This window comes from Apilactobacillus nanyangensis, from assembly GCF_016861915.1.
In the GTDB taxonomy this organism is placed as follows: Bacteria; Bacillota; Bacilli; order Lactobacillales; family Lactobacillaceae; genus Apilactobacillus; species Apilactobacillus nanyangensis.
Genome location: NZ_BOLX01000015.1, coordinates 1 through 45,998, shown reverse-complemented (window position 1 = coordinate 45,998; position 45,998 = coordinate 1). Strand labels below are relative to the sequence as shown.

43 protein-coding genes and 15 tRNA genes are annotated in these 45,998 nt (G+C 36.9%); 55 read left to right on the top strand and 3 right to left on the bottom strand.

Going from position 1 to position 45,998, the window contains the following annotated elements:
* The first annotated feature begins 1 nt into the window (after position 1).
* The 17 genes from JUD45_RS06080 to JUD45_RS06000 all read left to right on the top strand — a co-directional run bounded on the left by JUD45_RS06080 (position 2) and on the right by JUD45_RS06000 (position 4,271).
* Positions 2-75 (top strand) — tRNA-Pro (locus JUD45_RS06080).
* A 34-nt stretch (positions 76-109) separates the two neighbouring features.
* Positions 110-183, top strand: a tRNA-Met gene (locus JUD45_RS06075).
* Between the two features lie 9 nt (positions 184-192).
* A tRNA-Ile gene (locus JUD45_RS06070) sits at positions 193-266 on the top strand.
* Between the two features lie 26 nt (positions 267-292).
* Positions 293-380 (top strand) — tRNA-Ser (locus tag JUD45_RS06065).
* Positions 381-389: 9 nt separating this feature from the next.
* Positions 390-463 (top strand) — tRNA-Met (locus JUD45_RS06060).
* 4 nt (positions 464-467) lie between these two features.
* Positions 468-542 (top strand) — tRNA-Asp (locus JUD45_RS06055).
* Between the two features lie 7 nt (positions 543-549).
* A tRNA-Phe gene (locus JUD45_RS06050) sits at positions 550-622 on the top strand.
* A 32-nt stretch (positions 623-654) separates the two neighbouring features.
* Positions 655-725, top strand: a tRNA-Gly gene (locus JUD45_RS06045).
* A 7-nt stretch (positions 726-732) separates the two neighbouring features.
* Positions 733-807, top strand: a tRNA-Ile gene (locus JUD45_RS06040).
* 2 nt (positions 808-809) lie between these two features.
* Positions 810-897, top strand: a tRNA-Ser gene (locus JUD45_RS06035).
* 13 nt (positions 898-910) lie between these two features.
* A tRNA-Glu gene (locus tag JUD45_RS06030) sits at positions 911-983 on the top strand.
* Between the two features lie 26 nt (positions 984-1,009).
* Positions 1,010-1,083, top strand: a tRNA-Met gene (locus JUD45_RS06025).
* Between the two features lie 4 nt (positions 1,084-1,087).
* Positions 1,088-1,162, top strand: a tRNA-Asp gene (locus tag JUD45_RS06020).
* A 55-nt stretch (positions 1,163-1,217) separates the two neighbouring features.
* Positions 1,218-1,290 (top strand) — tRNA-Glu (locus JUD45_RS06015).
* Between the two features lie 8 nt (positions 1,291-1,298).
* A tRNA-Ser gene (locus JUD45_RS06010) sits at positions 1,299-1,386 on the top strand.
* A gap of 111 nt (positions 1,387-1,497) precedes the next feature.
* A complete protein-coding gene (locus JUD45_RS06005) occupies positions 1,498-1,908 on the top strand; it encodes a CopY/TcrY family copper transport repressor (protein ID WP_187155815.1) in 411 nt (136 codons plus the stop codon).
* A gap of 281 nt (positions 1,909-2,189) precedes the next feature.
* Complete coding sequence (locus JUD45_RS06000) at positions 2,190-4,271, top strand: heavy metal translocating P-type ATPase (RefSeq protein WP_438800473.1); 2,082 nt, start codon at positions 2,190-2,192, stop codon at positions 4,269-4,271.
* 39 nt (positions 4,272-4,310) lie between these two features.
* On the opposite strand, the gene JUD45_RS05995 is transcribed toward JUD45_RS06000, so the two are convergent.
* Positions 4,311-4,763, bottom strand: coding sequence for a hypothetical protein (locus JUD45_RS05995; RefSeq protein ID WP_138726591.1), 453 nt, complete (start codon positions 4,761-4,763; stop codon positions 4,311-4,313).
* 92 nt (positions 4,764-4,855) lie between these two features.
* Between JUD45_RS05995 and JUD45_RS05990 the strand changes: the two genes are divergently transcribed.
* The 4 genes from JUD45_RS05990 to pepF all read left to right on the top strand — a co-directional run bounded on the left by JUD45_RS05990 (position 4,856) and on the right by pepF (position 9,727).
* Positions 4,856-5,617, top strand: coding sequence for an MBL fold metallo-hydrolase (locus tag JUD45_RS05990; protein ID WP_138726592.1), 762 nt, complete (start codon positions 4,856-4,858; stop codon positions 5,615-5,617).
* Between the two features lie 66 nt (positions 5,618-5,683).
* The gene (locus JUD45_RS05985) at positions 5,684-6,742 is read left to right on the top strand and encodes an adaptor protein MecA (RefSeq protein ID WP_203619848.1); all 1,059 of its coding nucleotides are present in this window, start codon (positions 5,684-5,686) and stop codon (positions 6,740-6,742) included.
* A gap of 64 nt (positions 6,743-6,806) precedes the next feature.
* Entirely contained in the window at positions 6,807-7,889 is a 1,083-nt protein-coding gene (locus tag JUD45_RS05980) for a competence protein CoiA (protein WP_187155817.1), read from the top strand.
* Between the two features lie 38 nt (positions 7,890-7,927).
* Complete coding sequence (pepF, locus tag JUD45_RS05975; RefSeq protein WP_203619847.1) at positions 7,928-9,727, top strand: oligoendopeptidase F; 1,800 nt, start codon at positions 7,928-7,930, stop codon at positions 9,725-9,727.
* Positions 9,728-9,765: 38 nt separating this feature from the next.
* Here pepF and JUD45_RS05970 read toward each other — a convergent pair whose 3' ends face one another.
* The gene (locus JUD45_RS05970; protein WP_187155819.1) at positions 9,766-10,407 is read right to left on the bottom strand and encodes a DsbA family protein; all 642 of its coding nucleotides are present in this window, start codon (positions 10,405-10,407) and stop codon (positions 9,766-9,768) included.
* Positions 10,408-10,586: 179 nt separating this feature from the next.
* Between JUD45_RS05970 and yjbM the strand changes: the two genes are divergently transcribed.
* The 6 genes from yjbM to JUD45_RS05940 all read left to right on the top strand — a co-directional run bounded on the left by yjbM (position 10,587) and on the right by JUD45_RS05940 (position 16,777).
* Entirely contained in the window at positions 10,587-11,219 is a 633-nt protein-coding gene (gene yjbM / locus JUD45_RS05965; RefSeq protein WP_053791884.1) for a GTP diphosphokinase, read from the top strand.
* Between the two features lie 2 nt (positions 11,220-11,221).
* Entirely contained in the window at positions 11,222-12,031 is an 810-nt protein-coding gene (locus JUD45_RS05960; protein ID WP_034531818.1) for an NAD kinase, read from the top strand.
* Complete coding sequence (locus JUD45_RS05955; RefSeq protein WP_203619846.1) at positions 12,024-12,911, top strand: RluA family pseudouridine synthase; 888 nt, start codon at positions 12,024-12,026, stop codon at positions 12,909-12,911. Before JUD45_RS05960 ends, JUD45_RS05955 begins: the two co-directional genes overlap by 8 nt.
* Before the next feature lie 95 nt (positions 12,912-13,006).
* Positions 13,007-13,858 (top strand): methyltransferase domain-containing protein, encoded by an 852-nt coding sequence (locus tag JUD45_RS05950; protein ID WP_138726598.1) that lies wholly within the window; start codon positions 13,007-13,009, stop codon positions 13,856-13,858.
* Positions 13,859-13,872: 14 nt separating this feature from the next.
* Positions 13,873-14,385, top strand: a complete 513-nt coding sequence (locus JUD45_RS05945; RefSeq protein WP_138726599.1) for a tRNA (cytidine(34)-2'-O)-methyltransferase — start codon at positions 13,873-13,875, stop codon at positions 14,383-14,385.
* 19 nt (positions 14,386-14,404) lie between these two features.
* Positions 14,405-16,777 (top strand): DNA translocase FtsK, encoded by a 2,373-nt coding sequence (locus JUD45_RS05940; RefSeq protein WP_187155821.1) that lies wholly within the window; start codon positions 14,405-14,407, stop codon positions 16,775-16,777.
* A gap of 38 nt (positions 16,778-16,815) precedes the next feature.
* Here the strand turns inward: JUD45_RS05940 and JUD45_RS05935 are convergent, their stop codons facing one another.
* Positions 16,816-16,935: a DUF4044 domain-containing protein gene (locus tag JUD45_RS05935; RefSeq protein WP_080695541.1), complete on the bottom strand. Its 120-nt coding sequence runs from the start codon at positions 16,933-16,935 to the stop codon at positions 16,816-16,818.
* A gap of 116 nt (positions 16,936-17,051) precedes the next feature.
* On the opposite strand from JUD45_RS05935, the gene JUD45_RS07100 reads away from it, so the two are divergent.
* From JUD45_RS07100 to arcD, 28 genes are all read left to right on the top strand, one after another.
* Positions 17,052-17,402: a DUF3397 family protein gene (locus JUD45_RS07100; protein WP_138766077.1), complete on the top strand. Its 351-nt coding sequence runs from the start codon at positions 17,052-17,054 to the stop codon at positions 17,400-17,402.
* A gap of 172 nt (positions 17,403-17,574) precedes the next feature.
* Positions 17,575-18,000, top strand: coding sequence for a division/cell wall cluster transcriptional repressor MraZ (gene mraZ, locus JUD45_RS05925; RefSeq protein WP_138726602.1), 426 nt, complete (start codon positions 17,575-17,577; stop codon positions 17,998-18,000).
* Between the two features lie 18 nt (positions 18,001-18,018).
* A complete protein-coding gene (rsmH, locus tag JUD45_RS05920; RefSeq protein ID WP_203619845.1) occupies positions 18,019-18,966 on the top strand; it encodes a 16S rRNA (cytosine(1402)-N(4))-methyltransferase RsmH in 948 nt (315 codons plus the stop codon).
* A gap of 20 nt (positions 18,967-18,986) precedes the next feature.
* Positions 18,987-19,364 (top strand): cell division protein FtsL, encoded by a 378-nt coding sequence (locus tag JUD45_RS05915; RefSeq protein ID WP_138726603.1) that lies wholly within the window; start codon positions 18,987-18,989, stop codon positions 19,362-19,364.
* A complete protein-coding gene (locus JUD45_RS05910; protein ID WP_138726604.1) occupies positions 19,361-21,514 on the top strand; it encodes a penicillin-binding transpeptidase domain-containing protein in 2,154 nt (717 codons plus the stop codon). Before JUD45_RS05915 ends, JUD45_RS05910 begins: the two co-directional genes overlap by 4 nt.
* 21 nt (positions 21,515-21,535) lie before the next feature.
* Positions 21,536-22,492 (top strand): phospho-N-acetylmuramoyl-pentapeptide-transferase, encoded by a 957-nt coding sequence (gene mraY, locus JUD45_RS05905; protein WP_187155832.1) that lies wholly within the window; start codon positions 21,536-21,538, stop codon positions 22,490-22,492.
* Positions 22,493-22,515: 23 nt separating this feature from the next.
* Positions 22,516-23,895: a UDP-N-acetylmuramoyl-L-alanine--D-glutamate ligase gene (gene murD, locus JUD45_RS05900; protein WP_138726606.1), complete on the top strand. Its 1,380-nt coding sequence runs from the start codon at positions 22,516-22,518 to the stop codon at positions 23,893-23,895.
* The gene (gene murG, locus JUD45_RS05895) at positions 23,895-24,986 is read left to right on the top strand and encodes an undecaprenyldiphospho-muramoylpentapeptide beta-N-acetylglucosaminyltransferase (protein ID WP_203619844.1); all 1,092 of its coding nucleotides are present in this window, start codon (positions 23,895-23,897) and stop codon (positions 24,984-24,986) included. The genes murD and murG overlap by 1 nt, the downstream gene beginning before the upstream one ends.
* A gap of 114 nt (positions 24,987-25,100) precedes the next feature.
* Positions 25,101-25,889: a cell division protein FtsQ/DivIB gene (locus JUD45_RS05890; RefSeq protein ID WP_160184500.1), complete on the top strand. Its 789-nt coding sequence runs from the start codon at positions 25,101-25,103 to the stop codon at positions 25,887-25,889.
* 109 nt (positions 25,890-25,998) lie between these two features.
* The gene (gene ftsA / locus JUD45_RS05885; RefSeq protein WP_034531792.1) at positions 25,999-27,360 is read left to right on the top strand and encodes a cell division protein FtsA; all 1,362 of its coding nucleotides are present in this window, start codon (positions 25,999-26,001) and stop codon (positions 27,358-27,360) included.
* 29 nt (positions 27,361-27,389) lie between these two features.
* Complete coding sequence (ftsZ, locus tag JUD45_RS05880) at positions 27,390-28,622, top strand: cell division protein FtsZ (protein WP_034534477.1); 1,233 nt, start codon at positions 27,390-27,392, stop codon at positions 28,620-28,622.
* Positions 28,623-28,660: 38 nt separating this feature from the next.
* Positions 28,661-29,065: a cell division protein SepF gene (locus tag JUD45_RS05875; protein WP_034534475.1), complete on the top strand. Its 405-nt coding sequence runs from the start codon at positions 28,661-28,663 to the stop codon at positions 29,063-29,065.
* Position 29,066: 1 nt separating this feature from the next.
* Positions 29,067-29,849, top strand: coding sequence for a YlmH family RNA-binding protein (locus JUD45_RS05870; protein ID WP_034534473.1), 783 nt, complete (start codon positions 29,067-29,069; stop codon positions 29,847-29,849).
* A 17-nt stretch (positions 29,850-29,866) separates the two neighbouring features.
* Positions 29,867-30,508, top strand: coding sequence for a DivIVA domain-containing protein (locus tag JUD45_RS05865; protein ID WP_051592212.1), 642 nt, complete (start codon positions 29,867-29,869; stop codon positions 30,506-30,508).
* A 233-nt stretch (positions 30,509-30,741) separates the two neighbouring features.
* Positions 30,742-33,540 (top strand): isoleucine--tRNA ligase, encoded by a 2,799-nt coding sequence (ileS, locus tag JUD45_RS05860; RefSeq protein ID WP_198177905.1) that lies wholly within the window; start codon positions 30,742-30,744, stop codon positions 33,538-33,540.
* Between the two features lie 51 nt (positions 33,541-33,591).
* On the top strand, positions 33,592-33,795 hold the full coding sequence (locus JUD45_RS05855) for a cold-shock protein (protein WP_034531780.1): 204 nt from the start codon (positions 33,592-33,594) through the stop codon (positions 33,793-33,795).
* A gap of 66 nt (positions 33,796-33,861) precedes the next feature.
* Entirely contained in the window at positions 33,862-34,416 is a 555-nt protein-coding gene (locus JUD45_RS05850) for an NUDIX hydrolase (protein WP_034534468.1), read from the top strand.
* A 22-nt stretch (positions 34,417-34,438) separates the two neighbouring features.
* Positions 34,439-34,690: a hypothetical protein gene (locus tag JUD45_RS05845; protein WP_034534465.1), complete on the top strand. Its 252-nt coding sequence runs from the start codon at positions 34,439-34,441 to the stop codon at positions 34,688-34,690.
* A 10-nt stretch (positions 34,691-34,700) separates the two neighbouring features.
* Positions 34,701-35,393 carry a 5'-methylthioadenosine/adenosylhomocysteine nucleosidase gene (locus JUD45_RS05840; RefSeq protein WP_041152394.1) on the top strand — a complete coding sequence of 231 codons (693 nt, stop codon included), beginning with the start codon at positions 34,701-34,703 and terminating at the stop codon, positions 35,391-35,393.
* A 17-nt stretch (positions 35,394-35,410) separates the two neighbouring features.
* Entirely contained in the window at positions 35,411-36,565 is a 1,155-nt protein-coding gene (locus JUD45_RS05835) for a cysteine desulfurase family protein (protein WP_138726616.1), read from the top strand.
* Between the two features lies 1 nt (position 36,566).
* Entirely contained in the window at positions 36,567-36,905 is a 339-nt protein-coding gene (locus JUD45_RS05830; RefSeq protein ID WP_138726617.1) for a DUF1831 domain-containing protein, read from the top strand.
* Positions 36,906-37,045: 140 nt separating this feature from the next.
* Positions 37,046-38,173 carry a tRNA 2-thiouridine(34) synthase MnmA gene (mnmA, locus tag JUD45_RS05825; RefSeq protein ID WP_041152391.1) on the top strand — a complete coding sequence of 376 codons (1,128 nt, stop codon included), beginning with the start codon at positions 37,046-37,048 and terminating at the stop codon, positions 38,171-38,173.
* A gap of 105 nt (positions 38,174-38,278) precedes the next feature.
* Positions 38,279-38,935, top strand: coding sequence for a histidine phosphatase family protein (locus JUD45_RS05820; RefSeq protein WP_081006902.1), 657 nt, complete (start codon positions 38,279-38,281; stop codon positions 38,933-38,935).
* Positions 38,936-38,951: 16 nt separating this feature from the next.
* Entirely contained in the window at positions 38,952-39,665 is a 714-nt protein-coding gene (locus JUD45_RS05815) for a tetratricopeptide repeat protein (protein ID WP_203619843.1), read from the top strand.
* Between the two features lie 13 nt (positions 39,666-39,678).
* Positions 39,679-42,249, top strand: a complete 2,571-nt coding sequence (recD2, locus tag JUD45_RS05810; RefSeq protein WP_308438518.1) for an SF1B family DNA helicase RecD2 — start codon at positions 39,679-39,681, stop codon at positions 42,247-42,249.
* Positions 42,250-42,317: 68 nt separating this feature from the next.
* Positions 42,318-43,274: a ribose-phosphate diphosphokinase gene (locus tag JUD45_RS05805; protein WP_138726620.1), complete on the top strand. Its 957-nt coding sequence runs from the start codon at positions 42,318-42,320 to the stop codon at positions 43,272-43,274.
* Between the two features lie 110 nt (positions 43,275-43,384).
* Positions 43,385-44,371 carry an aldo/keto reductase gene (locus JUD45_RS05800; protein WP_138726621.1) on the top strand — a complete coding sequence of 329 codons (987 nt, stop codon included), beginning with the start codon at positions 43,385-43,387 and terminating at the stop codon, positions 44,369-44,371.
* Positions 44,372-44,483: 112 nt separating this feature from the next.
* Positions 44,484-45,911 carry an arginine-ornithine antiporter gene (gene arcD / locus JUD45_RS05795; protein WP_138726622.1) on the top strand — a complete coding sequence of 476 codons (1,428 nt, stop codon included), beginning with the start codon at positions 44,484-44,486 and terminating at the stop codon, positions 45,909-45,911.
* The last annotated feature ends 87 nt before the right edge of the window (positions 45,912-45,998 follow it).

Sequence of the window (45,998 nt, the reverse complement as noted above, 5' to 3'; positions counted from 1 at the left end):
TCGGGAAGTAGCTCAGCTTGGTAGAGCACCTGGTTTGGGACCAGGGGGTCGCAGGTTCGAATCCTGTCTTCCCGATAGAGTTAATTAACTCGTCATTTTAGTCACATATCGCGGTGTAGCTCAGCTGGCTAGAGCGTCCGGTTCATACCCGGGAGGTCGGGGGTTCGATCCCCTCTGCCGCGATTAGGTCTTGGACCTTTAGCTCAGTTGGTTAGAGCAGACGGCTCATAACCGTCCGGTCGTAGGTTCGAGTCCTACAAGGTCCATTGTGGACTTTGTTTCACATTCACATGGAGAATTACCCAAGTGGCTGAAGGGGGCGGTCTTGAAAACCGCTAGGTGGGTCAAACCACGCGAGAGTTCGAATCTCTCATTCTCCTTTATATTATCGCGGGATAGAGCAGTCTGGTAGCTCGTCGGGCTCATAACCCGGAGGTCGTTGGTTCAAATCCGGCTCCCGCAATTTTGGTTCGTTGGTCTAGTTGGTTTAGGACGCCTGCCTGTCACGCAGGAGGTCACGAGTTCGAGTCTCGTACGAACCGTTTATATGGCTCGGTAGCTCAGTTGGTAGAGCAACGGATTGAAGCTCCGTGTGTCGGCAGTTCGATTCTGTCCCGCGCCATTTAACTAAATATATGTTATACTTTATATTATGCGGGTATAGTTTAGTGGTAAAACCATAGCCTTCCAAGCTATTGTCGCGAGTTCGATTCTCGTTACCCGCTTTTATATGGGCCTATAGCTCAGTTGGTTTAGAGCGCACGCCTGATAAGCGTGAGGTCGGAGGTTCGAGTCCCCCTAGGCCCATTGGAGAAGTACTCAAGTGGCTGAAGAGGCGCCCCTGCTAAGGGTGTAGGTCGGGTTACCGGCGCGAGAGTTCGAATCTCTCCTTCTCCGTTAGTTTTTGACTGACCCGTTGGTCAAGTGGTTTAAGACACTGCCCTTTCACGGCAGTAACATGGGTTCGAATCCCGTACGGGTCATTAAAATATTTCTTTTATATAATTATCGCGGGATAGAGCAGTCTGGTAGCTCGTCGGGCTCATAACCCGGAGGTCGTTGGTTCAAATCCGGCTCCCGCAATCATGGTTCGTTGGTCTAGTCGGTTTAGGACGCCTGCCTGTCACGCAGGAGGTCACGAGTTCGAGTCTCGTACGAACCGTAAATAAGATCGTCCAATTTGGATAATCTTTTTTTATTGTCATAATATTTATTATGACCCGTTGGTCAAGTGGTTTAAGACACTGCCCTTTCACGGCAGTAACATGGGTTCGAATCCCGTACGGGTCATCATTTATGGAGAATTACCCAAGTGGCTGAAGGGGGCGGTCTTGAAAACCGCTAGGTGGGTCAAACCACGCGAGAGTTCGAATCTCTCATTCTCCTTAACGTAGAAAATGAAGGATTGCATTAAGTTGCAATCCTTTTTATTTGACTTCTTTTGTCTACAATTGTAGACTATAAAATGTTAAATAAATGAGTGGGGTGATACAGCTTTTGGAAAAGACTGATATTACGAAATCTGAATGGGAAGTAATGAGAATTGTTTGGACACTAGGGGAGACAACTAGTAGTCAATTGATTGATATCCTATCCAAGAAAAAGGATTGGAGTTCATCAACAATCAAAACATTATTATCTCGTTTATGTGATAAAGAATTTTTAGGGATAAAAAAGGATGGTAGAAAGAATATCTATTATTCTGCCATCAAGGAACAAGCAGCATATGATATGTCTGTTAAGAGAGTTTTTGAATCAATGTGTTGTATGCATTATGGTGAGACACTTCATGATGTTATTGAGAGCATTGAGTTAAGTAAAAGTGACATTGACTCGATTATCGATGTTTTAAAGAAAAAGAGAGATACGGCACCGGAAGAAGTTCATTGTAAGTGCTTGGAAGAATAATCTATATGGAGATGAGATAAATGTGCGAAAAAAAGCATGATATGAATGACGAAGAAAAAAACAATGAAGAAATGGCTTGCTGCAAGCACCATAATCACAGCAACCCAGATCATAAGTGCGATATGCATCATGATGACATGAAGATGGAGGGTCATTCCCATTCTGACCATGAAAACATGAGCTGTTGCAGCCATGGTGGGGAACATGACCACTCTCATGGAGACCATCATTGTGATATGCACCATATGAATCATGATATGGGTAACATGGACAACGAACATATGCACCATGATATGAATCACATGGATCACAGCCACATGGGCCACGATATGGGTCACATGAACATGAGTGGCATGGGCTGCGGAATGGACATGGGCCATGGTGGAATGGACCACGGTAGCATGGGTCACATGCATATGGGAAACCTAAAATTGAAGTTTTGGATTTCATTAATTTTAACTATTCCAATTATTATCATGTCACCAATGATGGGAATGAAGATGCCTTTCCAAGTAACGTTCCCTGGCTCTGACTTTGTTGTTTTAGTATTAGGAACCATCCTATTTATTTACGGTGGTTACCCATTCTTTACTTCATGTATCAGTGAAATGAAGAGTAAAAAGCCAGGTATGATGTCATTAATCACAATGGGAATTTCCGTTGCTTATGTATATAGTGTTTACGCAGTTATTGCTAATGACATTTTAAAGGTAACACCAATGGTAAATGATTTCTTCTGGGAATTATCAACATTGATTGTCATTATGTTGTTGGGTCACTGGATTGAAATGAACTCAGTAATGAACGCTGGTTCTGCTTTAAACAAGCTAGCGGAATTATTACCTGATAATGCTCATTTAGTTGAATCAGATGGTCAAACTAAAGATGTTTCAGTTCATGAATTATCAGAAGGACAAACCATCTTAATTAAATCAGGTGAAAAGGTTCCTGCTGATGGAACAATTGTTGATGGAAGCACTGCTTTAAACGAATCATTAATTACTGGTGAATCAAGGGATGTCCAAAAGAGTGTCGATGATTCAGTAATTGGTGGATCAATTAACGGTAGTGGAACTATTAAGGTTAAGATTACTGGTACTGGTGAAAGTGGTTACTTATCAAAAGTTATGAACATGGTAAGTGAAGCACAATCATCAAAATCAGAAGCAGAAGATTTAGCTAACAAGGTGGCTGGATACCTATTCTATGCCGCATTAGTAGTTGCTTTAATCGCGTTTGTAACTTGGAGCATTATTCATGGTGTTGCTTACGCAATTCCAATTACTGTCAGTGTATTAATCATTGCTTGCCCACACGCATTAGGTTTAGCTATTCCTTTAATCATTTCAAGAATGACTTCAATTTCAGCTACTCATGGATTGTTGATTAGAAACAAGACCGCTTTAGAAGGTATCAAACAAATTAGATACGCTTTAATGGATAAAACAGGTACTTTAACTCAAGGTGATTTTAAAGTTAATGCATATGATAGCCTAGATTCAAACATCGACAAGAAGGATGTAATTAAGATTGCTGCTGCAATCGAATCATCTTCAAGTCATCCACTTGCTCAAGGGATTGTTCAAGCGTTCAAGGATTTAAATGAAGAATCACTTCAAGCAGAAAACGTAGAAGAAATTGCCGGTTCAGGTATCAAGGGAACTGTTGATGGTAAGGAATACCAAGTTGTTTCTAGTTCATATCTAGACAAGAATGGTATTGATTACGATCAAAAGACTGCTGATAAGTATCTACAACAAGGTAACTCATTGAGCTATGTTGTCGAAGATGGTAAGGTAGTTGGATACATTGCTGAAGGTGATTCAATAAAGCCTGGTGCAAAGGACATGATTGATTTCTTAAACAGTCAAAACATTATCCCGGTTATGCTAACTGGTGACAATAAGCAAGCTGCTGACAAGGTAGCAAGCATTCTAGGAATTGAGGAAGTTAACGCTCAATTAGTTCCAGAAGATAAACAAAAACTAGTTACCAAGTACCAAGAAAAAGGTAAAGTTATGTTTATCGGGGATGGAGTTAACGATGCACCTAGTCTAACAAAGGCTGATTTAGGTGTTGCCATCGGTTCAGGTACTGACGTTGCTATCGAATCTGCAGACGTTGTCTTAGTAAACAGCGATCCAGCAGATGTGATTAACCTGGTTAAGCTAGCAAAACATGCTCGTACCAAGATGATTCAAAACCTATGGTGGGGTGCCGGATATAACATCATTGCATTACCACTTGCAGCCGGAGCACTTTCTTCTGTTGGTATCATTATTGGACCAATGTTAGGTGCCGTTATCATGTCACTAAGTACAGTGATTGTTGCAATTAATGCCATGACATTAAAAATTAAGTAAATAAAAAAAGCACTTTGATTAATTCAAAGTGCTTTTTTATTATGCTCGTTTATAGTTTAATGACATTTCGGCTAGGTTCAAAAAATCATTTCTCTTCTTCCAATTATTGAAATCAAAGTAGTTATGCCAAGTAGTCATTAAAACAGTTCGCTTACGGTTAACGGTTTCCTTTAGGATGACAAAAGAAATCATATTATCTAACTTAGAATCGTGATCCATTTTTTCAACACTGGCGTCGAATATTTTTTGATCATCTTCTGATAGATTGAAGTATGAATAGTTTACAAACTCAAATTTTTCGGTAAAGTTATGGTTCTTCAATACATCGAATGTAATTGGATTTTTAAAAATGTTTTGATTCCCGTTAAAATCAACGATTTGATACTGATCATCACCGTTTTTGAATAAACTTAGTTTCACGTCGGGATGTTGTTTTCTGATTTTGTTTAAAATTTGATTACTTCCAAATGTCATGCTGATTTGATTTTTCATTTTTACGCCTCCAAGATGATAAAAAAGATTTTACAAATCACACCTATATATTTACACTAAAGGTAAATAAAAACAAGTAGAAGGTATGCAAAATGAAGGTTACTGTATTAGGATATTATGGTGGTTATCCAGATAATGGAATCGCCACAAGCGGATATTTAATTCAAACTGAAAAATTCAATCTATTATTAGACTGTGGAAGTGGGGTGCTATTGGAACTAGAAAAGCACTTAAATCCATACAAGCTAGATGCAGTCTTATTATCTCACTACCACAGTGATCATATTGCCGACGTTGGTGTTTTACAACATTACTGGCAATTAGCACCTAACAAGCCAAAAGAAGGGCCTCTATCAATTTATGGTCATACTGAGGATGAAGAACACTTTAATGCTTTGAACTGGTTTGACGATACGGTTGCTAAGCCATACCACGAAGATGATGTCTTAACTTTAGGTGATTTAGAAATTACATTTAAGAAAACACAACATCCTGTCGTTACATTCGCAATTAAGATTAAAGATAAAGCAACCAACCAAGTATTAGTTTACACAGGGGATACTAGATACTTTGAAGGTTTGACAACATTTTGTGAAGGTGCCGATTTATTAATGACCGATACCAATTTCTATGAGGATAAGGAAGGCCAAAAGTGGCACATGACATCCGAAGAAACTGGTAAATTAGCATTAGATGCCAATGTTAACAATGTTTTAATCAGTCATTTACCACAATATGGTGATTTGGATGATTTAAAGAAACAAACTGAAATGGCAACAAATAATTCAGTAAACGTGATCTTACCCAAAACAGGGATGGTAATCGATTTAAAAGACGTTAAATCATTGAACTAACCGTTGTTAATAGGTTAAAATATAGGTATCAAATAACGAACGTGAGAAGAGGTGTCGATGATGAGAATGGAAAAAATTAATTCTGGAACAATCAAAGTAACAATCACTAATCAAGAATTAGATGAACGCGGAATTGATTTATTATCACTTTTAGGTGATGAAGATGGCATTGAATCTTTCTTATACTCAATCTTGGACGAAATCGATGTAGATGACGAATTCAAGAGTACCGGGGCGGTATCTTTCCAAGTATTGCCAAACAGTACGGGGTTAGACATGTTTATTAAGAATAAGAATGTTTTTGATAACCAAAACCAAATCAATAACAATGATGATGAACAAGTAGAAGATGATAACGTCGACGACGAAATTGAAGACGGCGAAAACGATAATGAAAATTATGATGATGCTGGTTCTGAAATGTTTACCGACACTGGTGAAGACAGAACTGACGAACAAAGAGCACAACTACCAAGTATGGGCCATTTTAAGGACTATACTGATACCAAGAGTTTGTACTCCTTGATTCGTGCCAAGGAAATGCTTGGGAAAATCCTAGATTTCAAGAGCGAAGATCATAATTGTGATGACAAGACAAAGGAATTCATTGATAACATTCAATTAAACCTTTCAACTATGATTGATGCGCTTGAAAGAAGCGATGATTACGCCCATTACAAGCTAATGATGATTGCGACAATCAACCAAGCTAGAAGTGAACGTCAAGACTTGGATTCAACAAGTAAACGTTTAAATAGCGACCCGTTCAAGGATATGGTTAAAAACGCTAAGCAACCAAGTTTAGGTCACTTTAATCCACAACTTGAAAAGTGGGAAATGATTCTAAAGGTTAGTGACTTCGACAACGTTGTTAAACTAGCTGATGCAATTCATGGCACAGAGGACGTTGATTCAACATTGTACAAGGTCGGTTCATTCTACGTGGTTCAATTGACTACTACTAGAACTGAAAATGAAGTTGACTTCAAGCACTTTACCAGTGCGGTGAGTGAAGCTGTTGAATATGGTAACCAAATCAATGCAGTGGACTTCAAACATTACAATGACAAAAAAGTAATCATGGATCATTCCGCAATGACCCAATTGAATAAATACTTTGGCTAATAAAAAGACTGGCAGATATGCCAGTCTTTTTTCGTATCTAATTTATTGGGTGATGAAAATGTTAATGGCATCTGATAAAGAAAAACTAGTTAGTGCATGTGCGGCTAAGGACAATCAAAAGTATTACTGCCCAATTTGTAAAGAAGAGTTAATCTTAAAACGAGGCAATATTAATGCGCCACATTTTGCACACTTTAAGAACAGTCAGTGTGTGATTGCGATGGAGGATGGAGAGAGTAATGAACATTTGATGGGAAAGGAACAACTCCTGAATTTTATTGATAAAAGAAATACACACGTGGAAAAGTATTTACCTGAAATCAATCAACGTCCTGATTTGTTGTATCAAAAATTAGCGTTTGAGTTTCAATGCAGCCCGATTTCACGGAAACGATTGAAAGAACGCATCTCGGGATACCATAAACTACATATGAAATCACTATGGATATTGGGGAGTAATTACAGAAAACGGTTTGGCAGTGATAGTGTGAATAAGTTTTATTACTACATCGATTCAATTGGCTTCACCATCTTTTTCTGGTTGGTAAATGAACGCAAAATTGAAGTGCGATATAACTGTCAGTATGTGTGTGGAAAACTGAGATACCAAAGAATTATGTTCACTCGATTGGATGAATTATTGAGGTTTATTCACAATCCAGGTACCATCGTTAAGTATCAAAGTAGTATGCACGGTGTGATTAGTCAGTTAACCAGGATTGAAAACCAAATTTTTTATCGAAATCAACAGATGCTAAAGTGGCAAAACGTTTGTTATAATCAGCACCATAATATCTCTGGAGCGCCAATTGTCTGTGATATTAAACAAGTGACCTGTCCAATCATGGGGAAGAACTTCTTGATATGGAAAATATTGATTATGACGAGTATCAAGGAACGCGTGAAATTAAGGGATGTGTTTGAGTTTGCCAATCAGATGGTCGGATTACAAACGAATTATCCACTTGTGCATAACGCCACTCAGTATATTAAAGATGAGTTCAAACTGTTGATAATGCAGTTGATAACTAATAGAAAAATTGAAATTAAGAATGGTAGAGTCCACATAATCGACGAAATTAAGTGGTTTGACGATTACTATGAAAAATTAAATGAGCTAAGTACGCAAAATAACACTATTTTTTGATAAGATGGAGATAGCATATTTCAAAAGGCGGTGTTTTTATGAGTGAAGTACAACAATTACCAAAGAGATCAGAAGTACCAGAAAAATTAACCTGGGATTTAACAACCATTTATAAGACAGACAATGACTTTGAAGCGGATTTCAAAGAATGTGCAAAAGAAGTCGAAGCTGTTGAAAAGTTAAAGACTGATCACTTTGATGGAAAAACACTTTTAAGTGATTTAAAAGCAATCGAAAAACTAGAACGTAAGGTTGAAAAATTATATGTATACTCATCATTAAAGAGTGATGCTGATACATCAAATTCAGAATACCAAAGCATGAATGCTAGATGTGCCGATTTAGCATCTAAAGCATCATCAGCACTAGCATGGTTTGAACCAGCGGTTTTAAACATCAGTGAAGATGACCTAAAGAAGATGCTATCTGAAGAATCAGCATTAGTAGATTACACACACTACTTTGATGAACTATTCAGTCAAAAGGACCACATCTTAGATGCTGAACATGAAAAAATTCTATCAAGTTTAGGTAACATCTTTGATACTCCTTCAAATGTCTATGGCGTGATGACTAATTCAGATTTGAAGTTCCCAGTCGTATCAGACGAAGATGGTAACAAGGTCGAGCTATCAAACGGTGTCTACAGTAAGTTACTTGAATCCACAGACAGAAGTGTTCGTAAGGAAGCATTCCAACAGTTATACACTGTTTATAACCAATTCAAGAACACATTAGCATCAACACTTTCTGGTGAAGTAAAGGTGCATAACTTTAGAGCTTCAATGCGTCATTTTAGTTCAGCTAAGGAAGCCGCATTGAGTAATAACCACATCGATGAAAAGGTATACCAACAACTAATCGGTACTGTTAATAAGTACCTACCTTTACTACATCGTTACGTTAAACTAAGAAAGAAATTACTTTCATTAGATGAAATGCACATGTATGACTTATACACACCATTATTCGGTAGTTCACCAATCTCATACAACTTTGATGAAGCTAAGGAAGAATCAATCAAGGCATTATCAATCCTTGGGGATGATTACATTGATCATATCAAGGAAGAATTTAACAATCGTTGGATTGATGTAGTTGAAAACAAGGGAAAGAGAAGTGGGGCATACTCATCAGGAGTATACGACACTAATCCATATATCCTTTTAAACTGGCAAGATAACCTTGATAACTTGTTTACACTGGTTCACGAATCAGGTCACAGTATGCACAGTTACTATACAACTCATAACCAACCATTCCAATATGGTGATTACTCAATCTTTTTAGCCGAAATTGCATCAACAACTAACGAAAATATCTTAACTGATTATCTTTTGAAGAATACCGATGATGTAGAAGTTAAGAAGTATGTATTAAATCACTTCCTAGATGGTTTCAAAGGAACCATTTTCAGACAAACTCAATTTGCTGAATTTGAAGACTTTGCTCATCAACAAGAACAAGCGGGGAACCCACTAACTGCTAAGATGTTAAGTGATTTCTACTACAAGCTAAACCAACGCTATTACGGTGACGGAGTGGTATCTGATCCAGAAATCGCATACGAATGGGCCAGAATTCCACACTTCTACATGAATTACTATGTATATCAATACGCAACTGGTTTTGCAGCCGCCATTGATTTGTCAGATGGTATCTGTGCCAACGACCAAGAAGCAATCGATAAATACATTGGTTATCTAAAATCAGGTAGTTCTGATTACCCATTAAACGTAATGAAAAAAGCCGGTATCGACATGACTAATGCTGATTACCTGGAAAATGCATTCAAGGTCTTTGAAGAAAGACTAAACGAATTAGAATCATTGATTTAATAACAAAAAAGCCTCCAACGAAAAGTTGGAAGCTTTTTTTATTTTAGAACACGAAGGTGCTTCATTTTAGTTTCTTTTAGACTGCTTTCGCTTAACGCATCCTTTAAGTATTCAGGAGTTAAGTTCTTATCACAGCAAGCATTGAATAGTGTTGAGTATTCAATGTCATCAGTTAAAATACCATCATCGTTTCCTTCACAGTTGAAGATAACAGCTGAGGCTGGTTTTTCAATCTTCATGTTTTGGACCAAATCTTGGTCTTTTTTGATTGATTTCTTAGCAAGGTTTGAACGACGATCTTCTTTAAACATTTCAACATCTAGACCGCATTTCTGGGCAATCGCAATTGCCATTTCGTCTGAGTAGATGTAACCTTCAGTCAATAGTTTATCCTGAATCGCTGTTAAGAACTTACGTCCTTTTTTCATACCTTGGAATAAGGCAGCCTTATAATCTAAGACAACGTTTCTGTATAAGGCAGAAAGTTCTTCAGAAGATAATCGCTTTTTAAGTTGATTGTTTGAGTTGCAGAAGTCGGTTTGGACAACCTTTAGATTGTAAATCGGAATGAACTGCAACTTAAATTTTGAATCAACGTCTTCAGAAATCTGTAAAACGGTATTTTCTGAATTCCTGCATGCTTTACACAATGGATCTATAAACAGAAATAGTTCAAACACTTTTATCCCTCCATTAAGATTTTTGTTTCGTTCTATGAATTCCATTAAATAGAATACCAAATACAACGGTAAATACAACCATTTCGCTCATAAATGGTAAAAAATTGTTTGTTTTTTTACTTCTTGAATAGTGTGGTAAAATAATGTAGTAAATTAGGTTTAACAAGGAGGTTAGCCTAGTGATAAAAAACTGGAGTGACTTTTTATTCCCATACGAACAAGCCGTAGGTGAATTAAAGGTCAAATTAAGAGGAATTCGTAAAGAATTCATTCAATCGGATAAAAGAAGTCCAATTGAGTTTGTTACTGGTCGAGTCAAGCCAATCGACAGTATTAAAGAAAAAATGAAACGCCGCTATGTATCAGAAGATCGTCTATCTCAAGATATGGAAGATATTGCGGGACTTAGAATTATGTGTCCATTTGTTGATGACATTTATGTCGTTGTTGACATTCTTAGAAGAAGAAGCGATATTAATATCTTGGAAGAACGTGATTATGTTAATCGTGAAAAAGCTAGTGGATATCGTTCATACCATATTGTTTTTGAGTATCCAATCGAATTAGTCGGTGGAGAAAAGAAAATTTTAGCCGAAATTCAGGTAAGAACACTTGCCATGAATTTCTGGGCAACAGTAGAACATTCCCTAAATTACAAATACAATGGTGAATTCCCAGAAGAATTGAAGAAGCGTCTTCAACAATCTGCGGAAACAGCATTCAAGTTGGATGAAGGAATGTCTGAAATCAGAGATGAGTTAATTGAAACTCAAGAAGATGGAACCAAAAATGAACATAATAGGGATGAATAGTTATGAAGGTTGCAATTTATAGTAACGACGGATTTACATCCAAAGAGGTTGCTACACAATTAAAAGAAAAAATTGATGCGTCTGAAAAACTTGAATACGATGGATTAAATCCGCAAATTGTGATTTCCGTTGGGGGAGACGGAACACTTTTGTCAGCTTTTCATCATTATCGCGATGCAATTAGCAAGATTCGCTTTGTGGGAATCCATACTGGCCACCTTGGTTTTTACACCGACTGGCGTGACTACGAAGTAAAAGAACTAGTCGACAGTTTGGAAGATGATAATGGTCAAAGCGTTAGCTATCCATTGCTATCAATCAAGGTTCAATACACCGATGGTGGACCAGACGATAGTTTCGTTGCACTAAATGAATCTACCTTAAAACGCATTAACGGAACAATGGTTACTGATATTTACATCAAAGATGAGTTCTTTGAAAAGTTTAGAGGGGATGGTCTTTGTGTTTCCACACCAACCGGTTCTACCGCTTATAACAAGTCAGTTGGTGGGGCAATCATTAATCCTCAACTAAACGCCATTCAAGTATCTGAAATGGCATCAATCAATAACCGTGTCTTTAGAACATTGGGTTCACCTGTAATTGTGCCACCTGATGAAACAATCACAATTGTTCCTGATTCACCAAAGCACAACATTTTAACATGTGACCAGTTATTGATTTCTGATCGTCCAATTAAATCAATTTCATATTCCATCTGTAACGATAGAATTTACTTCGCTCAATATCGTCATACCCATTTCTGGAAACGTGTAAGTAATTCATTCATTGGAGTTCACGAGGATGACTAGTTTCACCTGGTCCAATCAACAGGACAGTCCCATCCGATTAAGAACTTTCTTACGCCAAAATGGTATTTCGCGCACACTATTGAAACAGATTAAATTCGAAGGCGGAAAAATTGTAGTCAACGGTGCTGAAGAGAAGGTCAATTATATGTTGGCACAAGGCGACGAGGTAACCATCACGTTACCTCCTGAACCAGCCAATGATATTATTGCCGTATCAAATCTACCAATCAACATTTTGTATGAAGATGATCACTTCTTGGTTGTTGATAAACCAGCGCACGTGGCATGTCTACCATCTCATTTATATAAAAATGATACGATTGCCAATCGAGTGAAGGGATACTTCCTAAGACAAGATTATGACAATCAAAAGATTCATATTGTGAATCGATTAGACATGGACACCAGTGGGATTATCATTTTCGCCAAACATCACTTTGCGCATTCGGTATTGGATAAGCAAATGCAACACCATCAAATCGAAAAGATGTACGTGGCAATTGTGGAAAATCCATTGAATGACAAGCATCTAGAAATTAATCTACCGATTGAGCGACAACCGGGTTCGTTTATTAAAAGATGCGTGATGGATGGTGGAAAACCTTCCAAGACGGAGGCGTGGATGATACAAAATACACCTAGCCATTCATTGGTGAAGATTAAACTGCATTCTGGTAGAACCCACCAAATCAGGGTTCACTTCGAGGCAATCGGCCACCCATTAATTGGGGATTGGCTTTACAATCCAGATAACCATGAGTTGGATCGCCAGGCACTACATTGCTACAAAATGAAATTTTATAATCCGTTTACACAACAAGACGTAGTCTGTGAATCAAAAATTCCTACAGACATGTCATCAATTATTCAAGGCTTCTAATATCTTGATATTAGGGGCTTTTTTTAGTTCCTGTAAATGAAGACTTTACGAATATGATATACTTATATATTGAATTGGATAAGGATGATTTAGATATGAAAAAAATCGAAATTGCAAAGCAATTTTTAAAACAAAATATCGATTTATTTAGATGCCCAGTATGTAAAGAATCATTTAGTAATCAAGTCGATAATTCAATTGTTTGTCCTAACAACCACTCATTGGATATTTCCAAAAAAGGAACCATTCAATTTATTAACCACAAGGTGAATACAGAATACGATGGTGATATGTTAGAATCAAGACGAAGAATTATGCAGGCTGGTTTTTTTGATGGGATTTTACAAAAGATTAACGAACTAATCGACTCCGGGCATAAGAACATCGTCGACATTGGTAGTGGAGAAGGAACACCACTAAAACGTTTGGAAGACTTAAGAGAAAATGTGGATAGTGCGATTGGGTTTGATATTTCTAAACCAGGGGTAAACCTATCGACCAGCGAATTAAGTGACCAAATGTTTTTCTGTGTTGCTGATTTGGCGAACCTTCCATTTAATGATCAAAGCATTGATATTATTATGGATTTATTTTCACCATCAGCCTACAAGGAATTCAATCGAATCATTGCACCAAATGGTCATTTGATTAAGATTGTTCCAAACTCACATTACCTATATGAATTAAGACAAAAGCTTTATGGCAATGATAGTGAAAACAGTAGCTATGATAACCAAAAAGTAGTCGACTTATTTATGGAGCATTATCCAAATGCGAAGAAATACGATATTAAATACACAGTTGAGTTACCAAAGGAACTAACTCACGATTTAATGATTATGACACCACTTCACTGGGGTCATAACGCAAAGAATTTAACACAAGCAGAGGTTGAATCACTAACATCAATTACAGTTGATGTTTCAATTTTAGATAATCAGTTTTAAAGCGAGGAAAAATTATGACTAACCATATTGTTTTATTTGAACCACTTATGCCAGCAAACACTGGAAACATTGCTAGAACTTGTGCCGGTACCGACACTGTTTTGGATTTAATCAAACCACTAGGATTCTCAGTTGATGACAAGCATCTAAAAAGAGCTGGATTAGACTACTGGGACAAGGTTGATATTAATTATCACGAAAGTCTTCCAGCATTCATGAATACCTTAGGTGAAAAGGACAGACTTTACCTAGTATCTAAGTTTGCTAACCACGACTACACAGATCGTGATTACACAGACGATGATTACAACTACTACTTCATGTTTGGTAAGGAAACAACTGGGTTACCTGAAATGTTCATGCGAGATAATGAAGAAAAGGCAATCAGAATTCCACAAGACGATACTCACATTCGTGCATTGAATCTATCCAACACATGTGCCATCGTTATTTATGAAGCATTAAGACAACAATCATTTCCAAACCTTGAAAGAACACACAAGTACGAATACGATAAACTAAAATAAATGATAAGGGGTAATCAATTTGGCAAAGAGAAAAACAAGCGCGCGTAAAAAGAAGAAAACAACCACCAATGCCAAATTATTTAATATCGATAGCAAGTATCAAAATCATATTATTGGATTTGTGATGATTTTGGTTAGTGCATTTAGTCTCTTTAAATTGGGCTTTTTAGGAATCACTTTCGATAACATCGTTAGATTCTTTATCGGAGATAGTAGTCCATTTGGATTATTGATTGCACTAGTAGTCGGTTTTATCTACTTAATTAAAGGACCTAAGCTTGAATACAATAAGCGTTGGATAATTGGTGGAACTATCTTTTACCTTGGTTTAACACTATTCTTATCAGCTTTATTATTTTCCAACAGTAGTGACAATGCCTTTATATCAAAGACACTATCTTTAATTAGCCATGATTTCATTCATCTAACCGATGCTTCATCAGTTGGTGGCGGAATGATTGGTGCATGCTTATTATTAGTATTTGATTTCTTGGTTTCAATTCTGGGATCAGAAATCCTAGCGATTATTATGATGATAGTCGGATTGATTATATTCTTTAACGTTCCAATGAATAAAGTCATGGATAATGTTAGAAAGTACTCCGAGGAATCATCACAAAAGATTGGCTCTATTATCGATGAACGTAGGCAACGCCTTTTAGAAGAAAAAGAAGCTAGTCAAGATGACGAAGAACAAAAAGAAGACGTCAATCCAATGTCTAGGGTTCAAAGAAGAAATAATCCATCTACTTCCGAAGAAAAGCCTAAGATTAACCTTTCAGGTTGGATGGATAATGAACCTGAAAAACCAGAGGTAAAGAGTAAGCCAGAAGCTAACCTGGATCGTTCAGACTTTAAGTCAGCAGATGACTACAATCAAGATACTAGAAACAAGCCAAAGCTATCTGAAATTATCAACGGACACACCGAAAATGATAGTAATGGAATCGATATTAAGGATATTGATGATTCCAACTATCAATTGCCACCAATTGGTTTGTTATCCGATGTGGCTAGAAGTGACCAAAAAGATGAGTTTAAAAACATCGACCACAATACAACCGTATTGAAGAAGACATTGAACAGTTTTGGCGTTGACGCCGAAATTAAAAATGTTAACTTGGGACCTTCAGTTACTGAATATGAATTACATCCAGCAATCGGTGTTAAGGTTAGCAAGATTGTTAACCTAGCAGACGACTTGGCATTGGCATTAGCAGCTAAGGACATTCGTATTGAAGCACCAATTCCTGGTAAATCATTAATTGGGATTGAAGTACCAAATAAAAAGGTCGCAATGGTGTCATTTAAGGATGTTGTGAAAACATCACAACAATCTAAGCATGGATTATTGACCGTTCCATTGGGAAGAAATGTTAGTGGGGATGTTATCACAACTGACCTAACTAAGTTGCCGCATCTATTAATCGCTGGTTCAACCGGTAGTGGTAAGTCCGTTGCCATCAACGGAATCATTACTAGCATTTTGATGAATGCTAAACCAAGTGAAGTTAAGATGATGCTAATTGATCCTAAGAAGGTTGAATTAGGAATTTACAATGGTATTCCACACTTGCTATCACCAGTTGTTTCGGAACCTAAGAAGGCTGCAAGAGCTCTTAACAAGGTTGTTGCTGAAATGGAACACAGATATGACTTGTTTGCTAAGCATAATCAAAGAAAGATTAGTACGTTTAATGAGTATGTAAAAGGGATGACCGAAGAAGAACGTGGCGACTTAAAACCACTTCCATACATCGTAGTTGTTGTTGATGAATTGGCTGACTTAATGATGACTGTTTCAAATGATGTCGAAGGAGCCATTATTAGATTGGCTCAAATGGGGCGTGCCGCCGGAATTCACATGATTTTGGCAACCCAACGTCCATCAGTAGATGTTATTACCGGTTTGATTAAGTCTAATGTTCCATCTAGAATTGCTTTCGCCGTTTCAAGTGGGATTGATTCTAGAACAATTCTTGATACTAATGGTGCCGAAAAGCTATTAGGTCGTGGTGATATGTTATATCTACCAATTGATAAGAATAAGCCAAGCCGTGTGCAAGGTGCATTTATATCTGATCAAGACGTTGAAAATGTGGTAGATTATATTAAAGAACAACAGCCTGCTGAATATGACGACGATATGATTGTTACGGATGAAGAAATCAAGGTTGACGAAGAAAACGAAGACCAAGATGATTTATTCGATGACGCACTAGCTTTTGTTGTAAAAGAACAAAAAGCAAGTACATCACTATTACAACGTAACTTTAGAATCGGTTATAATCGAGCAGCTAGAATTATTGATGACTTAGAACAACGTGGTTACATTGGCCCTCAGGAAGGAAGTAAACCAAGAGAGGTTTATAAACAACCTGATAACGACTAAAAAAATGGAACCCATCATTTTGATAGGTTCCATTTTTATTAGTTTTCAAATAGTTGGAAGGCAGCACCTAGTACTAAACCACCAACAGTTGAGATAATCATTAACCATACAAAAATCATGGTAATGATTTGAAATCTAGATTTCTTTTTCTTGGCCATTATTAACACCACTTTCCGCAATTAATAATATATTAAAAGTTTACATTTCATTAGTGAATAATGCAAACTAATTCATAGTTGAGGTGATTGTTATTTCTCCGTTTGGATTTTTGACCATGGTATTAGTTCAAGTGGTATTTTTATTCATATTTTCATTACTGTTCAATATCGTCAAAAAAATTATTAGCAAACTTTATAAGATTTCGATTAGAGCGAGTGATTTCTTTCCAATTATCATGAGTTATTATGTTTACCAATTATCATTGGATAAACACGATCAATCGTTCTTACCATATGTATGGTTAGGACTTGTTATCATTGGAATTATCTACGCAATATATTACTTGTTTACACGTAGTAATGCCAAAGTGGGAATTTTTTACAAATTCTTGTGGAGATTTTCAGTAATTTACTTTTTTGTGGTCTGGTCCTCCACCATTTTGATAATTGCAGCAAAAACGCTTTAAAACATTGAGCTACCAACGTTGGTAGCTCTTTTTTTATTACCTAAAATGAGTTTCTTTTAATATAAACGTGGTGAAAATTAGTGCATTTTTGAATAAATTTAATATTAAGGTGGTACGAAGTGGTGGATAGTGGTAAAATCAAGGTAATATAAATTGGAAGGAGTGAAGAAGCGTGTTAATGGGTGAATATGAACATTCAATAGATTCAAAAGGACGCTTGATCATTCCTTCCAAAATTAGATCAGAAATAGGTGCGAATTTCATCATCACACGTGGACTTGACGGATGTTTATTCGGGTACCCAATGGACGAATGGAAAAAGGTCCAAGAAAAGATTAACCAACTTCCAGTAAGTAAGAAGTCTGCAAGATACTTTTCTCGTTTTCTATTTTCAGCCGCTGATGAAAGTAAGGTTGATAGCCAAGGACGAATTAATATTCCTGATACCTTGATTAACTATGCGGGCATTGAAAAGAAATGTGTAATTGTGGGTGTTTCCACAAGAATTGAAATTTGGAGCAAAGAAAAATGGGACGAATTCTCAGAAACTGCTGGTGAAGAATTCGACGACATTGCTGAAGACTTAATTGATTTTTAGAAAAGAAGGTGACTAATTATGACGGAATTTCATCATGAAACTGTATTACTTAAAGAAGCAGTTGACGGATTAAACATTAAACCTGATGGCATTTATATTGACTGCACCCTTGGTGGGGGAGGCCACAGTGCCCGAATTTTGTCACAATTAACATCTGGTCATCTTTATTCATTCGATCAAGATGAAGTGGCAATCGAATATAATAAAACTAACCTCAAGCAATACATAGACGAAGATAAGGTTACCTTTGTTAGAAGCAACTTTAGATACATTCAAGAAGAAATGAACAAATTAGGAATTCAATCTGTTGATGGAATTCTGTATGACTTAGGAGTTTCATCTCCGCAGTTTGATGACGCAAGTAGAGGTTTTAGTTATCAACACGATGCACGATTAGATATGCGTATGGATCAGAGAAATCCTTTAGACGCATGGAAAATCGTTAACGAATGGCCATACGAAAAATTAGTGAAAATTTTCTTCCGTTATGGAGAAGAAAAATTCTCTAAGCAAGTTGCAAGAGCGATTGAAAGGAATCGAGAAAACCATTCAATCGACACAACTGAGCAACTTGTAGATGTGATTAAAGAAGGAATTCCAGCCGCGGCTAGACGTCACGGTGGGCATCCTGCCAAGAAAGTCTTTCAGGCATTGAGAATTGCTGTGAATGACGAACTGGGCGCTTTGGAAGAATCGTTGGAAAAGGCAATCGATTTAATTGATGTGAACGGAAGAGTTAGCGTTATTACTTTCCAGTCGTTAGAAGATCGATTGGTTAAGACAATGTTTAAGGAAAAGACCACGATTGAAGATTTACCAATTGGTTTGCCAATCATTCCAGATGACATGAAACCAGACTACAAATTAATTAATAGAAAACCAATACTACCGAGTGATGACGAATTGAGAGATAATCATCGTTCGCATAGTGCAAAATTGAGAGTTATTGAGAGAATTAATAAATAATAGAGAGAAGAGTTAATCTGATGGCACAAAATAATCTAGCTAATAGCGTATATGCTACCCCTGGTTATTACTCAGCAGGGGAACAACAAAAACAACAAAATCCAGAAGTAAAATCAAATGTAAGACTTGGATTGTCAAAATTTGAAAAAACTGTTGTAATATTAGGATGTTCACTTGTATTCTTTTTGATGGTTGGTCTAGTTGGTGAAAAGATTTCACTAGGTAACCACGCCACAGAACTTCAAGTAACAACTAATTTATTAGGCAAGGTTAAAGATGATAACAGCATACTAAAGCAAGAAGTAAGTGAACTTCAAAGCGGAAATCGTCTACAAAAAATTGCTAAACAAGCCGATTTATCTTTGTCCAATAAAAACGTAAGGAATGTTAGCAAATGAATAAATTAAATAATCGGAACAAACAAAAAAAACGCCGAGAAAACCGTAGCCACTACGGACAATTTTTACTATTGCTATGTCTAGGCGTTTTTTTGTGTATGGTATTGAGATTTACATATGTATCAGTGTTTAAAAATGTTGGTGGATATAATTTAAGTGAAATGGCGAAGAGTTTGTATACTCAAAGCAATGTTATTTCTGCTAAACGTGGAACAATTTACGATGCAAATGGCCAACCTCTTGCAGAAGACACTAACGTTTATACAATGTTTGCTATCTTAAATAAGAAACAAGTTGGTTTAGATAACAAGCCAATGTACATCACTGATAAGGAAAAAGCTGCCAAAGCCATTTCTTCGGTGTTGCCAATTTCTTATAAACAAGCATTAAAGGATCTAAATCCTAGTACCAATGCATTCCAAGTTGAATTTGGTTCAGCCGGTACTAACATTTCATTAACTCAAAAACAAAAACTAGATTCATACCATATCTCTGGTTTGAATTTCTTACAACAACCATCAAGACTATATCCAAATGGTGTCTTTGCTTCTCACATCATTGGATATGCGTCTCCTAACTCAAATTCTAGCGATAGTAAGGTATCACTAACTGGTCAAATGGGAATCGAGAAGGTATATAACGAACTATTGACTGGTAAGAACGGATACAAGACCACTCAACTAAACAACGCAGGTGTTGAAGTTGATAACGGTGAAAGTGTTAATAAACCAGCTAAGAATGGTGACGACGTCTACACTACATTAGACTACCGTCTCCAATCATTACTAGAAACTGAAATGACCAGCGTTTACAACCAAGTTCATCCAAAGACAATGAATGCCGTTTTGATGAACGCCAAAACTGGTGACATTTTAGCTGCTACTCAACGTCCTACATTTAATGCTACTACCAAGCAGGGACTAAGCAGTATTTGGCGTAACACGTTGATTCAAGATTCATACGAACCTGGTTCAACAATGAAGATTTTCACCGTTGCCTCATCAATTAACAGTGGTCACTATAATGGAAATGCCACATATCATTCTGGTAAATACTTAGTTGATGGTAAGGTCGTTCCTGACTGGAATACAAACGGTTGGGGTAACATTACTTACAACAAAGGTTTCGCTTTATCAAGTAACGTTGCCATGGCCCATCTTGAACAACAAATGGGGCCCAAGACTTGGCGCAACTACATGAACCGTTTCCAATTTTTTACTTCAACTAACTTAGGTTTCCCTGGAGAAGAAACAGGAAGCGTTCAATTTAACTACCCAATCGAACAAGCTAACACGGCGTTTGGACAAGGTATCCAAGTTAATGCAATGCAAATGATGAGAGCGTTAACTTCAATCGCTAATGGTGGTACAATGTTACAACCAAGACTTGTTACAAAGATTGTTGATTCAAAGACCAAGAAGATAATTAAATCATATCCAAAGAAGGTAGTTGGACACCCAATTACCGCAAGTACAGCAAAACAAGTTATTCAACATATGGAAGATGTTGTTTATAAATCATACGGTATTGGTGGCGCATACAAGATTCCGGGTTATAAGATTGCCGCAAAGACTGGTACTGCCCAAGTCAGTGATGGTAAGTCTGGGTACGAATCTGGTGACGATAGTTACCTATACTCAGTTGCCGGAATTGCACCAGCAAATAATCCAAAATACATTTTATATATAACAATGAAACAACCTCATTTAACTGGAACTAAGACAGCCTCACAATTAATGGCTGAAATCTTTAACCCAGTGATGAGATTAGCATTGGATGAAAACGTAAATGCTGAAAGTCAAAATAGTCTAAAGGTACCAAGCATTACTGGTAAGTCTACTAGTGAAGCTAAGGAAGAACTAAAAGCTGCCGGTTTGAAATACGCAATTGTTGGAGACGGGGATAAAGTATTAGATCAATCAATTGATGCCAACGAAAAAGTTTCAAAGAATCGAATGGTAATCGTTCAAACCAATGGTAGTAAGACAATGGCTAACCTAAAAGGCTGGTCTAGATATGACGTTGCGACATACTGTCGAATGGCAGGTATTGGTGCCGAACTTGACGGTGATGGATATGCCTACAAGCAATCCGTCAAACCAGGGGTAAGTCTAGACGGTGGAACCAAGGTAACCATAAAATTTAAATAGGGGATTGAAATCAGGATGTTTATGAATATTGTTTTACCAATCATAATTAGTTTTTTAATTACATTAATCTTTATGCCATCTCTAATTGGCTATTTTAGAAGAAAGCATGAAGGCCAAATGATTAGAGAAGAAGGACCAAAGTGGCATGAAAAGAAATCAGGAACACCTACAATGGGTGGTCTTCTTTTCATCATCGCAATCATTATTGCGTCACTAATTAGTGGTGGGGTTGCTCACATGATGAACCCAACACTACTAATCCTATTGTTCATCCTAGTATTATACGGATTATTAGGTATGTGGGACGATAGTATCAAGCTATTTAGACGTCAAAACGAAGGTCTAAAAGCATGGCAAAAACTTTCGGGTCAAATCGTGGGGGGATTAATCTTCACTTTCGTTTATGCACACCACTTCCCACTAGCATTAAAGATTCCATTTATGGGTGATTTACACCTTGGTTGGTTTTATGCCATTTTCATCATCTTCTACCTAACTGGTTTTTCAAACGCAGTTAACTTAACTGATGGTTTAGATGGTCTAGTTAGTGGATTATCAATCATTGCCTTCCTAGCTTATGCTGTTGTTGCATTAGTTCAACACCAAATGGACGTTGCAATTTTCTGTTTAGCAGTAGTTGGTGCACTATGTGCATTTATGGTATTCAACCACAAGCCTGCTAAGATCTTCATGGGAGACATGGGATCATTAGCACTTGGTGGTTCATTAGCTGCTGTATCAATTCTGGTTCATCATGAACTTTCATTAATTTGGATTGGCTTCATGTTTGTATTGGAAACATTGAGTGTAATGATTCAAGTTACATCATTTAAACTTACTGGTAAGAGAGTGTTCTTAATGTCACCAATCCATCACCATTTTGAAATGTTAGGCTGGTCAGAATGGAAGATTGATATTGCCTTCTGGTCTGCAGGTGCTATTTTGTCAATTACTGGAGTTTTATCAATTATTTTATAATAATATTTTTGGGAGCATGAATTATGAAAAATATTGACGATTATCAAAATAAAAACATACTAGTTTTAGGTGCAGGAATGAGTGGAATCAATGCATCTAAACTATTAAAGCAATTAAGCGCTAACGTTTGGTTAAATGACGCTAATCCTTTGAAATCGGACGCAAAAGAAAAGTTAGAAAAAATTGGCGTTGAGGTAATTGATGCTAAACAAAGTCCAAAGATTTTAGATGATTACAATTTTGATTTAATCGTCAAGAACCCTGGAATTTTTTACGATAACGAATTAATTAAGGAAGCAATTAAAAGAAATATTCCGATCACTGTTGAAGTCGAAATTGCCAGTCAAGTCAGTGAAGCACCAATTGTTGGTGTAACTGGTAGTAATGGTAAAACAACCGTTTCAACTATGATTAATGACATCCTAAACGAAGAAAGAACTACTGGACATTCATACGTTGCCGGAAACATCGGTGTTCCAGCAAGTACTGTTACCACAAAGGCAACTAAAGAGGATGACATTGTCTTAGAACTATCTAGTTTTATGCTAGTTGGTATTAAGACATTACATCCTCATATTGCCGTTTTAAACAACGTTTTCTCTAACCATCTTGACTACCACAAGACCAGAGAAAACTACGTTAACGCTAAAATGCGCATTACCGAAAATCAAGATGAAAACGACTACTTTGTTGTGAACTTTGATAATGAAGAATGGCGTGAATTGAGCAAGCATAGTAAGGCTAAGGTTGTTCCATTTTCATACGATGCAGTAAGTACAGACGGTGCATACGTGAAAGACGAACAAATCTTTTTTAAAGATGAATTTGTTATGAACGTCGATGAAATTAGAGTGCCTGGTCAACAAAACGTGCAAAATGCCCTAGCAGCAATCGCTGTTGCCAAGATTATGGGCAAGAGTAACTCTGCAATCAAGAAGGCACTAAGTACATTTGGTGGTGTCAGACATCGTGTCCAATATGTATTAACTGCCGATGGTAGAAAGTTCTACAATGACTCCAAGGCTACAGATATTGAAGCGACCCAAGTGGCTTTGAGAAGCTTTAAAGACAACGTTGTTTTAATTGCCGGTGGATTAGATCGTGGTTACACTTTCGAAAAATTGGAAAAGGACTTTGCCGACCATGTTAAGGCAATCACTTTATTTGGTGAAACTAAGGACTTGTTAGCAGACACTGCTAAGAAGGCTGGCGTTAAAAACATCAAGATTGTTAATAACATGAAGGAAGCTGTAGATGAAGCATGGGCAATGAGTGAAGAAGGCGACATTGTTCTATTGTCTCCAGCTAACGCTAGTTGGGATCAATACGATACCTTTGAACAAAGAGGGGACGAATTCATCCAACTAGTAGAACAAAAAACGGGTAGAAAGGAAGAAAACTAATGAGACTAATGATTTCAGGTGGAGGAACTGGTGGCCACATCTATCCTGCACTAGCATTAATTGAAGAACTTCGCAGAGTTGATCCTGATGCTGAAGTTTTATATGTTGGATCAACTAGAGGCTTGGAAAAGGATATCGTTCCAAAGCACAACATTGATTTTGAAGAATTAGAAATCCAAGGATTCAAACGTTCTCTTTCTTTATACAATGTAAAAACCGTTAGTTTGTTTTTAAAGAGTCTACATAAATCAAAGAAGTTAATTAAAAAATTCAAACCAGATATCGTGATTGGAACTGGTGGATACGTTTCTGGAGCCGTTGTTTACGCTGCTTCACAAATGAATATTCCAACAATGATTCACGAACAAAATAGTGTGGTTGGTTTAACTAACCGTTTCCTAAGCAAACACGTTGATAAGATTGCCGTCGGATTCGAAGACGCCATCAGTCAATTTCCAAAGGAAAAGACTGTATACACTGGTAACCCACGTGCCCAACAAGTAGCAAACTTAAAATCTGATTTTGCTTGGGACCAATATGGATTGAAAAATGATGTTCCAACACTTTTAATCTTTGGTGGTAGCCAAGGTGCATTGAAGATTAACAAAGTTGTTTGCGAAAGCATTCGTCATTACAACGAAAAGAATTACCAAGTCGTGTTTGTTACTGGTAAAAAGCGTTATGATGACGTTATGGAACAACTAAAAGGACAAACAATTAACGATAATGTCGTAATTAAGGATTACATTGCTGATATGCCAAACGTTTTGCCAAAGGTTGATGCAATCGTTGGTAGAGCAGGTGCTACTAGTTTAGCTGAAATTACCGCCCTTGGCATTCCGTCAGTGTTAATTCCAAGTCCATACGTTACCGCTGATCATCAAACTAAGAATGCTTTGAGCTTGGTGAAAAACGATGCCGCTTTAATCATTACTGAAAATGACTTAAATGCGAAGACATTAATTGAAAATTCTGACTTTATCATGAACGATAAGGATAAGAGAAATGAAATGGCTGAAAACTCAAGAAAAATGGGTTGTCGTGATGCCGCAAGTCGCCTGTTGGAAGTTGCAAAATCAATTTGTCATTAATGGAGGAACTTTACTATGAAGTCTAAATTATTTTCCTCAAAAAAATCCTCGAATAGGGCTTCAAGAATATCCGATGATTTTGTTGAATTGCATAAGCAAAAGATAAAAAATAAAATGAAATCTTCCTCATATATCATCATTCCGTTGGTTGTGTTACTACTAATCTTGATTTACTTGGTTTCACCAATGAGTCGAATTAGTAGTATTAGCATTAATGGAAACGGATATATCTCTCAAAAAGACATTAAGAGAGAACTTCAGTTAGATGAAGGGGACAGTATTTTTAAAGTTATTGGTCATAAAAATAAAATTAACCAAAGGGTTATTAATGATGATCATCGCGTTAAATCGTTAGATTTTAAATTTACAGGATTTAATCATCTTTCTGTTGCAGTTTCACCATACAAAGAAATTGGTTATGAAACTCGTGGCAACAAGCAATATCTAATATTAGAAAACGGAAAGGTTACTAATATTGCTGTAAAGAATCCTAATGATTCTAAGATGCCTTATATAGTGAAATTTAATAATCAGTCGTTATTGAAATCCATGATTGAAAAATATGTAAAGCTACCTAAGGACATCAGAGACAACATTCGTGTCATTTCATACTCACCAACTAAGGTGTACCCAGATGAATTACACGTTTATATGCGAGATGGTAATCGCGTTATTATCTTGATGCACGATTTTAATGATAAGATGAGCTTCTATCGTTCAATCGCCACTCAATTAAAAACAAAAAGTGTTATTAATTTAGAGGTTGGAGCTTACTCATTTCCAATCAATGATGAGAAAAAAAGTAGCAATACAACCACTAAAGCATCTACTAAAACTAAGCTAAAAGAAACGCTAAATAAGGATGCTAAGAAAACAACAACTACAACTAAAAAAAGAAACTAATAATGGTTCTTTAGAGTTGTCTACTCTTGTGTTAAAATTAACTTATAACTAACTTAAATATAAACTAGAGTATCTAAGAATAATTATGCTTAATTGGAGGTTCCCTTAGATAATGAATTCAGAAATGTATGTTGGATTGGATATTGGAACTACGTCAATTAAGGTGATTGTTGCCGAAAAAGTAAAAGGCCAAATGAACGTTTTAGGTTTAGGAAACGAACGTTCTGAAGGTGTTAGCCGAGGCATCATCGTCGATATTGACAAGGCTTCTGAATCAATTAGAAGAGCTGTTAACCAGGCAGAAGAAAAAGCTGGTATTCAAATTCATGATGTGATTGTTGGTATTCCTGCCAACCAATTAAAGATTGAACCATGCAGCGGTATGGTGGCAATCTCAGATCAATCAAGAGAAATTTCAGATGAAGACGTTAAAAACGTTACTGTATCTGCAATGATTAAAAACCTACCACCAGAAAGAGAAATTATGGACACCTTAGCTGATGAATTCATCGTTGATGGATTTGACGGCATCAAGGACCCAAGAGGTATGGTCGGTGTAAGACTTGAAATGAAGGGTCGTATCATCACTGGACCAAAGACTATCATCCATAATATTAGAAAAGCGGTTCAAAGAGCTGGATTAAATCCATCTTCAATCATCAACATGCCATTAGCACAAGGCATGACCATTTTAGATGATGGGGAACAAGACTTTGGAACTGTTCTAATCGATTTAGGTGGTGGACAAACAACTGCTTCTGTTGTTCATGATCATCAACTAAAATTCACTACTGTAGATAGTGAAGGTGGAGAATACATCACTAAAGACATTTCTGTTGTGCTTAACACTTCATTAGAAAGTGCCGAAAAAGTTAAACGCGATTACGGTTATGCTGATGAAATCGAAGCATCAGAAAGTAATGAATTTCCAATTGAAGTTGTTGGTCAAAGCCAACCAGTCAGAATTTCTGAAAAATACCTAGCGGAAATCATTCAAGCTAGAGTAGACCAAATCTTTACTAGAATGTACAAGAGTTTAAGTAGCATCTCTGCTTTAAACTTACCTGGAGGTATTGTTCTAACTGGTGGAGTTGCAGCATTGCCTGGAATCTCAGAATTAGCAGCCGATAGATTTGATACTAACGTTAGAGTCTACATTCCAGATCAAATGGGATTAAGACACCCATCATTTTCACTTCCATTGTCACTAGTAACTTATCGTGCTAACATGAGTGAAATTCAAGTGTTAGTAAGATCATCACTAGAAGGCAAAACTGTAGTGAACAACACTCAATCCAATGATGATTTCATTGGTAACGATTATGGCGATGATGTAATCGATAACTCATCTGAATACATTCAACAAGATAATCAACCACAACAACCAAGCAAACCTAAAAAGTCTGGTTCAAAACTAGCTAAAAGCACTAAGGGAAGACTTAAACGCTTTTACCAAGACTTTTTCGAATAAAATAACAGAAGTACACGGAGGAAGTTAAAATGGAATTTTCATTAGATTCTACTGAAAACCAAGGCGCAAAAATTAAAGTTATTGGTGTAGGTGGCGGTGGTAGTAACGCCGTTAACCGTATGATTGCTGAAGATGTTAAAGGTGTTGAATTTATCGTTGCAAATACCGATGTTCAAGCATTAAACACATCAAAAGCTGAAACAAAAATCCAATTAGGACCTAAATTAACTAGAGGTTTAGGTGCAGGTTCAGATCCAGAAGTAGGAACTAAGGCCGCTGAAGAAAGTGAAGAAGCTATCTCAGAAGCACTTCAAGGTGCAGATATGGTATTCGTAACTGCCGGAATGGGTGGTGGTACTGGTAACGGTGCTGCTCCTATCGTTGCAAAGATTGCTAAGGACTCAGGTGCCTTAACTGTTGGTGTCGTTACTAGACCATTTACTTTTGAAGGACCAAGAAGATCTAAATATGCAGCAGAAGGTGTTTCAGCATTAAAAGAAAACGTTGATACTTTAATCGTAATTGCCAATAACCGTCTATTAGAAATGGTTGATAAGAAGACACCAATGATGGAAGCTTTCCAAGAAGCTGACAACGTATTAAGACAAGGTGTTCAAGGTATTTCAGACTTAATTACTAGTCCTGGATACGTTAACTTGGACTTTGCTGATGTTAAGACTGTTATGCAAAACACTGGTTCAGCACTTATGGGTGTTGGTACTGCTACAGGTGAAAACAGAACTGCAGAAGCAACCAAGAAGGCTATTTCTTCACCATTGCTAGAAGTTTCAATCGATGGTGCAAAACAAGTATTATTAAACATCACTGGTGGCCCAGACATGTCACTATTTGAAGCCCAAGATGCTTCAGACATCGTTGCTCAAGCTGCAACTAGCGATGTAAACATTATCTTTGGTACTTCAATTGATGAAGACCTAGGCGATGAAATCAAGGTTACTGTTATTGCTACAGGGATCGAAACTAGTCCAGAAGAACTACTAAACGGCCAAGCACGTCCATCAAGAGTATCAGAAAATCCTGGTAAGGTAGTTAGCCCAAGACATCACAAGGAAGACCAAGGTAACGTTAGAACTAACGACGAAAACACAGATAGCGACAAGCCATCTGACACACGTTTTGAAAACGTACAAAAGAAAGAATTTGATCCATTTGATGCTAACAACTCAAGTGACAATCAAAAGGAAGATAAATCAAGCGATGACGATTTGCCTCCATTCTTCAAATTCCGTCGTAAGAACTAATCACTTTTTCTAGATTTCTTTGAAGGGAATGAATTGAAATGACAGCTAAGTTTAGTTTTAGTAAATTCTTCGGAACTGATTACGATCAAGACGAAGATTTTTACGAAGAAGATAACTCCCAAGTGGAGAACAATGATAAGGTAGTTTCAATTAGCAAAAACTCAAGTCAAAGTCGTAATAGTAAAATTTCTGTCTTTGAACCTAAGATTTATGCTGATGTAAAAACAATTGCGCAAAAATTAATTGATAACAATGCTGTAATCATTAATTTTGATGCTGCTAGCGATGAAGCAACTAGAAGAATTATTGATTTCTTAAACGGAGTTGTTTTCACTATTGATGGAAATATTGAGAGAATTTCTGAATTAGTTTTTCTTTTCACTCCACACAACTACTATGTAGACGGGGAAATCAGAAAAGAAATGAATGAACGTTTAAGATAAAATGGATAAAAATATTGAACAGCATTTTAGAAAAGAAGAAGTTCCTTTCATCGATTCTTGTGCAGATTTAATTGATGAGTCAATTAATCAATATCGTCCAATCTTAACTAAGTTTTTAAATCCCAGACAGGTTTATATTTTAACAACTTTAGTTAACCGCCAGAGTGACTTGTCGGTCGCCTTTTTCGGGGGATATCCAAACTCAGAAATGAAACGTGGCTTGATATATCCAGAATACTTCGAACCATCTGAAGATGATTATCAAGTTAAGTTGTTTGAAATTAGATATCCAGTAAAGTTCTCAAAATTACGTCACAGTAAGATATTGGGAACTTTATTAGGTTCAGGTGTTGAGAGATCAACAATTGGAGATATTTTAACTGACGGAACAAGATGGCAATTCATATGTACAAGAGAAATTGCTGACTTCTTAAAAATGCAAATTAGCTCAATTGGTAAAACAAAAGTTTCACTGATTGAAACAGAATTTTCTGACGTAATTACGCCGGAGAATGAATGGAGAGATGAATCAACGACTCTATCATCATTTAGAATGGATAACTTAATTTCGGAAGGATTTAACATATCCAGAAATGATGCGAAAGAGTTAGTTAGTCATCAAAAGGTTCACCTTAACTGGGCGGTAAACAGTCGACCGGATTACGAAATTACAACACACGATGTTGTATCGGTTAGAAGATTCGGCCGCATTCGTTTAAAGCGTCAGGAAGGCCAAACCAAAAAAGGTAAATATAGAGCCATTATTTCTGTATTAAAAAACTAGGTTGGAGGAGAGATACAATGGTACTTAGCCCACAAGATATTCATAATAAAGAGTTTTCTGTAAAAATGAGAGGTTACAATATTGACGAGGTAAACGAATTCTTAGATCGTATTATCAAGGATTACCAATTAACTTTATCCGAAAATATCGATATGAAGAACCGTTTGAAACAAACTGAAGATGAACTAAAATACTATAATGGTATGAAGGATTCATTGAATCAATCAATTATCATTGCACAAAATGCTGCTGATAAGGTTAAGGTTGAAGCTCAAAACGAAGCCAACAACGTAACTGAACAATCAAGAAAACAAGCTGATGAAATTTTGAATGATGCTAGCGTTAAGGCTAAAGACATCGTTGAAAATATCTCAAACCAATCTAAAGCACTACTTATTGCAAATGATGATTTAAGAAAGACAACTGAATCATTCAGAGAAAAAATCAGAACTTTACTTGAAAGCCAAATGCAATTTGTTAATAGTCCAGAATGGGATCAAATGATTTCCGGAATTGACGGTAATTTCAACAAGGTTAACGAACAAATTAATAACCTTGACAATTTTAAGGAAACAGTTGTACAATCTGAAGGTAAAGAAATGCCAGCAGATGCAACTATTAAGATTTATCCTGATGGCTCATTCAAAGAAATTGAATAACTTGAGATAGAGAATAGAAAGCTTAGAATTCGACACAATATAGCGAGCTGACAAATGGTGGAAGGTCAGTTGTAAATCATTCTATGCAGATCACCTCTGGCTAATCTCTTTTAATGTAGTAAATAAAGATGGGATATTAAATTTTAATGTCCTAATTTGGGTGGTACCGCGGAAGACTTCGTCCCTTGTGATGAAGTCTTCTTTTTTTATAATTTGAAAAGGGAGTGTGTGTTATGCGTGTAAAAGATACTTTGAACCTAGGTAAGACCAAGTTTAAGATGCGTGGGAACTTACCTGTTAAAGAAGTTGAAAGACAAAAAGCATGGGAAGACAATCACGTCTACCAAATGAGACAAAAACTAAACGAAGGAAAACCATCATTTGTTCTTCATGATGGACCTCCATATGCTAATGGTGACATTCATATGGGACACGCTTTAAACAAGATTTCAAAGGACTTTATTGTAAGATACAAGTCAATGAACGGCTTTAGAGCACCTTACGTACCAGGTTGGGATACTCACGGTTTACCAATCGAACAAAAGCTTACTCAAGCTGGATATGACAGAAAGAAAATGGATACTAATGAATTCAGAAAACTTTGTCATGATTATGCTTTGAAACAAGTTGATCGTCAAAGAGAAGGTTTCAAACGTCTAGGTGTTACTGGTGAATGGGACAACCCATACCTAACTCTAAAGCCTGAATTTGAAGCTGCTGAAATTCGTGTATTCGGTAAGATGGCTGAAAAAGGCTTAATCTACCGTGGTAAGAAACCAGTTATCTGGTCATGGTCTTCAGAATCAGCTCTAGCTGAAGCCGAAGTTGAATATCACGATATCGAATCACCTTCAGCTTTCTACGCTGAAAAGGTTGTCGATGGTAAAGGTGTTTTAGACGAAGATAACACATACATGGTTGTATGGACTACTACTCCATGGACCATTCCTGCTTCAATGGGTATCACAATTGATGCCGGATTCGACTATGCAGTTGTTAAACCAGCTAACGATGATCGTAAGTTTGTTTTAGCTGCTGAATTAGTTGAAAAAGATGCCGAATTATTCGGTTGGGAAGATTACGAAATCGTAAAGACTGTAAGAGGTCAAGAACTAGAAGGTGTATTAGCTCAACATCCATTTATGGACAGACAACTATTAACAATGCTAGGTGATTTCGTTACTATCGATACTGGTACTGGTTTAGTTCATACTGCTCCTGGTTTTGGGGAAGATGACTACTACGTTGGTAAATCATACGGTCTAGACATCTTTGTTGATGTTGACGCACAAGGTTACCTAACTAAGGAAGCTGGTCCAGATTTCGAAGGTGTCTTCTACGACGATGCAAACGAAATTTCATTAAACAAGTTAAAAGAAAAGAACTTATTATTGAAGTACCAACCAATCACTCATAGTTACCCATTTGACTGGAGAACTAAGAAGCCGGTTATTTACCGTGCTACTGATCAATGGTTTGCTTCTGTTGATAAGATTAGAGATGACATTCTAAATGCCATCGAAGACGTTGAATTCAAACCTGAATGGGGTAAGAAACGTCTATACAACATGATTAAAGATCGTGGTGACTGGGTAATCTCAAGACAACGTGTTTGGGGTGTTCCACTACCAATCTTCTATGGTGAAGATGGTACTCCTATCATCACTAAAGAAACTACTGACCACGTCGCAGACTTATTTGCAAAACATGGTTCAGACATTTGGTTCGAAAAAGAAGCTAAGGACCTATTACCAGAAGGATTCACTAGTGAACATTCACCAAATGGTAAGTTTACTAAGGAAAACGACATCATGGATGTATGGTTTGACTCAGGTTCATCACACCAAGGTGTTTGTGCCGAACGTGATTACCTAACATACCCTGCAGACCTATACCTAGAAGGTTCTGACCAATACCGTGGATGGTTCAACTCAAGTTTAATTACTAGTGTTGCATTTAGCGGTAAGGCTCCATACAAGCAATTATTATCACAAGGATTCACTCTTGATGGTGAAGGTCACAAGATGAGTAAATCACTTGGTAACACAATTGCTCCTGATGAAGTTATTAAGAAGATGGGTGCAGAAATCGTTCGTCTATGGGTAACTTCTGTAGATACTTCTGCCGATGTTCGTGTATCAATGGAAAACTTTGTTAAGATTTCTGACTCATACAAGAAGATTAGAAATACCATGAGATACATGCTTGCCAACACTTCTGACTTTGATCCTAAGGAAAACAGTGTTGATTTTGCAGACATGAAGTCAGCTGACCAATACATGATGGTTAAGTTAAACAACTTCGTAAAAGACATTAAGGCAGACTACGACAACTTTGACTTCTTAAGTCTAAACCGTCGTCTACTTTCATTCATCAATGCTGATCTTTCAGCTTTCTACCTAGACTTCGCTAAGGATATCCTATACATCTATGCTGAAGATAGTGCGGAAAGAAGATCAATGCAAACAGTTCTATACAATGCAGCTGTTGCAATTACTAAATTAATTACACCAATTCTTCCTCACACTGCTGAAGAAATCTGGCCATTCCTATCTGAAAAAGAAGAATTCGTTCAACTATCAGAAATGCCAGAACCAATGGACTTACCTGGTGCAGATGAACTTTCATCAAACTGGCATAAGTTCATGGAAGTCAGAGATGACGTATTGAAGGCATTGGAAGAAGCTAGAAATAACAAGCTAATTGGTAAGGCTTCAGAAGCTAAGCTATCATTATTTGTAAATGATGAAGTGAAATCATTACTAGAAAACCTACACACAAATGTTGGTCAAATTTTGATGGTTTCACAACTAGAAGTTAAAGATTTAGCTGATGCTCCAAGTGATGCACAAAGCTTTAACGACGGTGTTTCAATCGTAGTTGAACATGCTGAAGGTGACACTTGTGAACGTTGTCGTCTAATCTCTACAGATGTTGGTTCTGATGCAGATTATCCACAATTCTGTGCACGTTGTGCTAAGATTGTTCGTGATAACTTCCCAGAAACAGCTACTGAAGGATTCGAAGAATAATCGATAAAAAACTGGGATTATCCCAGTTTTTTATTTTTAAGGAGAAATAATATGATTAAAGGTAAAGTAAATAATTTTAACCCGGATCACGATTTTGGTTTTCTAAAGGGCGAAGACAAGAACAAGGTCTTCTTCCATGGTTCAGCGGTCGAAAACAAGACTAGAAATGAAATTGAAATTGGTCAACAAGTGGAATATCAAATTGCACAAGGCATGAAGGGCCCACAAGCTGTCAAAATTCGTGTAATTGATTAGTCAGTCCATTGAAAAAATAATTAAATATATATAGAATGAATATATAACAAAAAAAGGGCTGATATTATGGATTTAGAGGAAAAGGTACTAGGTGTTGAGCCTAAGTACGATGGCGCAATTATCAACGTTGAAAAACAAACAGTTGAATTGCCAAATGGTGAAACATCAACTAGAGATGTTGTTCATCATTCCAATGCCGTTGGTATTTTAGTCTTAACTAAGAACAACAAGATGTTATTAGAAACCCAATGGAGAGCTCCTGTTGCTAAAGAAACAATCGAGATTCCTGCCGGTAAAGTTGATAGTAGAGACCATGGCACTGCCTTGGATACTGTAGTTCGTGAGTTGAACGAAGAAACTAGATACAAGGCTAACAACATCAAACGAATCACCGGATTTTATTCAAGTGTTGGTTTTTGTGATGAATACATGGACCTATACTTGGCAACTGATCTGGAACCAGTTGAAGATGAATTACCTAGAGATCAAGGTGAATATTTGAGAATTAAGGAATACTCACTTGATGAAGCCATGGCAATGATTGAAAGTGGCGAAATCGAGGATGCTAAGACAATTACTGCTATTTATTATTGGAAGTTACATGACAAGATTGGTCTTTAATTAATAAAGGAGCAAGTCCAATATGATAACTAGAAAAGAGTATCAAAATAGTCAAAAAAGAAATTCTATTGACGATGATTTTATAAAAAGAGACGAACCAGTTGAGCAACCTACATTGAAGAGAACTAGACCCGAAGAAAAAAAGGGTAAGGCCCATGCAATGACAACCGAACAAAAGACAAAACGTTTAGGCAGAAGACTTAACTGGGCAATTGCATTTTTAATTCTTGCAATCATTGTCGTTTACTTAATACTAATCTACGTTAATCCTTAAGGAGATATTTATGAAATTTGGAATTTTATGTGCAATGGACGAAGAAATCAAATCATTGCTAGATAACTTAGACAACACTAAGAAAGTTGACATCAAAGAGATGACTTTCTACGAAGGTAACATTTCTGGACAAGAAGTTGTTCTTGTTCGTTCAGGAATCGGTAAAGTTGAAGCTGGTTTAACAACTGCTCAATTAATTACTAGCTTTGATGTTGATATCGTTATCAACTCAGGTTCAGCCGGTGGAATTGGCCAAGGCTTAGCTGTCGGTGATGTTGTTGTTTCAACTGAAACTGCATACCACGACGTTGACGCCAGAGCTGCTGGATACGAATACGGCCAATTACCAGGTCAACCAGCAAGATTCAAAGCTTCAGAAAAATGGGTAAAAGAAATTACTGAAGCTTCTAAGGAAGTTGGTTTAAACGTTCAAAAAGGATTAATCGTAACAGGTGATCAATTCGTTGCCGACCAAGCAGTGATTGATAACATTCTAAAGAACTTCCCTGACGCACTTTCATGTGAAATGGAAGGGGCAGCTGTGGGACAAGTTGCTAACCAATTTGATATCCCATACGTTGTAGTTAGAGCAATGTCAGACAACGCCAACGGCGATGCTGATCGTAGCTTTGACGAATTTATTATTGATGCAGGTAAGAAATCTGCTCAAATGTTATTAGACTTATTCGCAAATCAAAAATAGAAGGGGTTTAGGTATACTTGACTGAAATCTACTTAGATAATGCAGCTACCACTCCAATGGATAAAAATGTTTTGGATGACATGTACGATAAGATGCAAAACGTTTACGGTAACGCTTCTACCTTGTACAGCATTGGTAGAAAAGCTCATACCGTATTGGAAGATAGTAGAGACATTATCGCCAACAGTATTAATGCGAAGCCAGACGAAATTATTTTTACAAGTGGTGGCAGTGAAAGTGATAATACCGCAATTCTTCAAACCGCAGAAGCAAGAAAGAATTTAGGAAACCATATTATTACAACTGCCATTGAACACGAAGCAGTGTTAAAACCACTTGCTTATCTTGAAGAACAAGGTTTTAAAGTAACTTACCTACCAGTTGATGAAACTGGAGTAATTAGTTTAGACGACTTCAAGGATGCATTAGACGATGATACCATCTTGGTAACCATCATGACTGCTAACAATGAGGTTGGTTCTCACATGCCAATTCACGAAATTGGTGAAATCTTAAAGGACCATCAGGCATGGTTCCATACCGATGCCGTTCAAGCTTATGGATTGTTAGATATTGATGTAAATGAGGACCACATTGATTTACTATCAACATCTGCTCATAAGATTAATGGTCCTAAGATGACTGGTTTCTTATACAGACGAACTGGGGTAGATTTTCCAAGTTTTGTAAAAGGTGGAGACCAAGAAAAGAAGCGTCGTGCCGGAACAGAAAACATTCCTGCAATCTCAGGATTTGCGACCGCGGTTTCTCAAATTACACCTGAATTAAAGCACGAACTACACGATCGTTATTATGGTTTCAAACATCAAATCATTAATGCTTTAAATGATAATGATATTGATTTCGTTGTTAACGGAACTGTAGAAGATAACCCGGTCCAACATGTATTTAACATTTGGATTAAGGGCATTGCTTCAGACATTATTTTGGCTAATTTGGACTTAGAAGGAATTGCGATTTCAGCTGGATCAGCATGTACAGCTGGAAACATCGAACCATCACACGTTTTGATGGCGATGTTTGGTAATGATACTAATCGTTCATCTCAATCAATTCGAATTAGTTTTGGTAAATTCACAACAGATTCAGAAATCGATGCCTTTACAACAGCATTAGTAAAGGTAATTAAGAGAATAAAGAAGGTTGACTAATATGGCTTTTGAAACAGCAAATCAATTACAAGGTGATTCTAAAACATACGCAGTTAGTCCTGAAATCAAAAAATTCACACTATCTGACATGGGTTTTGTAAAGACTAATGCTGGTAACTTTTCGTTTGAAAGAACATTAGATCCAGAAGATCCTTACAATGGTATCAAGTTAAAGATTGTTTTTAAGAGTGATTTAAAAACATTCAAGATGAGTACCATCACTGCAAATGGTTTAAATAAGGTTAATATTTTTACTAACAAAAATGCTGATGCATTAGTTGAACAATTCAATTTCTTGATGGATAACTTTGTGGAAAGAAAAGTTTTCGTGAGAAAATAATTAAAAAGAGGGCTTAATAGCCCTCTTTTTTGCATCTTCATTGCAATTGATGCCTTAAATGGGTTATTATACTTTTTATGGAATATACGACCTTCAAATCGTAGATTCTAAGAATCTAAAAGAAATGATGGTGATTTTAAATGGCAGACAATAGTAATACCCGTGTTGTTGTCGGAATGTCAGGTGGAGTGGATTCATCCGTTACCGCCTACCTTTTGAAGCAACAAGGATATGACGTTGTAGGTGTATTTATGAAGAACTGGGACGACACTGATGAAAACGGTGTTTGTACCGCAACAGAAGACTACAAGGACGTAGCCAAAGTTGCCTCAGAAATCGGAATACCTTACTACTCTGTTAATTTTGAAAAAGAATATTGGGATCGCGTTTTCACTTATTTCTTGAATGAATACAAAAAAGGTAGAACTCCAGATCCCGATGTTATTTGTAACAAGGAAATTAAGTTCAGAGCGTTTCTAGACTACGCCTTAGATTTAGGTGCAGACTACATCGCTACTGGTCACTATGCTCGTTTGCAACGTGATGCAGATGGTCACAACCACTTGCTTCGCGGAAGCGACGACAACAAGGACCAAACTTATTTCTTAAGTCAATTATCCGCAGAACAATTAGACCGAGTTATGTTCCCACTAGGTGACATGCCAAAGCCTAAAGTTCGTGAAATTGCAAAAGAAGCTGGTCTAGCCACTGCTGAAAAGAAGGATTCAATGGGAATCTGTTTCATCGGTGAAAAGAACTTCAAGTCATTCTTAAGTAACTACTTACCAGCAACTCCTGGTAAAATGATGACTTTTGATGGTGAAGTAAAGGGTAACCATGATGGCTTAATGTATTACACAATTGGTCAACGTAAGGGATTAGGAATCGGTGGAGACGGTAAAGACAACCGCCCATGGTTCGTAGTTGGAAAGGACCTTTCAAAGAACATCTTGTATGTTGGTAAGGGTTATGAAAACAAGCACCTATACGCAGATTACCTAGAAGCTTCAGATATTTTCTGGATTAATGACATTGCTGATCGTGGCAATGACTTCCGTTGTACAGCTCAATTCAGATATCGTCAAAAAGACGTTGGCGTAACTGTTCATCTAAACGATGATGGTAAGTCACTACGTGTTGACTTTGATGATCCTGCAAGAGCCGTTACACCAGGACAAGCCGTTGTATTTTACGATGGTGATGAATGTCTAGGTTCAGCAATTATCGATGCAGCATACCAAGACGATAAAGAATTACAATACATTTAAAACCAAAAGATGCTTATTTATTAAGCATCTTTTTTTATATAAACTTTGAATTTATCCGCATAAATTGAGATAATATATATAAATCAAAATGAACGAGGGATAAAAGTGAAACTTTACTTTGTAAGACATGGAAAAACTGAATGGAATCTAGAAAGCAGATATCAAGGTGCCGGAGGAGACTCCGAATTGTTGCCGGAAAGCTACAAACAAATGGATCAATTGGGTGAGTACCTAAAAGATGTTAAGTTTAGTCATGCTTATTCCAGTCCGATTAAGCGTGCGCGCATTACCGCTTACCGAGTTATCCAACACTTCCATCGCAAACCTCAATTGAGCCTATGGAACCGATTCGAAGAGTTTCATTTAGGTAAGATGGAAGGCCAAAAGTTTGACGATGTCAAAAAACAATTTCCGCAAAGTTTTGACAATTTCAGAAATCATCCAGAAAAATATGATGCCGACGAAATTGGTGGAGAGAGTTTTAATGACGTAATTAGCAGAATGCAGTATGCTATTAAACGTGTTGTAAATGAAAACGATAATGAAGATAACGTTATTATTTTCAGCCACGGTGCTGCCTTAAACGCACTAATCAATTCACTTTTGGGTGTTGAGATTAAGGATTTAAGAAAACGTGGTGGACTAGCTAACACTAGTACAACCATTCTAGAAACAACTGATGGCGGAAAGTCATTTGAATTAGTAAGTTGGAATAATACTGAATATCTTACAAAGAAAACTGATAAAACTGACGTAATTTAATATGTAGGTGATTAAAATGGATCAAAAGTCTGAAGAAATTAAAGAAAAGCAACAAGCTGTTGAAAAGGAACGCGAAGAACAACAAAAAAAGGCCGATGAAACTCTTCATAAACTAGTTGAAGATATTGATAATCATCCAGATGATTACCGTACCTACTACGACTTAGGAAGTTTTTTAGTTCAATTACATAACTACACCCAAGCCGAAGAACTAATGATGAAAGCCTTAGGTCTATTCGCTGACAGAAGTAAGAAGGCCAAAGAAACTTTGGTATACGGACTAGGCAATGTCTACTATGCGGCGGGAGAATACGATAAGGCGATTGAACAATTCAATAATCTATCTGATGGTGACATGAAGACAGATGCCTACATCATGTTGGCGCAAAGCTACATGGCCAAAGAAGATTACAAAAAAGCGGTCGTATTTGCTTTAACCGCACAAGGTTTTAGAAGACAAGACCCAGAAATAAACTACCTACTAGCAAGTAGTTTATTAGCTTTAGGAAACTTCAGTGAAGCTGCAGAATTCTATGACAAAGTCTTACAAGCTAAGCCAAAGGACGGCAAGGCCAACTTTGACCGTGGAATCGTCGCAATGGTATTGGAAGAAGACTTTAACCAATACTTTGAAATCGCTAAACGAGAAGATCCTAAGTACTTTGAAAAGGGTCAAAAGCGTCTAGCAGATATTGAAAAGTTTATTCAAGTGAAAAATGGTAAAAAATAAGGGGAGATAAGCCGTGGCAGAATCAATGAATTTGTTCTCAGTAGACGACAATGATGAACATATTGAAGACAATCAAGAGCTATTTATAAAAGGTAAAGTTGCGGCTACTTTCTTTGAAAGTCCCGATAGTTTCTTTAAGGTACTATTGGTAAAAATTTCCGAAACAAACATTTCGGATTGGCATGAAGATGAAATTGTAATTACTGGTAATTTTGCGGATATTGCTGAAGAAAGCGAATATCAATTTTATGGTGAATTAGTTGATCATCCAAAGTATGGAAAACAATTCAAATCAGATAACTATCAAAGCACGGTCCCAACCTCTAAAGAAGGACTAGTGGAATACTTATCTGGTGATAATTTCCCAGGGGTTGGTAAGCAAACCGCTAAAAGAATGGTAGATGCTTTAGGCACCAATCTAATTTCAGATGTATTGGAAAATAACTCATTATTGGATCGAGCCGGATTATCAGACAAACAAAAATCAACTGTGCTTGAAACATTGAACAAGAACAATGGGATGGAACAGGTAATTATTGGATTAAACAGTTATGGGTTCGGGAGTAGTCTATCTTCTGCGATCTATAACAAATACAAGGGTGACACCTTAAAGGTAATTCAAGAAAATCCATATAAGTTGGTTGAAGATATCGACGGTGTTGGTTTTAAAAAAGCCGACGATATTGCCAAACAAATGGGTATGTCTGCAAACAATCCTGGAAGAATTCGTGCAGGGCTAATTTCTGCTCTTAAGACTCTTTCTTTACGTAATGGGGATACTTATACTCAAACAGGTCCAATCCTCGAAGAAACGCTAAAATTATTGAATAACGGTAATGCTGAACCTGTTAGTGGCGAAGACTTATCTGCTCAATTTTTAGAGTTAGCCAAAAATCAAAAGATTGTTGGTGAGGAAGACCGTGTTTACTTAAAGGAATTGTATGATGATGAATGGCGAATTGCCGAACACATCAGTCGAATTATCAAGAATCCGGTCGTTAAAAAATTCGATGACGAGACAATTGATAAGAAGATTCGTTTAATCGAAAAGAAACTAAATATTAGCTATGATGAATCACAAACTAATGCGTTAAAACAAGCCATCAAGTCACAAATGTTCCTATTAACAGGTGGTCCCGGAACAGGGAAGACCACAATCATCAAGGGAATCATTTACTTGTATGCTTATTTAAATGACCTATCTTTGGATATTAACAAGTACAAGGAACGTGAATTTCCAATTCTGTTAGCGGCGCCGACCGGTCGTGCTGCGAAGAGAATGCAAGAAACCACAGGGATTCCCGCCAGTACCATTCACCGTTTGCTGGGATTAAATGGTTATGAAGATAGCGATGAAGGAACTCAAGATATCGAGGGTGGTTTGTTAATCGTTGATGAAATGTCGATGGTTGATACCTTCTTATTCAGAGCGTTAGTACGCGCTATTCCAAACCAAATGAAGGTTGTCTTTGTTGGTGATAAGGATCAATTGCCATCAGTAGGACCTGGTCAGGTCTTTACAGATTTATTGAACTCCAAACGAATCGACAGCATGCAATTGACCACTATTTATCGTCAAGATAGCAACTCAACCATTATTCCGTTAGCTCACAGTATTCAACAGGGAAAGCTACCTGATGACTTTAACGATAAGCAATCAGACCGTAGCTTTATTCCATGTAACGCTAACCAAATGAGTTCAGTAATCGAACAAATTGTTAAACGAGCTAAACAAAAGGGATTCAGTGCAACCGATATTCAAGTCCTATCACCAATGTATCGTGGTAATGCTGGGGTTAATCATCTAAACGAAGTTATTCAACAGATTATGAATCCTAACAATACCGATAACCAGGTCGAATATCGTGGCATTCATTACCGTTTAGGTGACAAGATTTTACAACTGGTAAATAGTCCCGAGGATAATGTTTTCAACGGTGATATCGGTCAAATTATCGATATTGAAAAGGATAGTAAGCAAAGCTTAGATAAGATCACGGTCGCCTTTGATCAAAGCGAAGTAACTTATCAACGTAAGGATTGGATTCAAATTACTTTGGCTTACTGTACAACTATCCATAAGGCCCAAGGTAGCGAGTTTAAGATGGTCATCTTGCCAATCGTTCCGCAATTTACCAAGATGTTGAAAAAGAACTTGTTGTACACAGCGATTACTCGTGCCAGTGATACCTTGATTATGATTGGGGATTACAATTCATTCCTATCATGTGCACAAAGTGAATCTGACAACAGAAATACTAGTTTGATGCAACGCATCCAATCATTGTTGGATGGTGAAGTTAAACCAGTTACAACATCTGTTAACGACCAAAGTAGTATCGTTAAGGAAGTTGCTGAAGAAAAGAAGGCACAAGCACCTGTTGATAATAAACCGGTGGAAGAACCTAAAACTGATTCAGTTTCAGATAATACACAAAATAATGTAGCAACTGATGAGGATGAGGAATCACCTTTTGACGAAGCAACATTCGATGATAAACCAAAATCATACCGCTTAACTAAGGACATGATTTTATTGAATCAGGTTGATCCGATGATTGGGATGCACGGAATCAAACCATAATTGTTATATCAATTTGAAGTTTTTGTGGTAAAATTTAAGCATTAAAGGAACTCGAGAGGAGCACTTTCATGGTGGAGTCAATGGATAATAAAAATATGAAAATCTTTTCCTTAAGTTCTAACAGACCGTTAGCAGAAAAGATTGCCCAAACTTGTGGACTTAAGCTTGGTGAAGCAACAATTAATCGTTTTAGTGATGGCGAAATTCAAATTAAAATTGATGAAAGTATCCGTGGGGATGCCGTATACATCATTCAATCACTAAGTGAACCAATTAACGCTAATATCATGGAACTATTCATCATGATTGATGCTGTTAGAAGAACTAGTGCAAAATCTATTAATGTAATTATTCCATATTATGGTTATGCTAGACATTCTGCTAAGAAGCGTGAAAGAAAGGCAATTATTGCCAAGTTAATCGCACGTGTATTAGAAAGAGCAGGAATTGACCGTGTGTTAACCCTTGATTTACATGCCGCTCAAATCCAAGGTTTCTTCAACAAACCAGTTGATAACCTAAAGGCTGATAAGCTAATGGCTAAGCACATGTTAGAAAACTACGATTTAGATAACGCTGTTGTTGTTTCACCTGATCATGGTGGAGTGGGAAGAGCCAGAGGTTTTGCAGGATTAATTGATGCACCGATTGCAATTATTGATAACAGAGATCCTGAAAACGATGCACACATTCCAACATTTATCATTGGTGATGTTAAGGACAAGGTCGCCATTGTAGCTGATGATATGATTGACACTGCTTCACGTGCGGTTAAAGCCGCAAATGTTTTAGCCCAGAACGGTGCTTCAGCAGTATACCTTGTTACTACACACGGTATCTTTGCTGGTGATGCAATTAAACGTATCGAAGAATCACCAATCAAAAAGGTGATTGTATCCGATTCAGTTTACATCAGTGACGAAAAGAAAATTGACAAATTAGACATCGTGTCTGTCGCAGATTTAATGGGTAGGGCGATTTTACGTATTCATAACAACAAATCTGTTGGTAAATTATTTAGATAAGAAGTTTACCCGTGATGGGGTGGGCTTTTTTTGTTTACTTGTTTTCTTGCTTTGGGGGCAAATAAAATTTAAAATATAGATGTAGTATTATGAAAATTGAGGTGTTTAAAATGTATAAAGCTTCAGATGAACGATACGATAATATGAAAATCAGAAGAGCCGGAAACTCCGGTTTACAATTACCCGCATTATCATTTGGAATGTGGCATAGCTTCGGTGATGACGCCAACTTTAAGGACAGTCGCGAAGTAATGCTAAATGCTTTTGATAAAGGAATCTTTAGTTATGATTTAGCAAATAACTATGGTCCCGGCTCAGGAGCAGCTGAAAGAATGTTTGGTCAAGTCTACAAGAACGACTTGAAGCCATACCGTGATGAACTAGTGATTACTACTAAGGCTGGTTACCACATGTGGCCTGGACCATACGGTTCATTCTCAGCTAGAAAGACTTTGATTGCCGCATTGGACAGATCACTAGAAAGAATGGGTCTAGACTACGTAGATATTTACTACAGTCACCGTTTTGACCCAAACACTAGTCTAGAAGAAACTGCCGAAGCATTGGACAGTACTGTTAGATCTGGTAAAGCATTATATGTTGGTATCTCTAACTACAATGGTGAACAAACCCGTGAAATCATTAAGTACTTCAAGGAATTACACACACCATTCGTTGTTAACCAAGCATCATACAATATGTTAAACCGTTCTGCAGAAACAGACGGAACTATCGATGCGTTAAAAGAAAATAACGACGGTTTAGTTGCATACGGTCCATTAGCTGAAGGAATCCTAACTGACAAGTATCTAAATGGATTACCTGATGATTTGAAACTTCACTTCACAAACAGTTTCATGATGGAAAACAAGGAAGAAGTTGTAAAACGTCTAAACCAATTAAATGAATTGGCTAAGAACAGAGACCAAACACTAGCTCAAATGAGTTTAGCTTGGTTATTACACGATCCAGTGGTTACAAGTGTTGTTACTGGTGCATCTGATCCTAAGCATTTAGATTCAAACCTAAAGGCTTTAGATAACTTAGACTTCACCGAAGATGAACTAGCACGTATCAACGAAATTTTGAAAAAATAAATTAAAAAAAGAGGAGCAGTCCTAAAGACTGCTCCTCTTTTATATGACAAACATGGTTTAAATGCGTTATAATAGTAAATTGTTTCCAATCGTTTAAAAAAGGAGAGATAGAATGAAGGATTCCGCTAAAAAGCTGAATTTAACGGAACTAATTGGTTTAGTTATTGGTTCAATCATTGGTGGAGGAATCTTCAACCTTATGCACGACATGGCATCACAAGCTGGTGTTGGGTCAGTGATAGTTGGTTGGATTATCACAGCCATTGGGATGCTTTGTCTAGCATTCACATTTCAAAATTTAACTAACAAACGACCAGATTTACAAGCTGGAATTTACAGTTTCGCTGATGCTGGATTTGGTCACTATATCGGGTTTAACTCTGCATGGGGATACTGGTTATCAGTTTGGTTAGGAAACATTAGTTATGCAACTCTATTGATGAGTTCACTAACTTACTTCTTCCCAATCTTTGATAACGGTCATAACTTAGTATCATTTATTGCTGCTACCATTATTCTATGGGGCGGACACTTCCTTGTTTTAAGGGGAATTCATTCAGCATCATTTATCAATACAATTATTACTATTATCAAGTTGATTCCAATCTTCTTGTTCATCGTTATTATGATTACTGCATTCAAACTAAACGTATTTACCAGCGACTTCTGGTTAATGCATGGTAAACCATTTAACTTCTCAGATATGTTGGGACAAGTTAAGAGTACAATGCTAGTAACAGTCTTCGTATTCTCAGGTATCGAAGGAGCGGTAATCTTTTCAGGATACGCTAAGAAGAGAAAAGACATTGGTAGAGCAACAGTTCTTGGAATTGTTGCCGTAACTATGATTTACATGTTGGTAACATTACTTTCATTTGGTGTTATGCACCAAGCTCAATTATCACAATTGGGTCAACCAGCCATGGCCGACTTATTACAACACGTCATGGGTAAGTGGGGTGCCATCATTGTAAACATTGGATTAATCATCGCCGTATTGGGTGCATGGTTATCATGGACAATGTTTGCTGCGGAAGTGCCTTATGAAGCTGCAAAGGTTGGATCATTTCCAAAATTCTTTGCTAAGGAAAACAAGAACGGAACCCCCGTTAATTCACTAATTTTTACTAACGTATTGGTTGAATTATTCATGGTTTCATTCTTCTTAGCATCAAGCGCTTATAACTTGTTCTTATCAATTTCAAGTTCAGCGGTATTAATTCCTTATGCATTTTCAGCATTATACCAAGTTAAATATTCATATCTTGATAAGGGTGCTAGCGACCGTAGACGTAATTTAATCCTTGGAATTATTGCTAGTGCATATTCCATTTGGTTGATTTATGCAGCTGGATTAAATTACATCCTATTGACCACCATCTTGTTTGCAGCAGGGCTACCAGCTTATTGCTACCTACAAAAGGTCGATAATAAAAAAGATCGTATTTTTACCAAACTAGAAAGATTATTAGCGATTGCATTGGTTATTTTAGCCGTAATTGCAATTTATGAACTAGTTACCGGTGGAATTACCATATAAAAAAAGAGTGATGAACTGAACCCCTTGAGTTGGAGAAATCTAACCTAAGGGGTTCTTTTATGTTTTCTAAAGAATTAAAATTAGCTG

What these genes read in the sequence shown, in the direction of transcription:
- JUD45_RS06000 (WP_438800473.1), top strand. Translation starts at nt 2,190, where the DNA reads ATGCACCATGATATGAATCACATGGATCACAGCCACATGGGCCACGAT.
- JUD45_RS05840 (WP_041152394.1), top strand. Translation starts at nt 34,701, where the DNA reads ATGAAATTTGGAATTTTATGTGCAATGGACGAAGAAATCAAATCATTG.
- JUD45_RS05960 (WP_034531818.1), top strand. Translation starts at nt 11,222, where the DNA reads ATGAAGGTTGCAATTTATAGTAACGACGGATTTACATCCAAAGAGGTT.
- JUD45_RS05815 (WP_203619843.1), top strand. Translation starts at nt 38,952, where the DNA reads ATGGATCAAAAGTCTGAAGAAATTAAAGAAAAGCAACAAGCTGTTGAA.
- JUD45_RS05995 (WP_138726591.1), bottom strand. Translation starts at nt 4,763, where the DNA reads ATGAAAAATCAAATCAGCATGACATTTGGAAGTAATCAAATTTTAAAC.
- JUD45_RS05950 (WP_138726598.1), top strand. Translation starts at nt 13,007, where the DNA reads ATGAAAAAAATCGAAATTGCAAAGCAATTTTTAAAACAAAATATCGAT.
- mraY (WP_187155832.1), top strand. Translation starts at nt 21,536, where the DNA reads ATGAATATTGTTTTACCAATCATAATTAGTTTTTTAATTACATTAATC.
- JUD45_RS05865 (WP_051592212.1), top strand. Translation starts at nt 29,867, where the DNA reads ATGGTACTTAGCCCACAAGATATTCATAATAAAGAGTTTTCTGTAAAA.
- JUD45_RS05870 (WP_034534473.1), top strand. Translation starts at nt 29,067, where the DNA reads ATGGATAAAAATATTGAACAGCATTTTAGAAAAGAAGAAGTTCCTTTC.
- JUD45_RS05855 (WP_034531780.1), top strand. Translation starts at nt 33,592, where the DNA reads ATGATTAAAGGTAAAGTAAATAATTTTAACCCGGATCACGATTTTGGT.
- murD (WP_138726606.1), top strand. Translation starts at nt 22,516, where the DNA reads ATGAAAAATATTGACGATTATCAAAATAAAAACATACTAGTTTTAGGT.
- arcD (WP_138726622.1), top strand. Translation starts at nt 44,484, where the DNA reads ATGAAGGATTCCGCTAAAAAGCTGAATTTAACGGAACTAATTGGTTTA.
- JUD45_RS05955 (WP_203619846.1), top strand. Translation starts at nt 12,024, where the DNA reads ATGACTAGTTTCACCTGGTCCAATCAACAGGACAGTCCCATCCGATTA.
- JUD45_RS05830 (WP_138726617.1), top strand. Translation starts at nt 36,567, where the DNA reads ATGGCTTTTGAAACAGCAAATCAATTACAAGGTGATTCTAAAACATAC.
- JUD45_RS05985 (WP_203619848.1), top strand. Translation starts at nt 5,684, where the DNA reads ATGGAAAAAATTAATTCTGGAACAATCAAAGTAACAATCACTAATCAA.
- JUD45_RS05945 (WP_138726599.1), top strand. Translation starts at nt 13,873, where the DNA reads ATGACTAACCATATTGTTTTATTTGAACCACTTATGCCAGCAAACACT.
- ftsZ (WP_034534477.1), top strand. Translation starts at nt 27,390, where the DNA reads ATGGAATTTTCATTAGATTCTACTGAAAACCAAGGCGCAAAAATTAAA.
- pepF (WP_203619847.1), top strand. Translation starts at nt 7,928, where the DNA reads ATGAGTGAAGTACAACAATTACCAAAGAGATCAGAAGTACCAGAAAAA.
- murG (WP_203619844.1), top strand. Translation starts at nt 23,895, where the DNA reads ATGAGACTAATGATTTCAGGTGGAGGAACTGGTGGCCACATCTATCCT.
- rsmH (WP_203619845.1), top strand. Translation starts at nt 18,019, where the DNA reads ATGACGGAATTTCATCATGAAACTGTATTACTTAAAGAAGCAGTTGAC.
- JUD45_RS05980 (WP_187155817.1), top strand. Translation starts at nt 6,807, where the DNA reads ATGGCATCTGATAAAGAAAAACTAGTTAGTGCATGTGCGGCTAAGGAC.
- JUD45_RS05935 (WP_080695541.1), bottom strand. Translation starts at nt 16,935, where the DNA reads ATGGCCAAGAAAAAGAAATCTAGATTTCAAATCATTACCATGATTTTT.
- JUD45_RS05805 (WP_138726620.1), top strand. Translation starts at nt 42,318, where the DNA reads ATGGTGGAGTCAATGGATAATAAAAATATGAAAATCTTTTCCTTAAGT.
- JUD45_RS05990 (WP_138726592.1), top strand. Translation starts at nt 4,856, where the DNA reads ATGAAGGTTACTGTATTAGGATATTATGGTGGTTATCCAGATAATGGA.
- JUD45_RS05845 (WP_034534465.1), top strand. Translation starts at nt 34,439, where the DNA reads ATGATAACTAGAAAAGAGTATCAAAATAGTCAAAAAAGAAATTCTATT.
- JUD45_RS05800 (WP_138726621.1), top strand. Translation starts at nt 43,385, where the DNA reads ATGTATAAAGCTTCAGATGAACGATACGATAATATGAAAATCAGAAGA.
- JUD45_RS05890 (WP_160184500.1), top strand. Translation starts at nt 25,101, where the DNA reads ATGAAATCTTCCTCATATATCATCATTCCGTTGGTTGTGTTACTACTA.
- JUD45_RS05915 (WP_138726603.1), top strand. Translation starts at nt 18,987, where the DNA reads ATGGCACAAAATAATCTAGCTAATAGCGTATATGCTACCCCTGGTTAT.
- JUD45_RS05910 (WP_138726604.1), top strand. Translation starts at nt 19,361, where the DNA reads ATGAATAAATTAAATAATCGGAACAAACAAAAAAAACGCCGAGAAAAC.
- JUD45_RS07100 (WP_138766077.1), top strand. Translation starts at nt 17,052, where the DNA reads ATGGTATTAGTTCAAGTGGTATTTTTATTCATATTTTCATTACTGTTC.
- ileS (WP_198177905.1), top strand. Translation starts at nt 30,742, where the DNA reads ATGCGTGTAAAAGATACTTTGAACCTAGGTAAGACCAAGTTTAAGATG.
- mnmA (WP_041152391.1), top strand. Translation starts at nt 37,046, where the DNA reads ATGGCAGACAATAGTAATACCCGTGTTGTTGTCGGAATGTCAGGTGGA.
- JUD45_RS05850 (WP_034534468.1), top strand. Translation starts at nt 33,862, where the DNA reads ATGGATTTAGAGGAAAAGGTACTAGGTGTTGAGCCTAAGTACGATGGC.
- JUD45_RS05875 (WP_034534475.1), top strand. Translation starts at nt 28,661, where the DNA reads ATGACAGCTAAGTTTAGTTTTAGTAAATTCTTCGGAACTGATTACGAT.